60 protein-coding genes (2 of these 60 cut by a window edge) are annotated in these 55,562 nt (G+C 69.8%); 43 read left to right on the forward strand and 17 right to left on the reverse strand.

Features of this window, described 5'->3' with window-relative positions:
* The 3 genes in view from ctaD to HZF19_RS04320 are tightly spaced (at most 11 nt apart) and all read left to right on the forward strand, a layout consistent with a single transcriptional unit that may run on beyond the window.
* Positions 1-429: the end of a cytochrome c oxidase subunit I gene (gene ctaD, locus HZF19_RS04310; RefSeq protein WP_208027520.1), read on the forward strand. The gene continues 1,605 nt to the left of window position 1, outside the view; the window shows 429 of its 2,034 coding nt (coding positions 1,606-2,034); its start codon lies off the left edge, out of view; it ends in the stop codon at positions 427-429.
* Positions 422-1,063, forward strand: coding sequence for a cytochrome c oxidase subunit 3 (locus tag HZF19_RS04315; protein ID WP_235979339.1), 642 nt, complete (start codon positions 422-424; stop codon positions 1,061-1,063). Before ctaD ends, HZF19_RS04315 begins: the two co-directional genes overlap by 8 nt.
* Positions 1,064-1,074: 11 nt before the next feature.
* Positions 1,075-1,470, forward strand: coding sequence for a cytochrome C oxidase subunit IV family protein (locus HZF19_RS04320; protein WP_208027522.1), 396 nt, complete (start codon positions 1,075-1,077; stop codon positions 1,468-1,470).
* Between the two features lie 27 nt (positions 1,471-1,497).
* On the opposite strand, the gene HZF19_RS04325 is transcribed toward HZF19_RS04320, so the two are convergent.
* Together HZF19_RS04325 and HZF19_RS04330 are read right to left on the reverse strand one after the other, a co-directional pair.
* A complete protein-coding gene (locus tag HZF19_RS04325) occupies positions 1,498-2,226 on the reverse strand; it encodes an ABC transporter permease (protein WP_208027523.1) in 729 nt (242 codons plus the stop codon).
* Entirely contained in the window at positions 2,223-3,152 is a 930-nt protein-coding gene (locus HZF19_RS04330; RefSeq protein ID WP_307781136.1) for an ABC transporter ATP-binding protein, read from the reverse strand. The genes HZF19_RS04325 and HZF19_RS04330 overlap by 4 nt, the downstream gene beginning before the upstream one ends.
* A gap of 80 nt (positions 3,153-3,232) precedes the next feature.
* Between HZF19_RS04330 and serS the strand changes: the two genes are divergently transcribed.
* From serS to HZF19_RS04345, 3 genes are all read left to right on the forward strand, one after another.
* Entirely contained in the window at positions 3,233-4,525 is a 1,293-nt protein-coding gene (serS, locus tag HZF19_RS04335) for a serine--tRNA ligase (RefSeq protein ID WP_208027525.1), read from the forward strand.
* 81 nt (positions 4,526-4,606) lie between these two features.
* The gene (locus HZF19_RS04340; protein WP_208027526.1) at positions 4,607-4,894 is read left to right on the forward strand and encodes a hypothetical protein; all 288 of its coding nucleotides are present in this window, start codon (positions 4,607-4,609) and stop codon (positions 4,892-4,894) included.
* On the forward strand, positions 4,891-5,247 hold the full coding sequence (locus HZF19_RS04345; protein ID WP_208027527.1) for a succinate dehydrogenase/fumarate reductase transmembrane subunit: 357 nt from the start codon (positions 4,891-4,893) through the stop codon (positions 5,245-5,247). The genes HZF19_RS04340 and HZF19_RS04345 overlap by 4 nt, the downstream gene beginning before the upstream one ends.
* Before the next feature lie 34 nt (positions 5,248-5,281).
* Here HZF19_RS04345 and HZF19_RS04350 read toward each other — a convergent pair whose 3' ends face one another.
* The 5 genes from HZF19_RS04350 to HZF19_RS04370 form a co-directional block, all read right to left on the reverse strand.
* Complete coding sequence (locus HZF19_RS04350) at positions 5,282-6,223, reverse strand: LLM class F420-dependent oxidoreductase (RefSeq protein ID WP_208027528.1); 942 nt, start codon at positions 6,221-6,223, stop codon at positions 5,282-5,284.
* Positions 6,224-6,259: 36 nt separating this feature from the next.
* Entirely contained in the window at positions 6,260-7,129 is an 870-nt protein-coding gene (locus HZF19_RS04355; RefSeq protein ID WP_208027529.1) for a cytochrome c biogenesis CcdA family protein, read from the reverse strand.
* A complete protein-coding gene (locus tag HZF19_RS04360; RefSeq protein ID WP_208027530.1) occupies positions 7,126-7,758 on the reverse strand; it encodes a TlpA family protein disulfide reductase in 633 nt (210 codons plus the stop codon). The genes HZF19_RS04355 and HZF19_RS04360 overlap by 4 nt, the downstream gene beginning before the upstream one ends.
* 251 nt (positions 7,759-8,009) lie before the next feature.
* Positions 8,010-8,354, reverse strand: coding sequence for a WhiB family transcriptional regulator (locus HZF19_RS04365; RefSeq protein WP_208027531.1), 345 nt, complete (start codon positions 8,352-8,354; stop codon positions 8,010-8,012).
* Positions 8,355-8,515: 161 nt separating this feature from the next.
* Positions 8,516-8,692: a hypothetical protein gene (locus tag HZF19_RS04370; RefSeq protein WP_208027532.1), complete on the reverse strand. Its 177-nt coding sequence runs from the start codon at positions 8,690-8,692 to the stop codon at positions 8,516-8,518.
* A gap of 197 nt (positions 8,693-8,889) precedes the next feature.
* Here HZF19_RS04370 and HZF19_RS04375 point away from each other — a divergent pair, with 197 nt between their 5' ends.
* A complete protein-coding gene (locus HZF19_RS04375) occupies positions 8,890-9,651 on the forward strand; it encodes an acyl-[acyl-carrier-protein] thioesterase (protein WP_208027533.1) in 762 nt (253 codons plus the stop codon).
* Here HZF19_RS04375 and HZF19_RS04380 read toward each other — a convergent pair whose 3' ends face one another.
* Entirely contained in the window at positions 9,652-10,941 is a 1,290-nt protein-coding gene (locus tag HZF19_RS04380) for a serpin family protein (RefSeq protein WP_208027534.1), read from the reverse strand. It lies immediately after the preceding gene.
* A gap of 67 nt (positions 10,942-11,008) precedes the next feature.
* On the opposite strand from HZF19_RS04380, the gene HZF19_RS04385 reads away from it, so the two are divergent.
* Both HZF19_RS04385 and HZF19_RS04390 read left to right on the forward strand, forming a co-directional pair.
* The gene (locus HZF19_RS04385) at positions 11,009-11,452 is read left to right on the forward strand and encodes a DUF779 domain-containing protein (protein WP_208027535.1); all 444 of its coding nucleotides are present in this window, start codon (positions 11,009-11,011) and stop codon (positions 11,450-11,452) included.
* A 72-nt stretch (positions 11,453-11,524) separates the two neighbouring features.
* A complete protein-coding gene (locus HZF19_RS04390; protein ID WP_208027536.1) occupies positions 11,525-12,586 on the forward strand; it encodes an aldo/keto reductase in 1,062 nt (353 codons plus the stop codon).
* Positions 12,587-12,605: 19 nt separating this feature from the next.
* Here the strand turns inward: HZF19_RS04390 and HZF19_RS04395 are convergent, their stop codons facing one another.
* Positions 12,606-13,790 (reverse strand): Mrp/NBP35 family ATP-binding protein, encoded by a 1,185-nt coding sequence (locus HZF19_RS04395; RefSeq protein WP_208027537.1) that lies wholly within the window; start codon positions 13,788-13,790, stop codon positions 12,606-12,608.
* Positions 13,791-13,829: 39 nt separating this feature from the next.
* Between HZF19_RS04395 and HZF19_RS04400 the strand changes: the two genes are divergently transcribed.
* The 8 genes from HZF19_RS04400 to HZF19_RS04435 all read left to right on the forward strand — a co-directional run bounded on the left by HZF19_RS04400 (position 13,830) and on the right by HZF19_RS04435 (position 19,771).
* Positions 13,830-14,522 (forward strand): helix-turn-helix transcriptional regulator, encoded by a 693-nt coding sequence (locus HZF19_RS04400; protein WP_208027538.1) that lies wholly within the window; start codon positions 13,830-13,832, stop codon positions 14,520-14,522.
* An 85-nt stretch (positions 14,523-14,607) separates the two neighbouring features.
* A complete protein-coding gene (gene erpA / locus HZF19_RS04405; protein ID WP_307781137.1) occupies positions 14,608-14,928 on the forward strand; it encodes an iron-sulfur cluster insertion protein ErpA in 321 nt (106 codons plus the stop codon).
* Positions 14,929-15,258: 330 nt separating this feature from the next.
* Entirely contained in the window at positions 15,259-15,543 is a 285-nt protein-coding gene (locus tag HZF19_RS04410) for a hypothetical protein (RefSeq protein ID WP_208027540.1), read from the forward strand.
* Positions 15,528-16,295 carry a hypothetical protein gene (locus tag HZF19_RS04415; protein WP_208027541.1) on the forward strand — a complete coding sequence of 256 codons (768 nt, stop codon included), beginning with the start codon at positions 15,528-15,530 and terminating at the stop codon, positions 16,293-16,295. Before HZF19_RS04410 ends, HZF19_RS04415 begins: the two co-directional genes overlap by 16 nt.
* 27 nt (positions 16,296-16,322) lie before the next feature.
* Positions 16,323-17,435 carry an efflux RND transporter periplasmic adaptor subunit gene (locus tag HZF19_RS04420; protein WP_208027542.1) on the forward strand — a complete coding sequence of 371 codons (1,113 nt, stop codon included), beginning with the start codon at positions 16,323-16,325 and terminating at the stop codon, positions 17,433-17,435.
* 7 nt (positions 17,436-17,442) lie between these two features.
* On the forward strand, positions 17,443-18,075 hold the full coding sequence (locus HZF19_RS04425) for an ABC transporter ATP-binding protein (protein ID WP_208027543.1): 633 nt from the start codon (positions 17,443-17,445) through the stop codon (positions 18,073-18,075).
* On the forward strand, positions 18,053-19,135 hold the full coding sequence (locus HZF19_RS04430) for a hypothetical protein (RefSeq protein ID WP_208027544.1): 1,083 nt from the start codon (positions 18,053-18,055) through the stop codon (positions 19,133-19,135). The genes HZF19_RS04425 and HZF19_RS04430 overlap by 23 nt, the downstream gene beginning before the upstream one ends.
* 24 nt (positions 19,136-19,159) lie before the next feature.
* Positions 19,160-19,771, forward strand: coding sequence for a GNAT family N-acetyltransferase (locus tag HZF19_RS04435; RefSeq protein WP_208027545.1), 612 nt, complete (start codon positions 19,160-19,162; stop codon positions 19,769-19,771).
* 41 nt (positions 19,772-19,812) lie between these two features.
* Here HZF19_RS04435 and HZF19_RS04440 read toward each other — a convergent pair whose 3' ends face one another.
* Positions 19,813-20,784: a hypothetical protein gene (locus HZF19_RS04440; protein WP_208027546.1), complete on the reverse strand. Its 972-nt coding sequence runs from the start codon at positions 20,782-20,784 to the stop codon at positions 19,813-19,815.
* 69 nt (positions 20,785-20,853) lie between these two features.
* On the opposite strand from HZF19_RS04440, the gene HZF19_RS04445 reads away from it, so the two are divergent.
* Genes HZF19_RS04445 through HZF19_RS04455 form a run of 3 tightly spaced genes read left to right on the forward strand, consistent with a single transcriptional unit; the run spans position 20,854 to position 22,957 of the window.
* On the forward strand, positions 20,854-22,398 hold the full coding sequence (locus HZF19_RS04445) for a (2Fe-2S)-binding protein (protein WP_208027547.1): 1,545 nt from the start codon (positions 20,854-20,856) through the stop codon (positions 22,396-22,398).
* Positions 22,399-22,402: 4 nt separating this feature from the next.
* Positions 22,403-22,756 carry a RidA family protein gene (locus HZF19_RS04450; RefSeq protein ID WP_208027548.1) on the forward strand — a complete coding sequence of 118 codons (354 nt, stop codon included), beginning with the start codon at positions 22,403-22,405 and terminating at the stop codon, positions 22,754-22,756.
* A 42-nt stretch (positions 22,757-22,798) separates the two neighbouring features.
* A complete protein-coding gene (locus HZF19_RS04455) occupies positions 22,799-22,957 on the forward strand; it encodes a hypothetical protein (protein WP_208027549.1) in 159 nt (52 codons plus the stop codon).
* Between the two features lie 124 nt (positions 22,958-23,081).
* On the opposite strand, the gene HZF19_RS17060 is transcribed toward HZF19_RS04455, so the two are convergent.
* Together HZF19_RS17060 and HZF19_RS04465 are read right to left on the reverse strand one after the other, a co-directional pair.
* Positions 23,082-23,762, reverse strand: a complete 681-nt coding sequence (locus HZF19_RS17060; RefSeq protein WP_208027550.1) for a winged helix-turn-helix domain-containing protein — start codon at positions 23,760-23,762, stop codon at positions 23,082-23,084.
* Between the two features lie 9 nt (positions 23,763-23,771).
* Positions 23,772-25,106: a glutamine synthetase family protein gene (locus HZF19_RS04465; RefSeq protein WP_208027551.1), complete on the reverse strand. Its 1,335-nt coding sequence runs from the start codon at positions 25,104-25,106 to the stop codon at positions 23,772-23,774.
* Positions 25,107-25,309: 203 nt separating this feature from the next.
* Here HZF19_RS04465 and glnII point away from each other — a divergent pair, with 203 nt between their 5' ends.
* From glnII to HZF19_RS16765, 5 genes are all read left to right on the forward strand, one after another.
* Positions 25,310-26,311 (forward strand): glutamine synthetase GlnII, encoded by a 1,002-nt coding sequence (gene glnII / locus HZF19_RS04470; protein WP_208027552.1) that lies wholly within the window; start codon positions 25,310-25,312, stop codon positions 26,309-26,311.
* Between the two features lie 202 nt (positions 26,312-26,513).
* Complete coding sequence (gene glnA / locus HZF19_RS04475; RefSeq protein WP_208027553.1) at positions 26,514-27,941, forward strand: type I glutamate--ammonia ligase; 1,428 nt, start codon at positions 26,514-26,516, stop codon at positions 27,939-27,941.
* Between the two features lie 456 nt (positions 27,942-28,397).
* Positions 28,398-29,003, forward strand: coding sequence for a hypothetical protein (locus HZF19_RS04480; RefSeq protein WP_208027554.1), 606 nt, complete (start codon positions 28,398-28,400; stop codon positions 29,001-29,003).
* 112 nt (positions 29,004-29,115) lie between these two features.
* Positions 29,116-29,730: a HupE/UreJ family protein gene (locus HZF19_RS04485; RefSeq protein WP_208027555.1), complete on the forward strand. Its 615-nt coding sequence runs from the start codon at positions 29,116-29,118 to the stop codon at positions 29,728-29,730.
* Between the two features lie 17 nt (positions 29,731-29,747).
* Positions 29,748-29,870 (forward strand): hypothetical protein, encoded by a 123-nt coding sequence (locus tag HZF19_RS16765; protein WP_268962761.1) that lies wholly within the window; start codon positions 29,748-29,750, stop codon positions 29,868-29,870.
* A 27-nt stretch (positions 29,871-29,897) separates the two neighbouring features.
* On the opposite strand, the gene HZF19_RS04490 is transcribed toward HZF19_RS16765, so the two are convergent.
* Positions 29,898-32,609 carry a bifunctional [glutamine synthetase] adenylyltransferase/[glutamine synthetase]-adenylyl-L-tyrosine phosphorylase gene (locus HZF19_RS04490; protein ID WP_208027556.1) on the reverse strand — a complete coding sequence of 904 codons (2,712 nt, stop codon included), beginning with the start codon at positions 32,607-32,609 and terminating at the stop codon, positions 29,898-29,900.
* A gap of 45 nt (positions 32,610-32,654) precedes the next feature.
* Between HZF19_RS04490 and HZF19_RS04495 the strand changes: the two genes are divergently transcribed.
* From HZF19_RS04495 to HZF19_RS04510, 4 genes are all read left to right on the forward strand, one after another.
* Positions 32,655-34,340, forward strand: coding sequence for an NAD+ synthase (locus HZF19_RS04495; protein WP_208027557.1), 1,686 nt, complete (start codon positions 32,655-32,657; stop codon positions 34,338-34,340).
* 71 nt (positions 34,341-34,411) lie between these two features.
* On the forward strand, positions 34,412-35,068 hold the full coding sequence (locus HZF19_RS04500; protein WP_208027558.1) for a hypothetical protein: 657 nt from the start codon (positions 34,412-34,414) through the stop codon (positions 35,066-35,068).
* A gap of 149 nt (positions 35,069-35,217) precedes the next feature.
* Positions 35,218-35,442 (forward strand): hypothetical protein, encoded by a 225-nt coding sequence (locus HZF19_RS04505; protein ID WP_208027559.1) that lies wholly within the window; start codon positions 35,218-35,220, stop codon positions 35,440-35,442.
* 302 nt (positions 35,443-35,744) lie between these two features.
* Positions 35,745-36,683 (forward strand): sigma-70 family RNA polymerase sigma factor, encoded by a 939-nt coding sequence (locus HZF19_RS04510; RefSeq protein ID WP_208027560.1) that lies wholly within the window; start codon positions 35,745-35,747, stop codon positions 36,681-36,683.
* Between the two features lie 84 nt (positions 36,684-36,767).
* Here HZF19_RS04510 and HZF19_RS04515 read toward each other — a convergent pair whose 3' ends face one another.
* Positions 36,768-37,697 carry an HAD family hydrolase gene (locus HZF19_RS04515; RefSeq protein WP_235979340.1) on the reverse strand — a complete coding sequence of 310 codons (930 nt, stop codon included), beginning with the start codon at positions 37,695-37,697 and terminating at the stop codon, positions 36,768-36,770.
* Positions 37,698-37,853: 156 nt separating this feature from the next.
* Between HZF19_RS04515 and HZF19_RS04520 the strand changes: the two genes are divergently transcribed.
* The 7 genes from HZF19_RS04520 to HZF19_RS04550 all read left to right on the forward strand — a co-directional run bounded on the left by HZF19_RS04520 (position 37,854) and on the right by HZF19_RS04550 (position 42,213).
* Positions 37,854-38,504, forward strand: a complete 651-nt coding sequence (locus tag HZF19_RS04520; RefSeq protein ID WP_208027561.1) for a CpaE/TadZ family protein — start codon at positions 37,854-37,856, stop codon at positions 38,502-38,504.
* Positions 38,501-39,670, forward strand: coding sequence for a TadA family conjugal transfer-associated ATPase (locus tag HZF19_RS04525; protein ID WP_208027562.1), 1,170 nt, complete (start codon positions 38,501-38,503; stop codon positions 39,668-39,670). The genes HZF19_RS04520 and HZF19_RS04525 overlap by 4 nt, the downstream gene beginning before the upstream one ends.
* On the forward strand, positions 39,667-40,425 hold the full coding sequence (locus HZF19_RS04530; protein WP_208027563.1) for a type II secretion system F family protein: 759 nt from the start codon (positions 39,667-39,669) through the stop codon (positions 40,423-40,425). The genes HZF19_RS04525 and HZF19_RS04530 overlap by 4 nt, the downstream gene beginning before the upstream one ends.
* Positions 40,422-41,225, forward strand: coding sequence for a type II secretion system F family protein (locus HZF19_RS04535; RefSeq protein ID WP_208027564.1), 804 nt, complete (start codon positions 40,422-40,424; stop codon positions 41,223-41,225). The genes HZF19_RS04530 and HZF19_RS04535 overlap by 4 nt, the downstream gene beginning before the upstream one ends.
* A gap of 85 nt (positions 41,226-41,310) precedes the next feature.
* Positions 41,311-41,514: a DUF4244 domain-containing protein gene (locus HZF19_RS04540; RefSeq protein WP_208027565.1), complete on the forward strand. Its 204-nt coding sequence runs from the start codon at positions 41,311-41,313 to the stop codon at positions 41,512-41,514.
* Positions 41,511-41,894, forward strand: a complete 384-nt coding sequence (locus HZF19_RS04545) for a TadE/TadG family type IV pilus assembly protein (RefSeq protein ID WP_208027566.1) — start codon at positions 41,511-41,513, stop codon at positions 41,892-41,894. The genes HZF19_RS04540 and HZF19_RS04545 overlap by 4 nt, the downstream gene beginning before the upstream one ends.
* A gap of 121 nt (positions 41,895-42,015) precedes the next feature.
* Complete coding sequence (locus HZF19_RS04550) at positions 42,016-42,213, forward strand: hypothetical protein (RefSeq protein ID WP_208027567.1); 198 nt, start codon at positions 42,016-42,018, stop codon at positions 42,211-42,213.
* A gap of 38 nt (positions 42,214-42,251) precedes the next feature.
* On the opposite strand, the gene sftH is transcribed toward HZF19_RS04550, so the two are convergent.
* Positions 42,252-44,579, reverse strand: coding sequence for a DEAD/DEAH box helicase (gene sftH, locus HZF19_RS04555; protein WP_208027568.1), 2,328 nt, complete (start codon positions 44,577-44,579; stop codon positions 42,252-42,254).
* Positions 44,580-44,697: 118 nt separating this feature from the next.
* On the opposite strand from sftH, the gene HZF19_RS04560 reads away from it, so the two are divergent.
* Genes HZF19_RS04560 through nhaA form a run of 3 tightly spaced genes read left to right on the forward strand, consistent with a single transcriptional unit; the run spans position 44,698 to position 46,898 of the window.
* Positions 44,698-45,045, forward strand: coding sequence for an STAS domain-containing protein (locus HZF19_RS04560; protein ID WP_208027569.1), 348 nt, complete (start codon positions 44,698-44,700; stop codon positions 45,043-45,045).
* Positions 45,038-45,481 (forward strand): ATP-binding protein, encoded by a 444-nt coding sequence (locus HZF19_RS04565; protein ID WP_208027570.1) that lies wholly within the window; start codon positions 45,038-45,040, stop codon positions 45,479-45,481. Before HZF19_RS04560 ends, HZF19_RS04565 begins: the two co-directional genes overlap by 8 nt.
* A 10-nt stretch (positions 45,482-45,491) precedes the next feature.
* Positions 45,492-46,898 (forward strand): Na+/H+ antiporter NhaA, encoded by a 1,407-nt coding sequence (gene nhaA, locus HZF19_RS04570; RefSeq protein ID WP_208027571.1) that lies wholly within the window; start codon positions 45,492-45,494, stop codon positions 46,896-46,898.
* Between the two features lie 32 nt (positions 46,899-46,930).
* Here the strand turns inward: nhaA and HZF19_RS04575 are convergent, their stop codons facing one another.
* Positions 46,931-48,190, reverse strand: a complete 1,260-nt coding sequence (locus HZF19_RS04575; RefSeq protein WP_208027572.1) for an acyl-CoA dehydrogenase family protein — start codon at positions 48,188-48,190, stop codon at positions 46,931-46,933.
* A 267-nt stretch (positions 48,191-48,457) separates the two neighbouring features.
* Here HZF19_RS04575 and topA point away from each other — a divergent pair, with 267 nt between their 5' ends.
* Genes topA through HZF19_RS04595 form a run of 4 tightly spaced genes read left to right on the forward strand, consistent with a single transcriptional unit; the run spans position 48,458 to position 54,585 of the window.
* The gene (gene topA, locus HZF19_RS04580; RefSeq protein WP_208027573.1) at positions 48,458-51,277 is read left to right on the forward strand and encodes a type I DNA topoisomerase; all 2,820 of its coding nucleotides are present in this window, start codon (positions 48,458-48,460) and stop codon (positions 51,275-51,277) included.
* Between the two features lie 49 nt (positions 51,278-51,326).
* Positions 51,327-52,910: an MFS transporter gene (locus HZF19_RS04585; RefSeq protein ID WP_208027574.1), complete on the forward strand. Its 1,584-nt coding sequence runs from the start codon at positions 51,327-51,329 to the stop codon at positions 52,908-52,910.
* Complete coding sequence (gene tmk / locus HZF19_RS04590) at positions 52,907-53,515, forward strand: dTMP kinase (protein ID WP_208027575.1); 609 nt, start codon at positions 52,907-52,909, stop codon at positions 53,513-53,515. Before HZF19_RS04585 ends, tmk begins: the two co-directional genes overlap by 4 nt.
* The gene (locus HZF19_RS04595; RefSeq protein ID WP_208027576.1) at positions 53,512-54,585 is read left to right on the forward strand and encodes a DNA polymerase III delta subunit-related protein; all 1,074 of its coding nucleotides are present in this window, start codon (positions 53,512-53,514) and stop codon (positions 54,583-54,585) included. The genes tmk and HZF19_RS04595 overlap by 4 nt, the downstream gene beginning before the upstream one ends.
* A gap of 48 nt (positions 54,586-54,633) precedes the next feature.
* Here the strand turns inward: HZF19_RS04595 and HZF19_RS04600 are convergent, their stop codons facing one another.
* A protein-coding gene (locus HZF19_RS04600) for a sensor domain-containing protein (protein WP_208027577.1) crosses the window boundary here: on the reverse strand, positions 54,634-55,562 show its 3' end. Its footprint extends 1,771 nt past the window's final position; the window shows 929 of its 2,700 coding nt (coding positions 1,772-2,700); its start codon lies off the right edge, out of view — the gene reads right to left on this strand; the stop codon is at positions 54,634-54,636.

A 55,562-nucleotide genomic window follows, 5' to 3' on the forward strand; every position in this document is an offset into this window, starting at 1 on the left:
ACACCCGAATGGAACTTCGATCCGATCCCCACGATCGAGCGGGTGGACGACTTCTGGTACCGCAAGTACGGCGAGGACGAGAACGGCAACCTGGTTCGGGTCGCGGAGACCGACGAGGTGGTGCAACACAGCGACGGCAAAGGCGTGCACCTGCCCTCCCCCTCCTACTGGCCGCTCGTCACCGCGCTCGGCCTACCGATCATCGGCTACGGGCTGCTCTACACGTGGTGGCTCTGCCTGATCGGTGGTCTCGTCGTCGTGGCCGGTCTCTACGGCTGGGCGATGGAGCCACCCGACGACCCGGATGCCGCTCACGGCGATGAGCACGGCCCGGACGACGAGACCCTCGAGGGCGCCGAGCTGCCCACCCGGGAGCCCGCTGCGGTCGCGGCGGCGGTCGAAGAGCAGGAGGCCGAGACCGTTGGCTGAGACCGTCACCCACCACCGCGAGCTGCTCGCCGAGCGGGACGCTCACGCGCCGGTCGCCCACCCCGACCACGCCACGAACACCGGCATCTCCAACACCAAGTTGGCGATGTGGCTGTTCCTGGCCTCCGAGTGCCTGCTGTTCGGCGGGCTCATCACCACCTACTTGCTCTACAAGCACCCGCTCCCCGGCTCGGGACCGGGGCCACACGACGTGTTCGACATCCCGTTCACCTCCGCGAGCTCGTTCGTGTTGCTGATGAGCTCGCTCACGATGGTGCTGGCGGTCTCCGCCATCGAGCGGGGTGACCATCACCGGCTGCGGGTCTGGCTGGTGGGCACGGCCTTGCTCGGAGCCACCTTCATCGCCGGTCAGGTCTACGAGTTCACCGTCTTCTACAACGAGGGGCTCGGTTACACGACGAGCCGTTTCAGCTCGGCCTTCTACACCCTGACGGGCTTCCACGGGGTCCACGTGACGGTGGGCATCATCATGCTCGTCTCGCTGGTGCTGCTCTCCCTGCGGGGGCGGTTGCCGGAGCATCGATCGGAGACCGTCGAGATCGTCGGTCTGTACTGGCATTTCGTCGACGTCGTGTGGATCCTCATCTTCGCCGTCGTCTATCTGATCCCGTAGGAGTTCATGCCATGGCCGCGGTGACGCCGGAACCGACCGATCAGCCGATCCCCACCCAGGCCCTCGACGGCGCGGTGGCCGAGTACCCCCGTGACCGGCTCTACGTGATGACCGCCGTGTTCCTCGCCATCGTCACCGCGGTGGAGATCGCGACCTACGTGTGGCCGGAGCTCCCGGTGTGGAGCTGGGGCCACGAGAGCAACGTCGGCATCATCGCCGCCCTGATGGTCCTGATGGCGATCAAGTTCTTCACCGTGGCCTGGGTGTTCATGCACCTCAAGTTCGACAAGCCGTTGCTGAACCGGCTCTTTGCTGCCGGCTTGATCCTCGCGATCTCCGTCTACCTCGCGGTCATGGCGGCGTTCCGGATGTTCTGGGCCGGCGACGAGATGGTCAGGCGAGGCTGAGGACTCCCGGCCGGCTCGAGCATCCGATCATTCCCAACGGAACGACCTGGCCGCGACCAGCGGCATGGCGATCGCCCAAGCGGCGAGCACGGCCCACGCCTTCGTGGAGGCGGTCGCTGCGGCGCTGAACGCCCCGAGCACGGTCTCGCTCAACGCCGCGGCGGGAAGCACCTCCGCGATGGCGCGCACCCCGCTCGGCAGCCGGTCGACCGGCACCACCATGCCTCCCAGCAGGAGCAGCAGCAGGTAGAGACCGTTGGTCGCTGCCAGGTTGACCGTGCCACCGAGCGTCCCGGCGAGGAGGAGGCCGAGTCCCGCGAAGGCGGCTGTTCCCAACACGAACGCCGGTAGGGTGGCGGTGACGCTCCCGCTCGGCCGCCAGCCGAGTGCCAGGGCTGCCGTGACCAGGACCACGACCTGGATCAGCTCCAGCACGAGCACCATGGAGATCTTGGCGGCGACCAGCCGGCCGCGCCCCAGAGGCGTGGCGCCGAGGCGTTTCAACACGCCGTACTGGCGCTCGAAGCCGGTACCGATCCCCAGGCTCACCATGGCGCTGGACATGATGGCCAGTGCCAGGACGCCGGGCGCGAGGAAGTCGACGGCCCTCGCGAAGCCTTCGGGGATGGGCAGCACGCCGGTCAGGGAGAAGAACACCAGGATCAGCAGTGGGATGCCGATGCTGACCAGGAGCTGTTCGCCCTGGCGGAGGCTGAGCATCAGCTCGGTGCGCACCTGCATCCGGTAGGCGTTCACGGCCGACCCTCTCGGGTGAGCCGCAGGAAAACGTCCTCGAGCGTGCCGCGCCCGGCCCGGAGGTCGCTAAGGGGGATGCCGTGCTCCGCCAGCCAGCTCGTGAGCGCAGCGACCGCGTCCGGCGTGGCCTCGGCATCCACCAGGTACTCGCCGGGCTGCTCCTCGACCACCGTCGAGCGGAGGTGAGCGCTGAGCGCGACCGTGTCGATGCCGCTGGGCGCGGCGAAGCGGATCTGCGGGGACTGGCCCGCGGCCATGAGCTCGGCCGGCGTGCCGCTGGCGAGGAGCCGTCCGTGATCGATGATCAGCACCCGGTCGGCGAGGCGCTGCGCGTCGTCGAGGTCGTGGGTGGTGAGCAACACCCCGACGCCCTGGTCACGTAACTCGGCCACCACCCGGCGGATGATCTGGCGTCCCGCGGGATCGATGCCGGCAGTCGGTTCGTCCAGGAAGACCACCCGTGGCCGACCCACCAGCGCGAGCGCCAGCGAGAGGCGCTGGCGCTCACCACCGGACAGGTGCCGCCACGTGGTGCGAGCCCGGTTGGTGAGCCCGACCTGTTCGAGCAACTCGCCGGGATCGTGGGGGTGCTCGTAGTAGCTGGCGTAGAGCCGCAGCATCTCGATCGGGCGGATGCCCGTGTACACCCCACCCTCCTGGAGCATGACCCCGATCTGCGGAACCAGCCGGCGGTGGGCCCTCACCGGGTCGAGGCCCAGGACACGCACGACGCCCCCGTCGGGCCGCCGGAACCCTTCGAGGGCCTCGACCGTCGTGGTCTTGCCCGCACCGTTAGGGCCGAGCAGGGCGGTCACCGCGCCCATCGGGGCGTCGAACGAGAGCCCGTCGACGGCCACCGTGTCACCGAAGCGCACCACCAGCTCGGTGACCTCCACCGCCCGTTCCGATCCTGGCTGCACTGCCACGTTGCGGAAGCTAGCTCCGCTCGGAGTCCCTACGGTGCGCATGGCTGTGCCCCCGCGGGGCGCGGCTAGCTTCTGCGAGCATGCTCGACGTCCGCCGAGTGCGCACCGACTTCGACTCCGTCCTCGCTGCGCTGGAGCGCCGGCACGATCCCTCGCTCCCCGCGCAGCTCGAGCGGGTTCGTGATCTCGACGCTCGCCTGCGGGAGCTGGTGGGTGAGCGTGACGAGCTGCGATCCCGGGTGAAGGAGCTCTCCAAGCAGGTCGGCACGCTGCATCGAGACGGCAGGACCAGCGAAGCCGAAGCGCTGCAGGACGAGAGCCGACGGCTCGGCGAACGTGAGCACCAGCTCGACGCCGAAGCCGATGCGGTCGGGCAGGAACTGCGAGGACTGCTCCTGCGGATCCCGAACGTGCCGGCCGATGACGCGCCCGACGGCCGTAGCGACGAGGACAACGTCGTGGTCCGGGTGGAGGGGTTCGATCCGAACGGGTATGCCGAGCACCAGCGGGTTCCCCACTGGGACGTGGGCGCCCAGCTCGGCATCCTCGACCTGGAACGGGCGGTGAAGATCTCCGGCGCCATGTTCACCATGTTCCGCCGGCAGGGGGCAACCCTGGCTCGGGCCCTGTGCCAGCTCGCGCTCGATCGCAACGCCGATGCCTTCGAAGAGGTGCGCCCACCCAGCCTGGTGTCGTCCTCGACCCTCACCGCCACGGGCCAGCTCCCCAAGTTCGCCGACGATGCGTACCACGTTGAGCGCGACGACCTGTGGTGCATCCCCACCGCGGAAGTGCCGCTGACCTCGATCGCCAAGGATGAGATCCTCGCCGAGGAGGACCTTCCCATGCGGCTCATGGCCTACACCCCCTGCTTCCGGCGGGAGGCGGGTTCCGCGGGGCGTGACACCCGGGGCCTGCTGAGGGTCCACGAGTTCGACAAGGTCGAGATCCTTGCCTACACGACGCCTGAGCAGGCACCAGCCATGCTCGAGGAGTTGCTCGCCCGAGCCGAGGGGACCATCGCCGCGCTCGGGCTCGCCTACCGGGTCCTCGACATCTGCACCGGCGATCTCGGGCAGTCCCACCACCGCTCGTTCGATCTGGAGGTGTACGCCCCCGGCGTCGACCGCTGGCTCGAGGTCTCCTCCGTGTCGTGGTTCAGCGACTACCAGGCTCGCAGGGCCAACATTCGCTACCGCCCGACCGGGGAGAGGCGAATCGAGATGGTCCACACCCTGAACGGCTCGGCGCTCGCCGTGCCCCGGGTGTGGGCAGCGCTCGTGGAGACCTACCGCCAGCCGGACGGATCGGTGGTGCTCCCGGACGTGCTGGCCCCTTACCTGCGAGGGGGCACCGTCATCGAGGCCCGCTGAGCGGTGGCGAAGCCGCCGCCGCCGCCGGGACCGTCGCCGTCGGGATCGGCCACCGTCGCGGCGTTCGTACTCTACGGGTGGGTGCTCGTCTGGTCGGCGGCGATCGCAGCAGCGGGGTTCGACGTCTCGATCTTCAACGGGCTGTGGCGGCTGGCCGGCACCCTCGGTGGGCGGATCCTGCTGTGCCTGGTGGTGGTGTGCGCGCTGTTCCACACCGTCGATGGGCTGCGCCGATTGGTGCTCGATGGCGCTCGGGATGTGGCCCGCTGCGATCTGGCGGCGCGACTGGCAGCGGTCTTCCTCACCGCGGCGCTGGGCGTCCCCGCGAGCCTGGTGATCCTCTGGCCCGCTCTCGGAGGTCAGCGGTGAGCGCACCGGTCGAGCGGCCGGTCGCACCGTGGAGCTGGCACCTGGGTCGCGCTTCGGCCATCGTGCTCGCCGTACTGTTGCCGGTCGAGCTGGTGTCCTGGCTGATCGTTCCCGACGTGGCCCGATGGGATGCGGTGCGGCTGGCCGCGCGCTGGGAGAGCCCGGTGTGGAGGGTCGCCGACTGGTCGTTCCTCGTGCTGGGACTGCTGCACGCCACGCTCGGGGCGCGTGAGCGGCTCGGTCGGGCCCTCCGGCCCGGTGCGGCGCTGGCGCTGGCCGACGCCGCGGTCCTCTGCGCCGGTGTCGCTCTGGGGCTGCTCGGGACCCGCACCGCGTTCACCTTGGGGCTGTGAGCGCTCGTCGCGCCAGGGCGGCTGACCGCGCTGCTCAGGGGAGCAGGCGTAGGACCTGCTCGCCGAGGAGCCTCAGGTGGTCCAGGTCGTCGAAGTCCAGCACCTGTAGGTAGATGCGGTCGGCGCCGGCTTCGGCGTAGTTGGCGATCCGATCGAGCACTTCAGCGGGTCGACCGGCGAGGTGGTTCTCGCGCAGCTCCTCGACGCTTCGGCCGATGTTGCCGGCTCGGCGCGCCACGTCTTCATCGTCCTCGCCGCAGCACACGGTGAGGGCGGCGGAGAAGCGCATCGAGTCGGGATCACGCTCGGCGGCCTCGCACGCAGCGCGCACCCGTTCGCGCTGGGTCACGAACACCTCGATCGGGGCGAAGGGGACGTTGAACTCGGCGGCGTAGCGGGCTGCCAGGCGGGGTGTGCGCACCTCGCCGAACCCACCCATGATGATCGGTGGGCCGTTGATCTGGAGCGGTTTCGGGAGCGCCGGCGACCCGACGACGCCGTAGTGGCGGCCCTCGAACGTGTACTGCGAGTCGGGCGGGCAGTGCCAGAGACCCGTGATGACCTCGAGCTGCTCCTCGAGCAGGTCGAAGCGGTCGGCGAGAGCGGGGAAGGGGATGCCGTAGGCGACGTGCTCGTCGCCGTACCAGCCGGCTCCGAGCCCCAGTTCGACCCGGCCCCCGCTCATCTGGTCGACCTGGGCCACCGCGACCGCGAGCGGCCCCGGGAGGCGGAAGGTCACCGAGCACACCAGTGTGCCGAGCCGGAGACGGGACGTCTCGCGAGCCAGGGCACCGAGGGTGACCCAGCTGTCGGTGGGGCCGGGGTTGAGCGCGGTCTCGCTCAGACCGGGGATCTTCAGCCAGTGATCCGATCGGAAGAAGCCCTCGAAGCCCTCGGCTTCCGCGACCTGAGCCATCGCCAGTTGCTGGTCGTAGGTCGCTCCCTGCTGAGGTTCCACCATGATCCGGAGGTCCATGGGAGGCACCCTAGGGCGTGGACAGGTGATCGGTCGCTACGACCCCTGGTCGACCCGTGACCGCCGGGCGAGGGCGGCGGTCACGGTGGCGGCAATCGCCAGGGCGAGCAGCAGCCCGATCCGCACCGGCCCCACCTGCTGGATCCAGTTGCTGATCCGGGCGTTGAGATCGAACACGAAGCCGGCCACGGCGCCGCCGCCGGTGGCACCGGAACGGATCCGCAGCTCGTACCACCCGTAGTACGCCACATACACCCCTGCAAGGAGGAGCAGCGCGCCGGAGACCCGGTTCACGTACGGGAGGAACGACCGCATGCGGCGCACCATCCCCTGCCGGGCGAGCGCCGTGGCGAGCGTCAGGACCATGAGCACGAGTCCCATGCCGAGCCCGTAGGCGAGGAAGACCGCGATCCCGGAGGCGGCGTTGGCGGTGTCGAACACGCCGGCGACCGCGGCGAGGAAGGTGGGTAGGGTGCACGACAGCGACACGAGGGCGTACGAGATGCCGAACAGGAACACCGACCAGAGCTCCTGGCGATCGGCGCCTCTCGCCATCTTCAGCAGGTTGAGGGAAACGGTCCGGCCGGCCAGCAGGGCGACGCCCAGCCCGGCCAGTACCGCACCGAGCAGGATCGTGAGCCACGGCAACCGCTCCTGCACCGCGTCGAGGACCGGATCGAGCACGATGCCGAGCAGTCCGAACACGACCAGGAAGCCAGCGGTCATCGCCACTCCCACCGCGAGCGCTCGGAGCACGTTCGCCTGCGGAGGATCGTCGGTGGTGGGTCGGGAGCTCTCCAGCCCGAGGAAGTACGACACGTAGGCCGGCAGCATGGCGAAACCGCAGGGGTTGAAAGTGGCGACCATGCCGACCCCGAACGCGTACGCGACCGGCGCGTCGATCACGACAGGAGCTCCTCGTCGATGATCCGCCGGAGTTCGGTGGCGTCGAGTTTCCCGGCATGCACCCGAGCCACCGTGCCGTCGGCTCGCACGAACACCGTGGTGGGCATCGCGACCCCACCGAATGCCCGCAGCAGATCCCCGGTGGGGTCGCGCCCGGTGTCGTAGGTGATGCCCGTGCGGGCGATGAGTGCCCGGGCGCTGGCGGGCTGCTCGGTGACGTTCAGCCCGAGGAACGCCACCCGGTCGCCGAGGCTTGCGTGGACCCGTTCGAACTCGGGCATTTCGTCGACACACGGGGTGCACCAGGATGCGAAGAAGTTCACCACGAGGGGTGCGCCCTCGTAGTCCGTGAACGAACCGGTGCCCCCGTCGAAGCGCTCGAACGACTCGTCCGGCACCCGTTGGCCGGTGACCTCCCGCCCTGCCAGACCGGTGGGCGCCGGTGCGTTCGGATCGAGGCGGGTCACCCCGCCGTCTCCCGGCGCGGTGAATGCCGCGACGGTGGCGATGGCGAGCAGCACCGTGGCGAGGGCGAGCGCCCACCACAGCATGCGGGCCCGGCGAGCACGCCCGGTGTCTGGAGCCGGGGGGTCTGTGGCGTGGCTCCGTTCGGTCGGGGGGGAATCCATGGGGTGCGCCCGACGGTACCGCCACCGCTGCGGAACACGCACGACAGGAGCGGCCCGCCCCGGGGGGAGGGCGGGCCGCTCCGCTGTCGGCGGGGACCATCGACAGGTCCGGGATCGCACGTCGAGCGGAGGGGGAAGCCGCTCGGGCTGTCACCCGGGCTGTGTGGGATGGCCCGATGTCGGCCTCCGGGTGGGGGATCTCGCCCGGCGCCGGGATGATGGCGCCTTCGAGCCGGCCGGATCGGTGCCGATCAGGCGGTCCGGAGGTGCGTCCGGAGGTGTGCCGGTACCGGGATGTCGGGCAGCTGGTCCTCCGGGCGGGGGTGCTTCGGGGGGCGTCCCCGACGCCGTTTGGTGGCCAGGATCTTGCCGTTGAGGAACAGCTGCCCACCCCACACACCCCACGGTTCGCGGCGGGCGATGGCGCCTTCGAGGCATTCGAGGATCACCGGGCACTCCGAGCAGATGGTCTTCGCTCGGGCGATGTCCTGCAGCTCCTCCGAGAAGAAGACCGCCGCGAGCGAGGCTTCGCCGTCACGGCAACGGGCCTCGCCCCACCAGTCCTCGATGATGCTCCCGCTCAGCTGGGCGAGCATGTGGTCCTTCCCCTTCGTCGAACCACCGGCCTCTTCGGCGGTGGCGGTGTGTGTCAGGTGCGTCGGTGCAGTCAGGCGTGGGTGCAACGGTTCTCCGAGATGCAAGAAGGCCGCCGGTTTCCCGGCGGCCTTCGGAGCGATCCTTCTTCGCAGATGTGTGGCTACTGCGAGGTCTCCTCCAGCCGCTGGGGGTCGAGCTTGTGGCCGAAGACGGTCACGTCGATGCTCGCGGTCCCGGTGCCGTACCACGGGGCGGGGCAGGCGAACATGCCGGCGCGAGCGCGCGACGCCACGGCGTTGGCCGTCCGGCCTGCCATGTCGGGTGTCGAGCGCTTCATCGTTGCCGTGTTCTTTCTCGCAGTGGCGGGCTCGGAGCCGAACCCCGATCGGTGACCGTGTCGCAGGAGCTACCTGCGCCGATCAATCGCACCACGGCGCCGAGGGTTCGTCAACTGTTTTTCCGATGTCGGGGCCATGGCGCTTCAGTGGCGTGAGCGGCCCAACAGGTGGCAGACCGGTGGCTACGGTCTGCCCGATGCGCGAGCACGGTGCTGACCGCTTGGTCGACGTTCCCACCACCGGCCGGGTGTACCGGGCCGAGCGGCTGGTGCGGTTCGGTGACGTCAGCCCCGCCGGTCGCGCCCGGTTCGACGCGCTGGCCTGCTTCCTCCAGGACGTCTCCAGCGACGACACTGCCGACGCCGGTCTCGACGACGACCTGGCGTGGGTGGTGCGGCGCACCGTGTTCGAGGTCCGCCAGCCAGCCGTGTTCCGGGAGCTGCTGGAGCTGACCACCTTCTGCTCCGGAATCGGTAGCCGGTGGGCCGAGCGGCGCATAGCCGTGCGGGGTGAGCGGGGCGCGGTGATCGACGCCGCCACGCTGTGGGTCCACGTCGAGTTGTCATCGGGCCGACCGATCCCGCTCGACGGGCAGTTCCTCGACCTCTACGGGCCCACCGCCGCGGGTCGGGAGGTCACCGCCCGGCTCCGCCATCGCGCCCACGTGCCGGACGTCGCGGGCAGGCGACCGTGGGGTCTGCGATTCTGCGACTTCGATCCGCTGGGGCACGTGAACAATGCCGCGAGCTGGGCGACCGTGGAGGAGGTGCTGGCCGGTCGGCCCGAGCTCCGCCCCCCATATCGAGCCGAGCTCGAGTACCGGGCGCCGATCGAGCGGGGCGCCGAGATCTCGCTGGCGACGGTGGCCCTCGATGACGGTGGGTTGGCCATGTGGGCCCTCGACGAGCGCACCGGCGAGGTTCACCTCACCGGGCTGGTCTCGCCCCTCGCAGGTTGATCAACCGCTCGGATCGACGACCCGCCCCATCTGCAGCACCAACCGGGTGTCCCGATCCACGACCAGGAAGAGGAACGCTCGGTCGACCCTGACGGTGCGAGGCGCGACCGCTGGGGGGCTTGCCGGAGACGGCCGCAACACCGTCACGGCATCCCCGTTGGTGCCCTGCTCGTCCGCGCCGACGACGGTCTGGTGGACCGCTCGGGAGATCGAGAGCTGTTCGTCTCCGGTGATGCCGGAGAAGTCCGCGCCCTCGGCGAACGCCGAGCGGAGTCCCAGGGCGACGAGGGCTGGCTCGAGCTCGATGGTGCCGGCCACGTGGAAGCGTGGCATCTCCAGCTCGACGTTGGCCGATCGGAGGCTGTCGATGACGCGCCCGAGCGCCTCGCCGTCCAGCGACTGCTCGACGGCATCGAAGGCTCCCTGGTCGGGGACGACGAGGATCATGGCCAGCTCGTCACCGAGGTAGGGGACCGCCAGCGCCTCCCACCCCGGGCCGCGGCCCATGGCGAACCCGCTCGTGCTGGTGGTGGACATGGTGGGTACCTCGACCGTGCGACCGTCGACGGTCGTGAAGGGCGCCAGCCGGGTGCGTTGCGGATCGAACCGCGTCTTCCATGGCGCCCGCAGCGAAGCCACGCTCGGCACGACGAACCGGGTGAACTCGCTGATGCTGCCCTTCGGGAGGATCTGGGTGACCTGGCCGCCGGTGGCCGAGTCCGCCCAGCGGTCGATGATGCGCCGGGCCCGGTCGGGATTGGATCGGAAGTCGGCCGAGTGCAACCCGGTCTCGTAGTAGCGCGCCAGGTCGTCGAGCAGCGACGAGCGAGGATCGGTGTCGAGCTGCACCCACAGCGACCCAGCGGCCCGGAGCTCGATCGAGCCCCAGCGGACGTCGCTGGCGCGCTCGCCGTTGCGCTGCGCCAGCTCCGATCGAAGCGTGTTGAGGCCGTCGTCGAGCCCCCTGCCCGGTCCGGTGTGCAGCAGGCGGTCCAGCTCGTCCCGAGTGGGTCCGGCCGCGCCGAGTCGAGCCTGGGCGAGGGAGATCGCCACCGCGTACGGCGAGACGGCGACGTTCCCACCACGCAGCGCGAGCTGGCGGTGGAGGTCGGCGGCGAAGGCGTTGAGCGCCTCCACCGTCGGGGCCACCGCTCGCTGATCGAGCATGGCCCGGGCCGCGTCGCTGCGGACCTCCCGCCCGTCGAGATCCGCGCAGCTCACGGTGACCAGCGTGAGGCCGGCCGCGACCAAGCAGCGGAGGGCTCGCCAGCGTCGGCGTGTGTAGGGCACCGGTCGAAACGCTAGGCGAGGGTCGGTGGGCGGACGATCGCGGCTTCGAGAGCCATACGATGAGAACATGCAGGTCACCGCGACGGAACGGGCTGTCCAAATCGTCGAGCGGGCCAAGGCCGCTCGGCCGGGCTCGCTCACGATCACCATCGGCACCGGCTGCTGTGAGTCGACCGCCCCCTTCCTCTACGAGGACTTCTGGCCCGGTCCCGACCAGGAGGTGGTGGGCGAGGTGGCCGGTGTGCCGGTGTACGCCCCGGAGTACCTGCGCACCATGTACCCGGGTGACGACGGGGTGGTGATCGACGTCCACGACGGCCCGGCGGAGTCGATGTCCATCGAGACCGAGTGGGACTGCCGGCTGTTCCTGCGCGGCCACGGCGTCGACACCGGATCCGACACCGTGTGCGCCGTCGCGCCCGACGGCCCCGGGCTGTTGGCCACCTCACCACCGGGCTCGCACGTGCGAGGTGAGCTGCCCGAGCAGTTCCGCAGGCTGAAGCTGCGCTGACCGGCTGAGTCGGGCGGGCGGATCGGTGCTCGCTCCGGCAGCGTGGCTCACTCGCCTCTAGGCTTCGATCGCATGAGGTACGTGGAGGCCGGGGGTGTGCGGCTGTCGGTGATCGGGCTCGGCACCTGGCAGTTCGGCTCGGCGGAATGGGGCTACGGCGAGGACTACGCCCGCACCACCGCGGGCCAGCTGGTGCGCCGGGCTCTCGACCTGGGGATCAACCTGATCGACACCGCCGAGATCTACGGCATGGGTCGCTCCGAGCGGATCGTCGGGGAGGCCATCGCCGGGCGCCGCGACGAGGCGTTCGTGGCCACCAAGGTGTTCCCGGTGCTGCCGATCTCCCCGGTCGTGCAATGGCGGGGGGTGCAGTCCGCCCGGCGCCTCGGCGTTTCCCACCTCGACCTCTACCAGGTGCACTGGCCGAACCCGGTGGTGCCGCTGCCCACGACGATGCGGGGCATGCGGGCCCTGCTCGATGTCGGTCTGGTGCGCCATGTCGGGGTGAGCAACTTCGACGTGGCGTGGTGGCGGCGGGCGGAGCGGGCGCTGGGCTCGCCGGTCCTCACGAACCAGGTCCAGTACAGCCTGGCCTGCCGGAAGCCCGACCGGAACGGAGGGGTCGTGCCCTACGCCCAGCAGCACGATCGCCTGGTGATCGCGTACAGCCCGCTGGCCCAAGGTCTGCTCGGGGCTCGCTACGACGCCTCGCACCCCCCGAGCGGTTCCGCTCGGGCGGGCAACCCCTTGTTCCTGCCGGAGAACCTGGAGATGGCACAGGGGCTCATCGACGCGCTGCGTACCGTCGCCCGCTCGCACGACGCCACCCCGGCCCAGGTGGCGCTGGCGTGGGTGATTCGGCGGCCGAACGTCGTCGCCATCCCCGGGGCGAGCAGCGTCGAGCAGCTCGAGCGCAACGCGGAGGCAGCCGATCTCGAGTTGAGCGACGACGACGATGCCTGGCTGACCGACGAGAGCGACCGCTTCCGACCGGTGCGTGGGGTTGCCGCCCTTCCCGGGCTGCTCGCGGCCCGCCGGGGGGCAGGCCGGCCCAGTGGGCCCGCACCGGTCGACGAGACGGCGCCGGAGGAGGTGGGGGCCGAGGTGGTCGACTTCGCTGACTCCGACGCCTGACCCCGCCGCCTGGCGGGTATCAGGTCCTCGTCGCTTCCGTGGCCGGGGCGTCGAGCGCGGCGAGGGCGGCCTCCAGCATCCGGGCCGAGCAGCCAGCCATGTCGGCCGGCGGCACGTAGTCCTCGACGAGGCGGTCGGCGATCTCCCGGAAGGCCGTCGCCGCCGGACCGGTGCCGAGGGCCACGGGTCGACCCTCGTCGCCGCCCCGGGCGACAGATGGCTCGATCGGCACCCGGCCGAGCAGGGGGATCCCGGCGTCGTGGGCGAGCTGCGCACCGCCGCCCGAGCCGAACAGCTCGTAGCGCGAGCCGTGTTCGCACTCGAAGCTGCTCATGTTCTCGATCACCCCCACCACGCGCAGGTAGCTCTTGCGGGCCATGCTGACCGCTCGCACCGCCACCTTCTGGGCGCTGCGGGCCGGGGTGGTGACCACGATCATCTCGGCCCGGGGCAGCATCCGGGCCAGTCCCATCTGAACGTCGCCGGTGCCGGGCGGCATGTCGATGAGCAGGTAGTCCATCTCACCCCACGACACGTCCTCGAGGAAGTGCTGCACGGCCCGGTTGAGCATCAGGCCCCGCCACATCAGCGCAGTCTCCTCGTCGTCGACCAGGTGACCCATCGAGACCACCTTGAGCGATCCCTCACCGCAGGGCTGCACGTGCGGCAGGATCTTCTTCTCGCCCGGCTTGCCCTGCAGCCGGCCCTCGACCCCGAGCATGCGGGGGATGGAGAACCCCCAGATGTCGGCGTCGAGCACGCCGACCGTGAACCCTCGGGTGGCGAGGGCGACGGCCAGGTTGGCGGTGACGGACGACTTGCCCACACCCCCCTTGCCGGAGGCGACGGCGAGCACCCGGGTCGTGGGAGGGATCTCGGTGTCGGGGGCGCGCTCTCGGACGTTCCAGCGAGCCTTGGCCATGGCCGCGGAGCGCTCCTCCGAGGTCATCTCGGTCCACACCAGCTTCACCGATCGCACCCCGGCAAGGGATTCGAGGCGGGCCTTGACGTCACGCTGGATCTGGGCCCGCAAGGGGCAGCCGGCGGTGGTGAGGGCCAGGGTGACCGTGACGGTGCCGTCCGGGCCGACGTCGGCTCCCTTCGCCATCCCGAGCTCCACGATGTCGCTGCCCAGTTCGGGGTCGATCACGCCCCGGAGCAGGCCCAGGACCTCGTCCGCGGTGGGGAGGGGAGCAGCGGCCACACCGAGATTCTAACGGGTTCGACCGTGTAAACTCACGGTGTGAGCCACGACGGGCCGGAGATCGACCTGACCGATCCGCGCGCCCCGCGGCTCGACATCCTCAAGGCCCTCGGTGACAACACCCGCTACGCCATCTACCTGGAGCTGGCCCGCTCGCCCATCCCACTGGCCACCGCGGACATCGCCGAGATCCTGGGCCTGCACGTGAACACCGTGCGGCCCCACCTGGAGCGCATGCGCGAGGTGGGGCTGCTCCAGGTCGACACCGAGGCCCGGGGTGGGGTGGGTCGGCCCCAGCACCGCTACTCCCTCGCCCCCGGCGCACCGTCGCTGGGGCTGGAGCCCTCGCCCTACCCGATCCTCACCGGGGTGCTCCTGCAGGCCGCGGCCGATGCCGGGCTCGACGGCTCGGAGCTCGCGGATGCCGCCCGGGCCCAGGGGCGGGCTGACGCCCGCCGGTGGGAGCCCGGCACCGACCCCATCGACGCCCTGATGATCGAGCAGGCCCGGCTGGGCTTCGACCCGGCCGTCGTCGACGGTGAGGGGTGCGCCACGGTGGCGTTCGCCCACTGCCCGTTCCGTTCCCTGGCGGAGTCCTATCCCGATCTCGTGTGCTCCGTGCACTGCGGGCTGGTGGAGGGGCTGGTGGACGAACTCGGTGATGCCGAGGTCACCGAGTTCCACCCGCTGGTCGACCGCACGCCCTGCCAGGTGGAGGTGGTCCGCCGATGAGGGCCATGTGCCCTCGGGTGCGGGTCGGCGCCGATCGCGGCGCCGGTATCCTTTTCCCGTCAAGACGATCCCAGGAGGCTCGATCGTGATCACCCTCACCGAGAGTGCGTCAGGCAAGGTGAAGGAGCTCATCGCCCAGGAGGGTGACGAGAACCTGATGCTGCGCGTCGCGGTGCGACCGGGCGGCTGCTCGGGCTTCAGCTACGAGATGTTCTTCGACACCGAGCGAGACAGCGACGACCTGACCGCCGAGTACGGCGGCGTCACGGTGGTGGTCGATCCTTCCAGTGCGCAGCTCCTCACCGGGGCCACGCTCGACTACAAGGACGGCCTGCAGGAGGCGGGGTTCTCGATCAACAACCCGAACGCCCAGCGCACCTGCGGCTGCGGTCAGTCCTTCAGCTGACGGGTCGCCCCGTCGCCCCCTGACTGGACCAGCGAGGTCCTTGACCTCTCTCTCTCTCTCTCTCTGGTATTAGTACCTTGTCGCTATAAATTCATTGGCGACGAGGCGATGAGACCGCATCCGAGGGACTGCTCGGATGCATGGGAGGGAGACTCCGTCATGAAGAGAGGCCGTACTACAGGTTCGCGGCGTGTTGCCCAGGGTGTGGGTGCAGTCGGTGTGGTGATCGGGGCGGTCGGCGTGGTGTCACCGGCACCGGCTCAGGCGACGTCAACGAACTGCATCGCGAACATCGGACTGCCTGCAGGTGGGGGCTTATGCACCACTGCCGTGGGCGGAGGCGTGCACATCGACCGCATGGACTACACGCGGCAAGCAGGGCAGGTCTGCAACTACACCGGCGGCTGGGAGGGCACCCTGCCGGATGGCTCGTTCATCGAGGGCTGGGGATCCGCGTTCTCGGGGTGCCGATTCGGCACGGCAGGTGATTCGGAACGGGTTGACCGCGATTTCAAGAACAAGACGTGGTTCCGCGGGAAGTGGAAGGAGGAGGGTCGGGTCGGTCCCGGGCGGACGAGCCACTGCATCGAGCGGAACTGGTGGGACTTCTGTTGAGGATCCGAGCGGCTGCCAAGCGAGTCGGTCCGGGGTATCCCCCCGCTCTCGTGATGGTGGCGGCGGTCGTGGCGCTCGCGGCGGGCTGTTCGGGCTCTGGAGCCTCGGCTGGCGACTCCGGGGAGGGCGGGCGAGCACGCTCCGCGGAGGCGATCGAGGCGGACCTGCGGGCGCAGGCCGCCGCGGCGGGGATCACCGTACCGGATGATCTTCGCCCGTCGGCAGGCCAGCTCGACGCGATGGCCGACGAGAAGGTGGAGCGCTTCGAGCTGGAGCGCCAAGTGCAGGCGTTCTTCGCTTGCCTGCGCGATGCCGGCTTCGAGGTCAAGGACCATGGCTGGGACGAGCAGCAGAACGGTCCCGACTTCGGCGTGGTCCGGATATCGGACGGGCCGACCCCCTTCGACTCGAATCCCTACTTCGACCCTGCTTATGTCCGCTGCTACGGGGAGCACTACGCGCTCGTGAGCACCGCTTGGGATCGCCAGAACCTTCCCAGCATGGACGAGTTGCGGGAGCGGGTACGAGCCATGCTGGAGTGCGCTGCGGACGCGGGTGTCGAGGCGTCGAGCCTCGATGAGCTAACGCCGACGATGCTCGAAGCGCTGAACGAGGTGAAGATGGGCCAGTCGAGTCTCCTGGACGACACAACCGCGAAGGCACTCGTCGCGTGTCATGAGCGTTATTCGAGCAAGATCAACACGGCGAACAAGGCCGAGGCAGCGCAGCTCAGCTCCGAGCGGCTCCGGTAGACGTTGTCCGGCCTCGTTCGTCACCTGATGTTCGGCTCCCGGTTCGCTCGCGGGGTGGTGCCCTTGCTCGCCCCGCTTGCTGTCCTCGTGGCGCTGATCGTGATCGTCCTGCGCGTCGACACCAACGCGGTCGGAGCGATCACTGGCCCGGGACGCCTGGACACCCTTGTCGTCGAGGAGGCTCTCGTGCCGAAGACCGTTCGCGCGAGCCTCGTCAGTTCCGGGCGTCGATCGGCCACACTTCGCACGGCACCGGGCACGGCGGGCACGGTCACGGCTGTGTCGATCGAGGCAGGCTCCACGATACGCACCGGTGCGCCCTTGTTCGAGGTGAACGGTCGCACGGTGCTGGCTGCGGCGACCGAGCGACCCTTCTACCGTCCGATCGGCCCAGGGGCATCGGGCCCGGACGTGGAGATGCTCGGCCAGCTCCTGTCGCGACTCGGGCTTGTCGACCCCTCGGTCGTCGGTCGCCAGGCCGGCTGGGAGCTGGTCCAGGGGATCGACCGGCTCTGGCGGCAGCTCGGCGACGACCCCGGCCAGAACTACCAGTTCGAGCCGAGCTGGCTGGTGTGGATCCCCGTGGACGAGATGGTCGTGGCGGACTCGGTCCTGGAGGTGGGGATGCCCGTGCCGGAGATCATCGGTGCGGCCGTCGGCGCCCACGCGGCAGCTCGGGTCATGCTCTCGGATGGCAGCGAGCTGCCACGCGATGACTGGAGCAGGTACCGGGTGCAGCAGTTCAACGGTGCCGCGGTGCCGGGAATGGAGCCGCCACTCGAGGACGTCGTCGGCGATCCGGGCCGGTACCTGGAGTCGGCGATGGGAGCTGGTGGCTCGGCGCCGGACGCTGGTGGGCCACGGGCCACCGGGGGTGTGCAGGCCGAGAGCACCCAGGAGGCTTCGTACTCGTTGGTGTTGCAACTGCCTGAGACGGTCGAAGGTGCCGTCGTGCCGTTGACCGCTCTTCTGGGTGTTCCGGGCCGCCAGTGCGTCGTCGTGGTCGAGGAAGGTCGCCGGGAGACCCGAGCGGTGGACGCACTCGGAGAGGCGAACGGCCGCCCCGTCGTCGAGGGCATCTCACCGGGAGATCGCATCCTCGTCTCGCCGGACCCGCGGGTGTTCCGATGCTCGGGCTGAGAGGGCCATGAGCGGCTCGGTCCACCTCGACGGAGTGACCTTCACGTATCGGCGTGCCAACCGCTGCTTCGGCCCTTACGAGGCCGAGCTGCGCTTGGGCGAGCTGGTCGCGATCATGGGGCCATCCGGAGCGGGGAAGTCGACGCTGCTGTGGCTCATCGCCGGACTGCTGAAGCCCGCTGCAGGCACGATCACCCGCCCGGCCCCGCGCTCACCCAACCGCCCCGCCGTCGCATGGGTCACCCAGCAGACGAACCTGCTCTCGTCCCGGTCGGTGCTCGACAACGTGTTGGTGGCGATCCGCGCGTTCGGTGTCCCGACCGTTGCCGACATGGCGCTCGCCCGCCAGCGTCTCGCGGATGTCGGCCTCGGCGCGTACGGTGATCGCCGGAGCGCCGAGCTGTCCGGCGGTGAGCGTCAGCGGCTGTGCGTCGCTCGTGCGGTGGCTGGAGGTGCCCCCGTCCTGCTGGCGGACGAGCCCACCGGCCAGCTCGACGACGCGACCTCCCGTGGGGTCTTCCAGGCCCTCCGAACCGCGACCTCCGACGCAGTCGTGATCGTCGCCACCCATGACACGGCGATCCGCAACGTCGCCGATCGGGTCTTCCAACTGCGCGATGGCTGCCTGGTCGAGTCCTGATCGGCCGCCGCGACCGCAGGTCGGCTACGAGGCGTTCGCGAACGTGGGCGCGAACCGGCTCACCACCCTCCTGCTCGCAGTGGGCCTGTTCGGGATGCTGACCGTGTCGGTAGGCCCGATGCTGTTTGGGGATCGCGCCGCGATCCGCGACACCATCGAGGCGGTCGAGATGGGCACGCTCACCTACGAGCTGCATCCGTCGGATCGCTCGCAGAACCCCACCATCGGGGCCGAGGAGTGCGATGTGGGCTGGTTGAACCCGGTCGGGGTGATCCGCTGGAGCGGTGCCGCATCGGCATCGCGCTCGGTGACGCCTCGAGGTGGCCTCACGCTTCCGGTGCCGGCTTACGACGTCTCCGCAGGGATGCTACGGCGCCTCGGGGTCGCACCCGGGAGCGATGAGGTGCTTGTCGGAGCGGCCTACGCGGAGGAAGCCGGTCTCCGCTCGGGGTCCGTGCTGCTCATCGACGATCGTGAGCGGTACGCACGCGTGGTGCCGCTGCCCGGTGAGCTGCATGCCTACCAGCGCGCCGTGCTGGTACCGAGCACCGAGTTCCGGGCCACCACTTGTGTGGTCGGCCTCGACCCGGCGGTGTGGCGTGCCCCGGACCGGTCGCTCGACGCCACTGTTCCGATGGCGATCAGTGACTGGCTGCGACGCTGTGTCGCGTGTGACCAGGTGCGGATCTCCGATGCGGTTCGCGCCGCGGCACGACGAGCCGACTTCTGGCCGATCGGGGTGGTGGGGGCGGCCCTGCTCGGTGTGCTGTACGTGATCCTGCGGCGGTCGGATCTGGCGGTGTACCGGCTCGTCGGCTTCGGGCGGGCCGGCACCGCGACGGTCGCCGGTTTGGAGGCGTTCGTGATCGGGGCGTGGTCAGCCGCGGTCGCTGCGGTGGCGTTCGCTGGAGTGTTGGATCGGCCACCGCCAGTTCCGCGGGAGCTCGCGATCCGATACGTCCTGATAGGTGCGTGCATCGTCGCGGCGTGGGTGTCCGGTGTCGCACTCGGGGCCATGGCGATCTCCGAGCGCCGCGTCATCGCAGCGCTGCGAGGGTGAGAGCGAGAAGCAAGGAGCCGCCGTATGGCGATCGGGGAGATGGTGGCAACGGAACGGGTGCGGCTTCGTGCTGTCGATCCGGACGACGTCCCGCACCTGTGGGCGCTCGTGCAAGATCCGCTCGTCGCGCAGCGCTGGCGGACGATGGGGGCCAGCGTCTCTCCTGGTGAGTTCCAGGAATCGCTCTGGGCGGGCGTTCTCGTCCAACACCTTGCCGTCGATCAGCAGTCGGGTGAACGTGTGGCGTGGCTGATCTGCTACGACGCGAACCACCGGCATCTTCACGCGTCGTTCGCAGTGGTGGCGTTTCCCGCCTATAGCGGCTCCAGGGCGTTGCGAGATGCCATCCATCTCTTCATCGACTACCTGTTCGCCACGTGGCCTCTCCGCCAACTTCTCGTCGAGGTGCCCGAGTTCAACCTCCCGTCCGTTGCCGCGGCGTTGCGGCGGTTCGCCGAACACGTCGGGTCGATCCCGGAGTACCTCTTCACGATGGACCGTTGGTGGAGCCTCGAGATCTTCACCATCAGGCGGGATGCTCGGCTCGAGGATGCCCGAGCGAGGCTCTCGCAACGCAGGGTGATGGTCGAGGCGGGGCCCTTCCAGTTCGAGCTCACGGATCCCCGTGAGCCGTGAAGGTCGGGACAGCGTGGCCGGCCGCGTGCGAGCGCTGGGGGTCACCCGGTGAGCCGGTCGAGCGCTTGGCGGAGCTCCTGGCGGTCGAAGACGTTGTCGAGCCGCTCGACGATCACCCCCGAGCGGTCGGCGACGAACAGGCACGGCTCGAACACCAGCCCGTAGGCGTCGACAACCGGCGCCAGCGTGGCGGTGGCCAGATCGCCCGTGGCGGCCGCGTCAGCCCAGACCTCGGCGTGGAGGAACTGCACCCCCGAACGTGAGCCGACCTCCTCGAGGAGCAGATTCAGGACCGGCCCGCAGGCTGTGCTGGTGCAGAACCGTGGCGTCGCCACCAGCAGCACCGTGGGCTCGGCGGCGGCCAGCGCCTCGGTGAGCGTCGGCTCGTGGAGCGGGCAGGGGGGCTCGTGGGTGCAGTAGGGCTCGACCCCGCGATGGTCGCTCGGCGTCGGGGTGTCGACCGGCACCATCTGGTGGCCTGCTTGGGGCAGCGGCACCTGGTCGGCGGTGTCCACCTGCACCGCCTGGCGGCGGGTGCCACCGTCGATGTCGGCGGTGATCTGGTAGAGGCCGGGGGTGGCGAAGGTGGTGCGCAGGGGGAAGTATGGGTACGGCACGCCGTCGCGGTGCGCAGCCACCCGCACGGGCTCCCCGACGGGCTGGTCGCTCTCGTCCCGCACGTGGAACGTGAGCTCGTCCGGCACGTCCGTGGCCCGTGCGCCGTCACTCGTGACCAGGGCGAAGGTCAGCCGCTGTTCGGTGCCGGCCACGAGGTAGCCGCCCCGGAACTCGAAGTTCGCCACCAGCTCGCGCTGGCCCTCTCTCAGCGGCTCGAGGCTCACGGTTCCCTCTTGACGGGATTCCCCGGTCTTCCCGCAGGCGGCGAGGACCGCCAGGCCCGCCGAGCCGGCGAGGAACGAGCGCCTGCTGAGCCGCCGGGGCTCGGCCCGGGGCCCGACCCGAGGCTCGGCCACGCCTCCTGCGATGCGGCGGCGCTGCGGTTCGGGAGCCACGAGTGGTGAACCTATCCTCGCTCCGGTGAGCAATGGTCGCGCCACGGGCGGAGCGATGGGGCAGCGGGCATGGGGGTGACGTTCCTGGTCGACGGCCGGGAGGTCACCCTGGACGACGAGGACTGCTCGTTGCTCGAGGCGCTGCGCGACCGGCTCGGGGTTCGAGCTCCCAAGGACGGTTGCAGCCCGCAGGGCCAGTGCGGCTGCTGCACCGTGCTCGTGGACGGCGCCCCGCGGGTGTCGTGCGTGACCCCGCTGCGCCGGGTGGCCGGCCGTTCGGTGACCACGGTCGAGGGGCTGCCCGACGCCGATCGCCTGGCGTGGGGCGAGGCGTTCTGCGCCACGGGGGGCAGCCAGTGTGGCTTCTGCACCCCGGGCATCGTGGTGCGGCTGGAGTCGCTCCGCCGCAAGGGTGTCCCGGCCGGCGACCGCGCGGCGATCGAGCGGGCTCTCGCCGCCCACCTGTGCCGCTGCACCGGCTGGCAGACCATCGTCGAGGCCTACGCCGCGTTCGGCTCGGCCTCCCCTGAGGGCCGGGACCTGGCCGCGGCCGCCCGCCGAGCCGAGCTGGAGGGCGGCACGCCTCAGCGGGTGGCCCCGGAGGTGTCGCTCGGCCAGGGCGGGTTCGCGGACGACACCGCCCCGGCGGGCGCGCTGGTCGCCGTGCGTGATCAGCGTGGCGGGTGGGCGCTGGGCGAGACCCTCGCCGAGGCTCGGCGCGCGGGCGGCAAGGTGCAGGGCCGCCGCACCACCGCAGGGCTGCACCACCCCCTCGAGGTGCCACCGGGCGACTGGGAGGTGACCCTGCGCACCACGTGGGTCGAACCTGCGTATCTGGAGACCGACGCGTCGTGGTGTCTGCCGGGAGGCGAGCCCGCGTCGCCGCTGGCGAACGGAGGCGCGTTCGGCGGCAAGCTCGCCAGCGAGGTGGCCGCGGTGGCCCGGCGCCTCGCCGACGAGCACGGTCGGGCGGTGCGGGTGCTGCTCTCCCGCGAGGACGTGGTGCGCCGCGGCCCCAAGCGGCCACCGATCGCGGCTGGTGTGCGCCGTGACGGCACCGGGGTGGTGCGGGTCGTGGCCACGCCGGGCATCCGGGAACGGATCGGGGCGCTGGCGCCGGGCTTGGAGGTCGAGCAGGTGGCCGTGCCGGGTCCGCCGACCTCGGTCGCGCTGCGGGCCGCGGGCTGGGCCGAGGCGGCGGTCCTGCTCGCCGGGGCCCGCGGGCGGGTGGAGCCGGTGCGGTCACCCTCGGGAGCGGAAGCCGAAGCGCAGCTCGGGCCGGACGGTCGGGTGCGGGTGCGGGTCCGATGTGGGGACCCGCTCGATGAGATCGTGCTGCGCTCCTACTGCATTGGCGCGGCCCACATGGCGCTCGGGTGGGTCACCTCGGAGGGGATCGCCGTCGACGAGGAGGGCGAGCCACACGATCTCACGATCCGCTCCTTCGGGGTGCTGCGAGCCAGCGACACGCCGCCCGTGGAGGTCGAGATCGACGATGATGGCGGTGAGCCGGTCAACGGGTCCGATGCGGTGTTCGCGGCGGTGGCCGCTGCGGCCTGGCTCGCACAGGGATGCCCGCCCGAGTGGCCTACCGGGCGCGGTGTGGGACGATGACCAGATGACCACGCCCATCGGTCCCTACACCTCCATCGTGCGTGCCGGCGACCTGCTGGTGGTCTCGGGTCAGGTGGGCGTCAGAGACGGCGCCATGGTGCCCGGCGGGGTGGCCGCCGAGACCCGCCAGGCGATCGACAACATCGCTGCGCTGCTCGCCACGGAGGGGGCGTCGCTCGCGGACGTGGTCAAGACCACCGTCTTCTTGCGCCACATGCGGGACTTCGCCCTGATGAACGAGGCCTACGCGGAGATCTTCGGGGAGACCCGGCCGGCTCGCTCGACTGTCGCCGTGGTGGAGTTGCCCGCGCTCGCTCTGGTGGAGATCGAGGCCTGGGCCTACCGGCCCCGATCTTGAGCGGTCTTGGAGCGCAGCGGCGGGATCGGCCATGATGGCCCTGTGATCGGCGCCGTTGCGATCGTCGTCATCCTCGTGGTGGTAATCCCCGTGTTGGTGCTGATGAGCTCCGCTGTCCTGGCCGGCGTGCTCGGCTGGCTGTTGAAGGCAGAGGTCGACGAGCACTACGAGGGCACGGAGTACCTCGAGCTAGCCGGCTGACCCGCTGAGCTGCAGCCCCGTCCCTCCCCCTCCCGCCTCCCCCCCTCCCGAGCTGTTCATGGATCCGCGGCCGCTAGCCGCGTGCGGGTGAACAGTTGCGGAGGGGCGGGTCGCCAACGGAGGATCAGACGTTCCAGCGGCTCTGACCGAATCGGTAGCCGACCGAGCGCACAGTCTGGATGAGACCAGCGTGTTCCTCCCCGAGCTTGGCTCGGAGCCGGCGAATGTGGACGTCGACGGTGCGGGCCCCGCCGTAGTACTCGTAGCCCCACACCCTTGACAGCAGTGTTTCACGGGTGAAGACCTTGCCGGGGTGGGAGGCGAGGAACTTGAGCAGCTCGTACTCCATGTAGGTGAGATCGAGCGGGCGGCCATCGATTGCGGCCTGGTAGGTCTCGAGGTTGAGCACCAGCCCGGCGTACTCCACCAGCTCCGGGCGGGTACCGCGCCCGGTACGCCAGAACAGATGCTTGAGTCGGGCTTCCAGCTCTCGTGGATGGAACGGCGTGAGGCAGAAGTCGTCGAAGAGGTCGTCGCGCAGCTCCAGGTCGGTGAGCTGGGTGCCGTTGACGAGCAGCAGCACCGGCTCGAGGGGCACGTCCCGCTTGCGCAACGCCCGGCACACGGCGAACGCGCCCTCCGGGTCCCGGTCAGCGCACACGATCGCTCCCGCCCAACCGTCGTGCGGCTCGTGGCGGGTGATACCACTCTCGTCCCCGACCGACTTCCACGGGTAGCCGCTGAGGTCGAGCGCCTGGGCCAGCTCGGGCGGCGCCGGATCCGGGAAGAGCAGCAGCGGTTCCATCGGTCGCCGTCAGAGGTTGGGCAGGTATCGATCCAGCTCGAACTGGGTCACCTGGGACTTGTACGCGAACCACTCGGCCCGCTTGTTCCGCAGGAACCACTCGAAGATGTGCTCGCCCAGCGCCTCGGCCACCAGCTCGGACTCCTCCATGAGATCGAGCGCGTCGGAGAGGGACTGAGGGAGCGGTTGGATGCCTTCGGCGGCGCGCTCTTCGGGGGTCATCTCGAAGACGTTGGTCGACGACTCTGATGGGAGCTCGTAGCCCCCTTCGATCCCCCGCAGCCCGGCCGCGAGGATCACCGAGAATGCCAGGTACGGGTTGCACGCAGGGTCAGGGGCGCGGTACTCGATGCGGGTGGAGGACTCTTTGCCTCGCTTCGTGACCGGCACACGGACGAGAGCAGAGCGGTTGTTGCGAGCCCAGGTGACATACACCGGCGCCTCGTAGCCCACGATGAGCCGCTTGTAGGAGTTCACGATCTGGTTGGTCACCGCCGTGATCTCGCCGGCGTGATGCAGCAACCCCGCGATGAACCCCCGGGCCACCTTCGACAGGCCGTACTGGTCGCCGGGCTCGTGGAAGGCGTTGCGATCACCCTCGAACAGCGACATGTGGGTGTGCATGCCCGATCCCTGCACTCCGGCGAGGGGCTTGGGCATGAAGGTCGCGTACGCCCCTTGTTCGAGAGCGATCTCGCGGACCACGAGCCGGAATGTCATGACATTGTCAGCCATGCTCAGCGCATCGGTGTAGCGCAGGTCGATCTCGTGCTGGCTGGGCGCGTCCTCGTGGAACGAGTACTCGACCGGGATGCCCATCGCCTCGAGCACCTGCAGGGTGCGCTTGCGCAGGTCGCTGGCCACATCGGCGGTGGTGAGGTCGAAGTAGGAGCCGGAATCGAGTGGTCGCGGGAGGTGGGACGGGTCCCCATCCTCGAAGTAGAAGAACTCCATCTCCGGGGCGACCATGAACGAGAAGCCCTTCTCCCGGGCCCGGTCGAGGTTGCGCTTGAGCACCTGGCGGGGGTCGCCTTCGAACGGCGTGCCGTCGTGGTTCAGGATGTCGCAGAACATGCGGGCCGAGACGTCCTCGCGATCGCCCCACGGGAGCAACTCGAAGGTGTTCGGGTCGGGCTTGGCGAGCACGTCGCTCTCCTGTACCCGGCTGAAGCCGTCGATGGCGGAGCCATCGAAGTGCATGCCCTCGTCGAAGGCGTTCTCGAGCTCTGCCGGGGAGATGGCGACCGACTTGAGCTGGCCGAGCACGTCGGTGAACCACAGGCGGATGAGCCGTACCCCGCGCTCTTCCACCGTTCGGAGCACGTAGTCCTGCTGGCGTTCCATGGCCGCATGTTTACACGGGTCGCGCGGTGCCCGGCCGAGCCCCTTCCGTGTTCACATAGCGTTCACATTCGGGAAAAGGCCGGGAAACAGCGTCTTGCGAACCTGCTCGCACCCCGCACGATCGCGCGGGCGAACCGTCCCGAATCAACGTCGGCTGCGCTGGGACCGTGGAACGCCGACCGGACCTGTGAGTAGGAGACCTCGTGAGCTACAGGGCTGAGTACATCTGGATCGACGGCACCGAGCCCACACCGCTGCTGCGGTCGAAGACCAAGATCATCCCCAGCGGTGAGGAGCCCGGCATCTGGGGCTTCGACGGGTCGAGCACCAACCAGGCTCCGGGCAGTGCCTCGGACTGCGTGTTGCGACCGGTGTTCGTGTGCCCCGATCCGATCCGGGGCGGGGATGACAAGCTGGTGATGTGCGAGGTGCTGCTGACCGACTTCACCCCGCATCCCACCAATACCCGGGCGGCATGCGTGGCGGCGGCCGAGAAGTACGCGGACCAGGAGCCGCTGTTCGGCATCGAGCAGGAGTACACGTTCCTGAAGGACGGGCGCCCGCTGGGCTGGCCGCAGGGCGGGTTCCCGGGTCCACAGGGGCCGTACTACTGCGGTGTGGGCGCGGACGAGATCTGGGGGCGCGACATCGTCGAGGCCCACACCAAGGCGTGCATGGACGCGGGCCTGCACATCTCGGGGACGAACGCCGAGGTGATGATGGGCCAGTGGGAGTTCCAGATCGGGCCGGTCGCCCCACCCCAGGTGGCAGACGAGCTGTACGTGGCCCGGTGGCTGCTGTACCGCATCGCTGAGGACTTCGACGTCGCGGTGACCATCGACCCCAAGCCCATGCCTGGTGACTGGAACGGCGCCGGTGCCCACACCAACTTCTCCACCAACAAGATGCGCGAGAGCTACGACGCGATCATCACCGCCTGCGAGGCGCTGGGGAAGAACGCTACGGAGCACATCGAGAACTACGGCGCGGGTGTCGAGCGGCGGCTGACGGGCTTGCACGAGACGGCGCCGTGGACCGAGTTCAGCTACGGCGTGTCGGACCGGGGTGCTTCCGTACGTATTCCCTGGCAGGTGGAGAAGGAAGGCAAGGGCTACATCGAGGATCGGCGCCCCAACGCCAACTGCGATCCGTACACGGTGACCCGCCTCATCGTCGAGACCTGCTGCGGCGCGCTGGCGAGCTGACGTTTCGCGACGCCCGCCGCTCGATCGATCTGGATCGGCGGATCCTCGGCGGCCCCTCCGATACCCCGGCGGCGCGGGTGGGGAGGGGCCGCTAGTGTCCTTCCGACCCGTGCCGTGCACGGGGCTGGCGCCGGTGCGATGCCGGCGGTGGTCACGCGCTGAGCGATCAACGCGCTGAGCGATCTGAGGAAAGGAAGCTGCCTTGCAGGAACGCACTCCCGATGAGGTCCTCGCGCTGGTCGAGAGCGAGGGATGCGAGTTCGTCGACTTCCGGTTCTCGGACCTGCCCGGGATCATGCAGCACGTCACCATCCCGGCTCGGCTGCTCGGTGAGAGCCACTTCACCGAAGGCCACGGCTTCGACGGGTCGTCGATCCGCGGGTTCCAGGAGATCCAGGAATCCGACATGGTGCTGATCGCGGATCCGAATACCTGCTACATCGATCCGTTCATGCGACGGAAGACGGCGGTCATCCACTGCTTCGTGGCCGACCCCGTCACCGGCGAGAGCTACTCGCGCGATCCCCGCTACGTCGCCCAGAAGGCGGAGGCATACCTGCGTTCGACCGGTATCGCTGACACCGCGTACTTCGGTCCCGAGTCCGAGTTCTTCGTGTTCGATGACGTTCGCTTCGATACCCGGGCCAACGAGTCCTACTACTTCGTCGACTCGGTGGAGGGCATCTGGAACACCGGCGCCGACGAGCTGCCCGGGAACCTCGGCTACAAGCCACGCACCAAGCAGGGCTACTTCCCGGTGCCGCCGACCGATCACTACCAGGACCTGCGCTCGGAGATGGCCGCCACCCTCCACGAGGTGGGCATCGAGACCGAGCTGCACCATCACGAGGTGGCGAGCGGCGGCCAGGGAGAGATCGGCATGCGCTTCTCGACCTTGCTCGACCAGGCCGATCAGCTGATGACCTTCAAGTACGTGCTGAAAGGTGTCGCCTGGCAGGCGGGCAAGTCGCTGACGTTCATGCCGAAGCCGCTGTTCGAGGACAACGGCTCGGGCATGCACACACACCAGTCGCTGTGGAAAGGCGGCGAGCCGCTGTTCTACGACGAAGCGGGTTACGCGGGGCTGTCCGACATCGCCCGCTGGTACATCGGTGGGCTTCTCCACCATGCGCACGCGGTGATCGCGTTCACGAACCCGACCACGAACAGCTTCAAGCGCCTGGTGCCCGGTTACGAGGCCCCGGTCAACCTCGTGTACAGCCAGCGCAACCGCTCAGCTGCCTGCCGTATCCCGCTGGCGTCGCAGAGCCCCAAGGCCAAGCGCATCGAGTTCCGCTGCCCTGACAGCACGGCGAACCCGTACCTGGCGTTCTCGGCGATGCTGCTCGCGGGCCTCGACGGCATCCAGAACCGCATCGAGCCCCCCGCGCCGGTCGACAAGGACCTCTACGACCTGCCGCCCGAGGAGCTGGCGAAGGTGCCGCAGGTGCCGGCATCGCTCGACGAGGCGTTGCGGGCGCTGGAGGACGACCAGGACTTCTTGAAGGTGGGCGGGGTGTTCACCGACGACCTGATCGAGACCTGGATCGAGTACAAGCGCCGCAACGAGATCGACGCCATCCGCTTGCGCCCGCACCCCTACGAGTTCGCCCTCTACTACGACATCTAGGTCGGGGGATCAGTCGCTCCGCAGGTCAGGGGTCGTTTCTGGCGCCTCACCTGCGGAAGCGCCCGTGCGGGGCACCGAGTCCATACCGAACGAGATCTGCCACCACTAGGGCATCGCGCGCCTGGGTCGCCGTGTCGATCTCGTCTCTCGCCGGGCATTTCACGCGCGCCTTCGAGACGCCGTACTGGCCGAAGCCCGTGTGCTCTATGCAGCGTGAGCTCCTGCTGATCGGCGAGATGATCGGGGCCGCCGAGCGATTTGGTCAGGCGTATGCCGCCGTCGCTTGGCCATGTCGTGGTCCTCCTTCGCCCCATCCTGGGGCAACGGACTCGCACAACAGGTGGACCACTACAGGGGGCTCAGCGCAGCAGGGCTCGGTCCCGTCACCTAGCCTGGCGCCAGCGGGCCGAGGTCCCGACTGCTGGAAGTGAGAAGAAACAGGAAGGACTGCTGGAAGTGAGAAGAGACACGAAGCGAGGCCTCAAGGCCTTGATGGTCACGGCGGCTCTGCTCGCTCCAGCGGGCGTGCTCGCCAGCTCCGCTGGCGCTGCCGTCAACACCTACAGCGGTGTGCTCGACGACAGCGATCCGACGATGCCCGTCGTGCCCCTCATCTCGACGCCGAACTGCACCGGCAGCACCACACCCGTCAGCGTGCACTACGAGGTCATCCCGTTCACGAACGCGGTCGGTGGGACGTACACCTTCATGGAGCAGGGATCGACCACGGCGGACATCGCCCTGTACGTCATGGAAGGTGGCTTCGACCCCAACGACCCGCTCCCCACCTGTGCGGCGGCTAGCAACACGAATCCCATCAACCTCAGCTTCGACTTCACCGAGGGCACCGACTACTACGTCGTGATCATCGACGACACCTTCGGCCAGCTCGGGGGCAGCTGGGGGCTGCAGGTGACCCAGCCTGATCCGCCGACCACCACGACATCCACCTCGCCCACCACGACCGCGGCCCCCACCACGACCACCACCGCTCCCGCGTCGACGTCCACCACCGCCCAGCCGGCCGCGGCTCAGGTGACCCAACCTCGCTTCACGGGCTGATGCACCGGCTCGAACTGGGGGGGCGTGGCGGAGCCATGACCTCCCGCCGAGCAGGTCGCCGACGGGCTCCTGATCCCCGGCCCCCGGCCGGAGGACTCGCTAGGGTGCTCCCATGACGTACGGCTCTGAGTCGCGCCCGCTCCTTCGGCACGCCGTGGCAGCGATCGCCGGGGTCGTCGCCGCAGGCGTGCTCGTCGCCTCGCCGGCGGTCGCCCACACCGGTCTGTCCACGCACGGGGTCTTCGACGGACTGACCCATCCCTTGACCGGGGGCGACCACCTGCTGGCCATGGTCGCCGTGGGCGTGCTCGCCGCGCTCACTCCCGATCGGCGGATCGCCTGGCTGACGCCGGCGGGTTTCCTGGCAGGGATGGTCGTGGGTGGCGTGGCAGGGATCGTGGAGGTCGCGGCTCCCTTCAACGAGCTCGCCATCGCGGTGTCGTTGGTGGCACTCGGGGCTTTGATCGTCATCAGGTCCGACGGGCGGGGGCTCTGGCTGCCCGTCGTGGCAGCGGTGATCGGGACGTTGCACGGGTACGCGCACGGCGCCGAGCTACCAAATGGCACCGCAGCTCTCGGCTACGTCGCCGGCTTCGTGACCTCCACGGCGTTGTTGCACCTCGGCGGGGTGGGGATCGGCCTGCAGCTGCGGAAGGCCTCGGCCCTGAGGGTGGCCGCTGGGACGCTGGTCTCCGGCGTCGGGGTGCTGCTGCTGGTGTCACCCTAGGTGAGAGCCGTGGAGCGATGAGCGAGCGCACCGACGTGGTGACCGCCCTGCGGCACCAGCAAGCGGAGCTGGAGTCGCTCGTCGACCACCTGAGCGAGGCGCGGCCACCGGCCCTGATGGCGCTGACGTGCTTCGCCTGATCCGCACCTACGCCTGAGACGGCGCGGTCACCCCTGCTGCCCGTAGAACACCCGCTCCACGACCCGGCGAGCTCGCCGGGTCACCCGCCGGTAGCGCTCACGCAGCTCGGTCGGGGTGGTGTCGAGTGAGCGGGCCAGCCAGCGCAACGGCTCCGGCTGGGTGGGCAGCGAGTTGCTCGGCGCGCTGTTCACCAGGAACCAGCGGTTGCGCACCTCGCCGCAGTAGCGGTACGCCTCGGCCAGCACGTCGGCGTCGGAGCCGTCGAGCACGTCGGCTCGTTCGAGAGCGGCGAGGGCGGGCAGGGTGCCCGTGGCGCGTACGCCGGAGCGAAGCTGGAGCATCTGGGCGGTGAACTCCACGTCCGACAGCGACCCTCGGCCGAGCTTGAGGTGGAACAGCGGGTCTTCACCCGGCGGGATCCGTTCGTTCTCCACCCGAGCCTTCATGCGGCGGATCTCCAGCACCTCGTCGGGTGTGAGGCCGGTGCCCCACACCCGCGGCTCCAGCGCGCCGAGCAGTCGCTCGGCGAGGTCGAGATCGCCGGCGACGGGTCGGGCCCGGACCATCGCCTGCCGTTCCCAGGTCTGCGCGTAGTCACGCCAATAGGACAGGAAGCCGTCGAAGCTGCGAGCGAGGGGCCCTTGCTTGCCCTCGGGTCGGAGGTCGGCGTCGACCTCGAAGATGCGCTCGGCGGGGGTGGAGCCACCGACGAAGCGCACCATCCGGGTGGCGACCCGGCTCGCCTCTTCGGTCGCGGTCGTCGACGTGCCCTCGTAGACGAACAGCACGTCGAGATCGCTCGGGTACGAGAGCTCCGTCCCTCCGAACCGGCCCATACCGATCACCGCGAACGGCACCTGGGGGTCGAGGCTGGCGAGGGCGGCTTCGAGGGTCGCCTCCGCGAGCCGGGTCAGATCCTCACCCACCGTCTCGAGCGACGCGTGCCCGAAGATGTCGCGGGCCGCGATGCCGAGCAGGTGGCGATCCTTCCAGCGCCGGAGCGCTTCCTGCCGATCTGCGAGGTCGCCCCGCCAGGCGATCGCGGCGCGCGCACTCGCCACCAGCTGGTCGCGGGGAAGCGTTAGGAGCCGTTCCTCGTAGGGCAGCCGGGCCACCAGGTCGGGGTTGTGGGCGATGGTGTCGCCGAGCAGCCGGCTCGTGCCCACCAGGGTGCAGAGGCGCTGCGCCACCTCGGCCGAGTCGCGGAATGCTTCGACCAGCAGGCGTGTGCGCTCGGCGGTGCCGAATAGGTTCCGCAGCACGAGCAGCCCGAGGTCGGGGTCGGGCGAGGTCGAGAGCCAGTCGAGCAGCAACGGGAGGAGCTGCTGCATGAGCCGGCTCGAGCGGTTGAGGCCACGGGTCAACTCGCGCACCGCGGCCTGGGTGCGCTTCGCGTCGGTGAAGCCGAACGCCGTGAGCCGCTCCACCGCGGCCTCGGGGCTCATCGCTTCGGTGGCGCCCGCGAACGCCTCGAGCAGGGGTCGGAAGTAGATGCGTTCGTGGATCGAGCGGACGGTGACCTGGCGCCGGCGGAGATCCGAACGGAGCCGCTCGACGGCGGTCCCCTCCACCGAGTCCCGGTACCCCAGGACCCGGGCGAGCTGGTCCACCGCAGCCTCGTTGGTGGGAAGGGTGTGGACCTGCTGATCGTCGACGAGCTGCAGGCGGTGCTCGACCGCCCGGTAGAAGCGGTACGACTGCCCGAGCAGGTTGGCGTCGTCGTCGCCGATGTAGTCCGCCGCGGCCAGCTCGCGGAGCGTGGCGAGGGTGTTGGGTGAGCGAAGCGAGGGGTCCGTATGGCCGTGGACCAGTTGGAGGAGCTGCACGGTGAACTCGATGTCACGGATGCCGCCCGGGCCGCGCTTGATCTCCCGATCGGCCAGCCCTCGCTTGGTGACCTCAGCCTCGGCGCGCCGCTTCATGGTCCGCAGCGAGCGCAGGTCGTCGGCGCTGAAGGGGCGTGACCACAGCCATCGTTGCGCGGTGTCGTGCCAGCGTCGGCCCAGGGCCGCGTCGCCGGCCACCGGCACGGCCTTGAGCAGTGCCTGGAACTCCCACGGCTCGGCCCACCGGTCCCAGTAGGCCTCGTAGGAGTCGATGCTGCGCACGAGCGGGCCGTCACGCCCCTCGGGACGGAGGTTGGCGTCGACCCGGAAGCACTGCTTGGCGATGCCCATGACCTGGCGGGCCAACGGCTCGATGTCCTCGCGGCGGCCCTCGCTCACGAAGACAACGTCGATGTCGCTCGAGTAGTTGAGTTCCTGGCCGCCGAGCTTGCCCATGCCGATGACGGCCAACCCTTCGGCGACGCTCATCAGGCACGCCGACTCGAGCACATCGGCCGCCAGCCGCGTCAGTGCTTGGCCGGTCGCTTCCAGATCGTCGAGTCCGGTGAGGTCGCGAGCGGCGATGCGCAGGTACTCGAGCTGCTTCCAGTGGACGAGGTGCTCGACGGTGGCGTTGTCGACCGGAGGTCGGGCGTCGAGATCGGCGAGGAGCTCCCGTGCGTCAGGGTGCCCTTCGAGGAGCCTGGTCAGTGAGCGACTGGCGGCCACCACCGCCAGCAGTGAGCGGCGCATCCGGTCGTCCTCGCACAGCCGGTCGAGAAGGTCGGGGTCAGCCTCCACCATGCGCTCGAGCGCAGCTCGCACGAACGCGGGCGCGGCCGACCGCTCGATCTCGTCGTCGAACCCCACATGGCCGATCCGTCCCGGCTTCGACGCTGGCGTGCGCGACACCGGGGCCAGGCTAGGCGGCAGAGGCCACCGGTAGCCTGGCTGCTCATGCGACGGGTCCGCATCGCCTGCGCTCAGCTCAACGTCGTGGTCGGTGACCTCGATGGCAACGCCGAGCGGATCGCCGAGTGGATCCAGGCGGCCGAGACCGACGGGTGCGACCTGGTCGCCTTCCCCGAGCTGGCGCTCACGGGCTACCCACCGGAGGACCTCCTGCTGAAGCCGGGCTTCGTGGAGGACAACCTCGAAGCCCTCCACCGCATCGTGCGCCGGGTCGGGCGCTGCGCAGCGGTGATCGGTTTCGTCGACCGTGACCCGGAGGGCCTCTACAACGCGGTCGCCGTTTGTGCAGGCGGCCGGATCCGGGGCGTGTACCGCAAGCGGCGCCTACCCAACTACGCGGTGTTCGACGAGCAGCGCTACTTCGAGGAGGGTCGTGAGCCGCTCCAGCTCTACGAGATCGGCGGGGTGCGGGTGGGGGTGTCGATCTGCGAGGACGCGTGGGCGCCGGGCGGGCCGATCGCGCAGCTCAGCCGTGGCGGCGCGGAGCTGATCGTCAACGTGAACGGTTCGCCCTACCACGCTGGCAAGGTGCGCCAGCGGGAGGAGATGCTCGCGGCTCGGGCTGATGAGGCCGACTGCCCCATCGTCTACGTGAACATGGTCGGTGGCCAGGACGAGCTGGTCTTCGACGGTGCGTCCTTCGTCGTGACCAACGACGGGGATGTCGTCACCCGGGCCGGCCAGTACACGGAGGAGCTGTTCATCACTGATCTCGAGGTACCGAGCCGGCCATGGTCGGAGGCGGCGCTGCCGATCGAGATGGTCACTCGGGAATCCGCCGCCACCGGTCCGGTGCTGGTCGCGGTGCCGGCCGAGCCGCTCGAACGGTGGGCGGAGGTCTACGGGGCGCTGGTGGCCGGCACCCGGGACTACGTCCGCAAGAACGGTTTCCGCGAGGTGGTGCTCGGCCTGTCAGGGGGCATCGACTCGTCGCTTGTCGCCGCGGTGGCGGTGGACGCGCTCGGCGCCGATCGGGTGCACGGTGTGCTCATGCCGTCGCGCTACTCCTCCGCCCACTCGATCAGCGACGCCGAGCAGCTCTGCGCCAACCTCGGCATCGAGCACCGCACCATCGTCATCGAGCCGGCGTTCGAGGCCTTCCTCCAGATGCTCGCCCCATCGTTCGGTGAACGACCGGCGGACACCACCGAGGAGAACATCCAGCCTCGGATCCGTGGCACCCTTCTGATGGCTCTGTCCAACAAGTTCGGGTGGTTGGTCCTCACGACGGGCAACAAGAGCGAGATGGCGGTGGGGTACGCCACGCTGTATGGCGACATGGCCGGTGGGTTCGCGGTCATCAAGGACGTCCCCAAGACCTGGGTGTTCGAGCTCTGCCGCGACCTGAACCGTCGAGCCGGCCGGGAGATCATCCCTCAGACGGTGATCGACAAGCCGCCGTCGGCCGAGTTGCGGCCGGACCAGCTCGACACCGACAGCCTGCCGCCGTACGACCAGCTCGATCCGATCCTCGAGGCCTACATCGAGCACGACCGCACGGCCGGCGAGCTGATCGAGCTCGGGTTCGACCCGCAGCTCGTCCGTCGGGTCGTCCGGCTCGTCGACCTCGCCGAGTACAAGCGTCGCCAGGCGCCACCGGGGGTACGGGTCACCACCAAGGCGTTCGGGAAGGACCGCCGCCTGCCGATCACCAACGGGTACCGCGGCTGATCGGATCAGTACACTCGCTTCGAGCAGCGGTCGTAGCCAGCCGAACGCTCGGACTCACACAAGGGGGACGTGTGGCCGATCCGGACAAACCGAGGGCGGCATTCGCACCATGGGATCGGCGGGAGCTTCCGGGCCTGTTCGGCGTCGAGGAGTCGGCCAAGCGAATCGGCCACTACAAGTGGATCGAGATGCGGCTGTTCGAGGTGTTGGGCGGCTGGGTGGCCACGGTTCCCGAACTCGACGTGAAGCTGCGCCTCGGCACCCACTGCTACCACCATGCGTGGCACGCGGAGCTCTGGCACAAGCGGCTGCCCGAGCTGCGCGAGATGAACCCGGACCGCCTGACCGTGCCGCCCAACGACGAGTTGGTGGCATTCGTGGACGCGATGAGTGAGCCGGAAGCGCCGGGCGAGACCATCGAGAAGCTGGTCGGTGTGTACCGGGTGCTGATCCCCGCCAAGATCGCTGCGTACACCTTCCATCTGAACAACACCTCGACCATCACCGACGCGCCCACCATCCGCTCGCTCAAGTTCGTCCTGCAGGACGAGTTCGAAGACTGGCGTGACGGTGAGATGTTGCTGCAGTCGCTCATCGAGACCCCGACCGAGGTGGAGCGCGCGGCTGCGCACCAGGCGAGACTGCAGACGCTGCTGCTCGGCGCCGGGGGGATCGCCGGCCCGGGGTCGATCGGCTCGGTCGAGCCCACGGAGGAGGTCACGTCGTGAAGAAGCACTTGCCTGCTCAGGAGCTCGCTCGTGAGCGCCGATTCGTGCGCAGCGACATCGTCGAACTGCGGTCGTCGTCTCCCCGGAGCGGTTCACGATGGTGTCGTTCGATGCGGGTGAGATCCGCTCCATCGTGGAGCGCCGGGCCCGTGAGAAACGGCCGTGTCGTCTCGGATGTGAACGCCGCGGGCCACCTCGAGCGGCTTGGTCGTCCGGCGCAACGCCAGCGCTGGCTCTACGCGTTCCGTACTCGGCATGGCTTCAGCGACGAGGTCGATCGGGCCTTCGAGCACCTGTGGCAGTCAGGCGGCCTGGCCTGGGGAGACATCGAGCGCTGCTCCGACGAGGCGCTCCGCCCCGTCGTCGGGGCCTGACCTCCCTCCGGTCGTCGGTCTCTCCGCCCGCAACGCAGCCACCGGAGGGTGCCCGAAACTGGATGGTGATGGTGGTCTCTCCTGGTGAAAAAGCGCCCTTGAAGGCTCAAGACCCTGGAAACCTGACCGAACCTAGGTAGAGACCGGCACGCCGAGTCGGGTTGGGCCTCTTGACCACCTCGGTATCGTAGGGAGAGCCCCGGACCGGGCACGGCGTCAGACATATCGCTTGCCACGGACCGTCCGGCCAGGTCAGTCAGGTCTGCCCGCCCGGCCAGTGGCCGCTGAACGAGAGGTGCACGTTGCCCAAAGAGCGTGTGGAGCGCGACGAAGAAGACCTCGTCCGGCTCTACCTCACTGACATCGGTCAGTACCCGTTGCTCACCAAGGACGACGAGGTTCGCTTGGCACAGGCCATCGAGGCCGGCAACGCCGCCCGGGCCGATCTCGAGGCCGGCGGCAAGGACCTCACCCCGGCCCGCAAGCGCGAGCTGCGCCGCCTCTTGCGCGAGGGCGAGGAGGCCGAGCGCACGTTCGTGCAGTCCAACCTCCGCCTCGTCGTCTCGATCGCCAAGAAGTACCAGGCCTCTGGCTTGCCCCTCCTCGATCTGATCCAGGAGGGCAACCTCGGCCTGATGCACGCGGTCGAGAAGTTCGACTGGCGGAAGGGCTTCAAGTTCTCCACGTACGCCACGTGGTGGATCCGCCAGGCGATCACCCGCGGCATCGCGAACACCGGTCGGACCATCCGGCTGCCCGTGCACGCAGGCGACACCTTGGCTCGTCTCCAGAAGGCACGTGCTCGCCTCGAGCTCAAGCTCGGGCGGCCGGCCACGCTGGCGGAGCTGTCGGCCGAGGTCGAGATGCCCGAGGACAAGGTCACCGAGGCGCTGCGTTTCGCTGCCGAGCCGCTCTCGCTTTCCGAGCCGCTGCGTGAAGACGGCGATGCGGAGCTGGGCGACGTGGTCGAAGACCGATCCGCGGAGTCGCCCTTCGAGGTTGCCGCGACCGCCTTGCTGCCGGAGGAGATCACCCGCCTGCTGAGCCCGCTCGACGAGCGCGAGCGTGAGATCCTCAAGCTCCGGTTCGGGCTCGATCGCGGCGAGCCTCGTACGCTCGAAGAGGTCGGCGAGCACTTCAACCTGACCCGCGAGCGCATCCGCCAGATCGAAGCCCGGGCCATGTCGAAGTTGCGCCACCCCTCGAGCGACACCGGTGCGCGCGACCTGCTCGCGGTCTAAGCGCAGCCGGATGCGAGGCGCGTCTGGCCGCTGCACGGACTCGACGCAGACCCTAAGCTGAGGCCATGAAGAAGCTGCTCGTCCTCATCGTCGTGGTCGCGCTCGCCGCTTTCGCGGTGAAGAAGCTCCAGGAGTCCTGAGCCTCCGGGCGAGCAGCGGCGCGAGCGCACGCTCGGCTCCGGCTCGCACCCGGGCCGCCCCGGTGGGCGGGGGAGGCGCTGGGCGTCGCCGTAGCAGCCACCACACGCCGCTGGCCACTGCGGCCGCGGTGAGGGTCGAGCCCACGACCACCACGGCGATGCGCGGCGGGGGCATGGGCACTCGTTCGCGAAGCGGAACCCCGATCCGGAACTGCCGCACCTCCCAGCCGCGCTGCCGCGCGACGCGGGCTAGCTCCCGGTCCGGGTTCACCGCGACGGGGTGGCCGACGGCTTCGAGCATCGGGAGATCGGTGATGGAGTCCGAGTAGGCGAAGCTGCGCTCGAGGTCGATGCCCTCAAGCTCTGCGATCCGGCGCATGGCTTCGGCCTTGTACGGACCGTAGGAGTAGAACTCGACGTCGCCGGTGTACCGCCCGTGCTCGTCGAGCCGGGCCCGGCTCGCGATCGCCTCGTCCACGCCCAGGTACACCGCGAGCGGTGCCACGATCTCCTCCGGTGAGGCCGACACGATGAAGACCCTCCGACCGGCCGCCCGATGTTCCCCAATGAGCGCGAGCGCTTCGTCGTAGACGATCGGCTCGATGACATCGGCGAGCGTCTCGCGCACCAGGGCGCTGACTCGAGCCTGATCCCAACCCTTGGTGATCCGAAGGGCCGATTCCCGGAACTTGCGCATGCGCTCTTCGTCTGCACCGAGGGTCTGGAACACCAGCTGACTCCAGAGCGCACGGGCCAGGAGCAAACGGGAGATCATGCCCGCTCGGAGCAGCGGCGGGCCGAAGGCCACCATCGACGCCTTCGCGATGACGGTCTTGTCCAGGTCGAAGAACGCCGCCTCCACCGGGGCGAGCATAGGGTCGCAGCCCCCGGCCGTCGCGTTGGGCACCGAGGTTCCGCGATGTCGTTCGTCACCTCTCGGACCCTTGTCCGCCACACCCGCTGTCGATAAGGTGGAGAGCGCTCTTCCCCCCCTGCTGGCGTCTGTGCTCGCGTCTCGGGGAGGGTCGAGATGTTCGTGTCCTGTTGGTCCGCCAAGGGCGGCTCGGGTACGACGGTGGTGGCGGTATCGCTCGCGCTGGTGCTGGCCCGCCACCGGCCCGACGGTGTCCTGTTCGTAGATACTCGCGGTGACGCACCCGCGGTGCTCGGCGTTCCCGAGCCGGATGGTCCCGGGCTGGCCGACTGGCTGGCCGCCGGCTCCGAGGTCCCCGCAGACGGTCTGGCCCGTATCCAGCACGGCATCGCCCCTGGCTTGGCCCTGATCGCCCGTGGCGACGGCCCGCTCGGCCGCCCTGATCGAGCGGAGGTGCTCGCGGCCGTGCTCGCTGCGGATCGCCGTGCCGTCGTGGTCGACTGCGGTCGGCTCGATCTGGAAGTCACCCGCGTGTTGGCCGCGTCATCGGTCCATTCGCTCCTGGTGACCCGACCCTGCTACCTGGCCTTGCGTCGTGCTGTGGCCTCACCCCTCCAGCCGTCCGCGCTGGTGGTGGTCGACGAGCCGGGCAGGGCGCTGTCCGCCGCGGACGTCGAGGAAGTCCTCGGTGTGCCCGTGGTGGCGAGGGTGCCCTACGACCCTGTGGTGGCAAGAGCCGTCGACGCCGGCTTGCTGGCGAGCCGCTTGCCCCGCGGACTCGAGCGGGCATTGAGGCACGCGGCATGAAGGCCGTCGATGACGTCGATGACGTCGTGCACGGCCGTCTGCTCGCGGATCACGGCCGGGATCTCACGAGCGCCCATCGGGGTGAGCTGCGGGCGCTGGCTCGTGCTGCTGCCCCGCTGCTGCCGGGTCGGGTGCTCGAGCAGGCGGTCGAGCGGGTTGAAGCGCGCATCCGGGGGCTCGGACCGCTCGAGCCCCTCCTGGCCGATCCGGGCATCTCCGAGGTGATGGTCAACGGCGGCGGCGCGGTCTGGGTCGAGCGTCACGGTGAACTGCTCGACACCGGGCTGCGACTCGATGAACCGACGGTGCTGCTGTTGATCGAGCGGGTGGTGTCACCGCTGGGCTTGCACGTCGACCGATCGAACCCGGTGGCCGACGCCCGCCTCGCCGACGGTTCCCGGGTGCACGCCATCATCCGACCGCTGGCGGTGGATGGGCCGTGCCTCACCATCAGGCGCTTCGGCGCCCGCAGGATCGAGCTGCACGAGGTCTGCGGCCCGGGTGTGGCGAGCCTGCTCCGGTGGGCCGTCGGTGCTCGGCTGAACATCCTGGTCGCGGGGGGTGCAGGAGCGGGCAAGACCACCCTCCTCAACGCGCTGGCTGCGTACGTGGCACCCGCGGAACGGGTGATCACGGTCGAGGACGCGGCGGAGCTCCGTCTGCCTGGCCCGCACGTGGTTCGTCTCGAGTCCCGTCCAGCGAATGCCGAGGGTGTCGGTGAGGTGCGCATCCGGGACCTGGTTCGCAGCGCGTTGCGCATGCGCCCTGATCGCCTGGTGGTGGGGGAGATTCGCGGCGGGGAGGCGCTCGACATGTTGCAGGCCATGAACACGGGCCACGACGGCTCGCTTTCGACGTGCCATGCCAACAGCCCCGCCGACGCCGTCCGGCGGGTCGAGACCCTGGTGTTGATGAGCGATGTGGCGCTCCCGCTCGCAGCGGTTCGCGAGCAGATCACCTCGGCCCTCGACCTCGTCGTGCAGGTGGCCCGCCGGCCAGGTGGCCGCCGGGCCGTGGTCGCGCTCGACGAGCTCGCCCCGAGACCGGCGACCGACGGCACGATCGGCACCAGGGCCCTCATGCGATCCGGGCGCCTCGAGGCGCTGCCACGCCGGCCGGCGCGTGGCGATGTGCCACCGCCCGATCCGGGCTGGGTGGGAGCGTGAGCGCCGCGGTGGTGGCGGGGGTGCTCGCTGCCGGTTCGGTGGTGCTGCCCGTGGTCACGATCGAGGGGGCCGTTCGGGGCATCGCTCGGGCGCGAGCGTTGGGGCGGCTCGACGAGGCAGGGCTCCGGGGTCGCCCCTCCGGCGGGCTCGTCGCCTGGTGGGGAATGCTCGTTGCGTCACTCGTCTCGCGGGCGGGCCGGCGGCGCCGGCTCACCGCAGCTGACCGGGCGCTCCCCGACTGGATCGAGGCCGCGGCTCGCGCCGTTCGCTCGGGCGCCTCGCTCGGCCAGGGGCTGGGCCTCGCCGCTCGAGCCGTTCGGGACACACCCCTCGGTTCGGACGCGGCCGTCCTCGCCCGTGACCTCTCGGAAGGGCGAACCGTGGCGGAGTCGATCGATCGTCTCCGCGGTGATTCCCCGAGCGAGGCCCGGCAGCTGGCCTGCCGCGCGCTGTCCCTCGTCGCTGAGCTCGGTGGACCGCCGGGCATGCTGCTCGACGGCATCAGCGCGACGCTCCGTGACCGCCTCGCGGCCAGTCGCGAGGCACGAGCGCTCGCCTCCCAGGCGAGGGCGTCGGCGGTGGTGATGGCCGTCGCTCCCGCGGCGTTCGCCGCGGTGGGAGCAGCGACCGACGGGCGTGTCGCCGCCTTCCTCGTCGGATCACCCCTCGGGTTGCTGTGCCTGGTGAGCGGACTGACCCTCGAGGCCGCGGGCGGGTGGTGGATGGCTCGGCTCGTCCGGAGCGCGTCAGCATGAGCGCTGCGGCCGTCGCGTTGCTGGTGGGTTGCATCGTTGCGCTGGTGCTCCGTGGTGTGGTGCCCGCTCGGCGACCGGCACGGGTTCGGGAGCTACGACCCCGGTGGGCTCGGCGAGAGAGGAGGGCGGTGGCGAGCGCAGCCGGGTGGTGGGCGAGCGCAACCACCTCTCTGGGTGCGACGCTGAGGCGACTGGCGGGCCGACGGGACGACGAGGTTGCTGCCCGTCGCCTCGGCGCCGCGGTGCTGGCCGGCGGAGTCGCTGCCTTCGTCCATCCGTTGGCAGGGCTCATCGCCGGATCCGCGGCCTGGGCGGTTCCGCTGTTGCGTGCGCGCTACGAGCAGCGGCGGCGCGAGCGTGAGGTCGTCGACGGGCTCCCCGACGTGGTCGACCTGTTCCGGCTCGCTGCCGGTGCCGGGCTGACGGTGGGCCATGCCGTGAGTGCGGTGAGCGACCGTGTCGACGGCCTGTACCGGACCGCGCTCGCGGAGGTCGTGCGCCTGATGCGACTCGGCGTCCCGCTGGCTGATGCGCTGGATGTGCTCCGGATGCTCGGTGATCCCGTGCTGCCCTTGCACCTCGCGCTGGTGTCGTCCGTGCGGGACGGTTCCCGTCTGGCAGAGCCGCTGAGAGGGGTCGCCGCGGAAGCGCGCGACATCCGTCGCCGGGCTGCCCAGGAGCGCGCCCGCCGCCTGCCCGTCCAGCTCCTCTTCCCCCTGGTGCTGTGCATCCTCCCTGCGTTCGGGCTCCTCACCGTGGTGCCCCTGTTGGCGGGGACCCTGCGCTCGCTGTCGTTCTGACCGCGGCGGGTCGCTCGGCACGCCGACCAGCGTGCCCTCTGGTCGGACCGGGCCCAGGCCCGGATCGGAAGAAGGGAGAGTTCCCATGCTCCAGTTGTTCGTTCGGTTCCAGGTGATGCTCGTCGGTCCGCGACGGAGCGACGAAGGTCAGACCACCGCCGAGTACGCCCTCGTGTTGCTCGGGGCGGCAGCGGTTGCCTTGCTGCTGGTCGGGTGGGCCACCAAGACCAACCGCGTCGGCAAGCTGCTCGACTTCGTGCTCGACCAGATCGTGGGGCGCGTCACGTGAGCCACCCGAGGAGGGGGGAGCTGGGCCAGGCGACGGTCGAGCTGGCGCTGCTCCTCCCCCTCGTCGCGGTGTTGGCGCTCGCGGTGGCACAGGTCGTGGTGGTGGGGTACCGGCAGGTGCTGGTCGTCCACGCGGCTCGTGAGGGGGCCCGCAGCGCCGCGGTCACCGATGTCGACCGGCTGGCGGCCGCCCGCCGGGGTGCCGAGCGGGCCGGTGGGCTCGACCCGAGCCGGCTCGACGTCGACATCCGGGTGGTCGGCGACCGGGTCGACGTCGAGGTGCGGTTCCATGAGCCCACCGATGTGCCGGTGGTCGGCCGGCTGGTCCCTGACCTGCAGCTCGCCGCGACCACGGCGATGCGCATCGAAGGGTCGCCGTGACCGGGTTGTCTCGGGGTTGGCTACTCAGCGGCCACCCGCTCGCCGCCAGCCCGCGGCCTAGCATGTCGGGGGCGATGCGACGGGTTGGCGGCCCGCTAAGAGGAGTGCGGAGGCAGGTTCCATGGCGACGATCACGGAGCAGTTGCAGTTGGCCAAGAGCACGAGCGGCTCGGCCACGATCGTCTTGCGTTCGGGTAAGACCATCAGTGGACCGGTCGAGGAGATCAGCCTCGCCGATGGTGTGGTCGTGGTCGATGGCTGGACGGTGCGCATGGACGAGATCGCCGGCACGCGCGCCGGGAACAGCGTCTCCGCCTGATCGCGTGGTGCCCGGGACCGGACGGGCTCACTGGCCGCTCAACCCAGCACGGCTCGCAATAGCGCGACCGCCCCCGCCTTGTCGAGTGGCTCGTTGCCGTTGCCACACTTCGGCGACTGCACGCACGAGGGGCAGCCGTCGGTGCAGCGGCAGGACTCGATGATCTCGAGCGTCGCCGCGAGGTGCCGGTCGGCCGCCCGGAACCCCAGCTCGGCGATGCCGGCGCCGCCGGGGTGACCGTCGTAGATAACGATGGTCGGCGCACCGGTCTCGGGGAGCAGCGGGGTGGAGACGCCTCCGACGTCCCAGCGGTCGCAGATGGCGAACAACGGCATGACGCCGATCGCCGCGTGCTCCACGGCGTGCAACGTCCCTGGCATCCGGGCAGGCGGGATCGCCGCATCATCGAGCACGTCGAGGCCGACCACGTACCAGAAGGCCCTGGTGATCAGCTGCGTCGGTGGAAGGTCGAGATCCTCTTGACCTAAAAGCTCCCCCGTGAACGCGTCGAAGCGCTTGTAGCCCACGACCCTCGAGCGGACGCGCACCATCCCCAATCCCAAACCGCTGCGACCGATCCGTCGGCCGTCGTCGGCGGCCAGCACAGCCAGCTCGGTCTCGGTGCGCGGCTGGGTGTACTCGCCGCACTCTGCGGGCTCCACGATCGCGACCCGATCCTCGAGGTCGAGGCTGTGGACCTGGTAGGCCGCCCCCTGGTGGAGGTAGATGGCGCCGGGGTGTACGAGGTGCACGGCGCGTGCCGTCTCGACCGTTCCCACGACCGTGCCATCGGGGCGCGCGATGCACAGCTCGCCGGTTCCACCGTTGCGTAGCCCCACCCCGTGGGCGGGCCACCCGGTGCCGGCCCAGTACGCCGCCGGCTCCGCCGGTCCCGGGCCTCGTCGAGGACGGAGCTTCAACCGGTCGTCGAGGACCAGCTGCCGAACACCGTCGTCGAGCTGATCGGGCCACCACCGTTCGTCCGTCGGGCGGAGCGGGAGCTCGTAGGCCGAGCAGGCGAGATGGGGGAGGAAGACGTAGGGGTTCGAGCGGTTGATGACCGCGGGCTCCGGCGGTCGGGTGAAGACGTCTTCCGGGTGCGACATGATCCATCGGTCGAGCTGATCCTCCCCTGCCACCAGCACGGTGACGGCCGTCGACGCACCCCGACCGGCGCGGCCGGCCTGCTGCCACATCGAGGCGATGGTGCCGGGGAACCCGTCGAGCACGCAGGCATCGAGGCCACCGATGTCGATGCCCAGTTCCAGCGCGCTGGTTGCCACCACGCCGCGCAGCTCGCCCTGGGACAGGAGGGCCTCGATCTCTCGGCGCTCTGCGGCCAGGTAGCCACCCCGGTACGGCCGCACGGTGTGGGCGAGATCTGCTGGCAGGTGGCGACGGATGTCGGCGGCCACGATCTCGGTGGCTTTGCGACTCCGGCAGAAGGCGATGGTGCGCACCCCCGACGACACGAGCTGCGCGGTGAGCCGGGCGGTCTCCCGGTTGGCGGATGGCGGGGGACCGTGTCGGTCCCCCGGTCCCGGTCTCGCGATCCCGCCGGCAGGGTCCCACAGTACGAAGATCCGCTCGCCGCGGGGCGAGCCGTCGTCGGTCACCGCGGTGACGTGTTTGCCGCACAGCTCGGTCGCCAGTCGCTCGGGTGTGCCGATCGTCGCCGACGTGAACACGAAGGTCGGATCGGAGCCGTAGTGGGCGCACAGCCGGCGGAGTCGGCGGAGCAGGTGGGCGACGTGCGTCCCGAAGATGCCCCGCATGGTGTGCAACTCGTCGACCACGACGTAGCGGAGCCGCATCAGGAACGTCGCCCACCGGGCATGGTGCGGGAGGACACCGACGTGGAGCATCTCGGGGTTCGTCAGCACCACGTTGGCGTGGGCGCGGACCCAGGAGCGGGCCTGCGGAGAGGTGTCGCCGTCGTAGGCTCCCGCCACCATCGGTGGGACAGCGAGCCGGGTGAGGGCCCGGAGTTGGTCCTGCGCCAGCGCCTTGGTGGGGTACAGCAGCAGGGCGGTTCCCGGTCTGCTGCGATCGCTGACCGCCTCGGCGATGGGCGCCTGGAAGCACAAGGACTTGCCGGAGGCGGTTCCCGTGGCGATGGCCACCGACCTGCCGGCGCGGATCAGCGCGATCGCCTGTGCCTGATGGCTCCAGAGGGCATCCACGCCGAGCCGCTCCCAGATCTCCCGAGGCAGCGGATCGGGGAGCGAGCCCAGGCGAGCCGGGCGGGCCGGCTGCCGTTCGACGTGCACCAGGCGCGGGTCGGAACCGATGACCGCGAGGAACGCTTCCAGGGCCTGTGAGGAGGCAACGTGCGGCCCGCTGTCGGCCGCCAGGGCGAAGGCCACCCCACGGATGATACGAGTCGCATCGACGTAATTACAGAGGTGCAGGATCAGGCACCCACCGTGCTCGTATACCCTCGGAGCGGTTCTCGTCCGAGGGCATGGGCTGGAAGGACACGTCGTGCTGTTCGATGTCGGGGTCTCCCACAGGGAGGGTTGGGTCGTGATCGCGGTCACGGGCGAGCTCGATGTCGCCACCGCGCCTCGGCTTCGCCAGGAGGCCATCCGCGTCGTGGCCGAGGGGAACCACCGGTTGGTGATCGATCTGGGTGGCGTCGACTTCCTGGACTCCACGGGCCTAGGGGTGATCATCGGGATCCTCAAGCGGGTCCGAAGCCACGACGGCGAGCTGGCAGTGGTCGGCCTGACGCCGAAGGTTCGCAAGGTCTTCGAGGTCACCCGGGTCCTCGAGATCCTGCCGACCTTCGACACGGTCGAGGAAGCGTTGGCGGGGGCCGATCGTGGCTGAGGTCGAGCTGGTGATCCCGGCCCGCGCCGCGTACCTGGCCCTCGCTCGGCAAGTGGTGGCGGCCGCAGCGTCCGTCGAGCCCACCTTCCGTGACGAGCGCATCGATGACCTGCGACTGGCCGTGTCCGAAGCGACCACGAACGCGATCGAAGCCCATGCCGATCTCTCCCGGGACGAGCAGATCCGCATCCGCTGCAACCTCGCCGACGATCGCATCGAGGTGGAGGTGCTCGACCGTGGCCCCGGCTTCGACCCCGAAGCCGTGGAGCAGGCCCCCGATCCCGAGCACCCGGAGCGGCTCGAATGGGAGCGCGGCCTCGGCCTTCCGCTCATGAGCGAGCTGGCCGACGAGACCGAGATACGTTCATCGGAGGGCGGCACTGCGGTACGGCTCGTCGTCTACAAGCCGCGCTGGGGCCACCAACCCGGCGCCTGAGCACGCACCTATGGATCAATCGACGACTGAACATCATCGCTGGAGTCTGACCTGGCTCGGGAGTGACCGCCTGCTGGCCAGGCGGGTCGCGCAACCCGTGGCCCGGTTCCTACGCATCGAAGCGGCGAGCGGCGTCCTGCTGCTGCTCGGCACCATCGTCGCGCTCATCTGGTTCAACGTGACCTCTCACGGCTACGAGTCCTTCTGGTCGACGGAGGCCGGCGTGTCGCTCGGCGGGTTCCACCTCGAGCTCACCTTGCATGAGTGGGTCAACGACGGCCTGATGGCGCTGTTCTTCTTCGTCGTCGGCCTGGAGATCAAGCGGGAGATGGTGACCGGCGAGCTGCGCGAACCGAAGGCCGCCGCGCTGCCGATCATCGCCGCCCTCGGCGGGATGCTGGCTCCGGCCATCATCTACAGCGCGGTGAACGTGGGTGGTGTGGGATCGAAGGGCTGGGCGATCCCCATGGCCACCGACATCGCCTTCGCGGTCGGGGTGGTCAGCCTCCTCGGATCGAAGGTGCCGGTCCAGCTCAAGCTGTTCCTCCTGACCCTGGCCGTGGCCGACGACCTGGGAGGGATCGCGGTCATCGCCACCTTCTACGCCTCCGGGATCTCGTTCGCGTGGCTCGCCGCGGCCCTCGGTTCACTGGCGGCCATGTACCTCATCCGGCGGGCGCGGGTCTGGTTCTACCCCGTCTACGTGGTGCTCGGAGTGTTGGCCTGGTACTTCATGTTCCGCTCAGGGGTACACGCCACGATCGCCGGGGTGATCGCAGGGTTCCTCACCCCCACGTCGCCGTTGCATCCCGAGATCGACCCGGAGGCGGTGGCCGACCGGCTCGAAGGCCGGGAGGAGTTGTCGGCCGCGAACGTGCGCGACGCGGCCTTCCTCATCAAGGAAGCGGTGCCGGTCGATCTGCGGCTGACCAACCTGTTGTTGCCGTGGACCAGCTACGTGGTCATCCCCATCTTCGCTCTGGCGAACGCGGCCATCCCGCTCAACGGAACCGCGCTGAGCGACGCCGTCTCCTCACGGATCACTCTCGGCGTGTTCCTCGGTTTGCTGGTCGGCAAGACGGTCGGCGTCAGTGGTGCTGCGCTGGCAGCGATCAAGCTGAAGGTGGCCACCCGCCCTCGCGGGGTGACGAACCTGCACCTGCTCGGCGCGGCGGTCGCGGCAGGCATCGGGTTCACGGTGGCCATCTTCGTGTCGGGCCTCGCGTTCGACGATCTCGTGTTGCAGGAGGATGCCAAGGTCGGCATCTTCGCGGCGTCGCTCTCCGCTGCCGCGATCAGCCTGCTCGTGCTGTCCGCCGCGGCCCGGCGGGCGACACCCGCGGAGCGGGCGCTGGAGGAGGCCGCCGAAGCCGAGTTGTTCCGAACGGAGCCCTCGCTCGACGCCTCCCTACCGTGAGGCGCGTCGACGACCCGCGATCGGCGGGGTGGTTACCGAGCCACGCCGAGGTCCCCGGAGGTCGTGGCTGACGCCGGCGCCGTGCCCGCTTCGTACTTGCGTAGCTCGCGGCGGGCGATGACCATGCGGTGGACCTCGTCGGGGCCGTCCGCGAGGCGCAGCGTGCGTAGGCCTGCGTACATGGCGGCCAGCGGCACGTCGTTCGAGACCCCCGCTCCACCGTGCGCCTGGATCGCCCGATCGACCACTCGCAGCGCCACGTTCGGAGCGACGACCTTGATGGCCGAGATCTCGGTACGTGCTCCCCGGTTGCCGACCGTGTCCATCAACCATGCGGCGTAGAGGGTCAACAGCCGGGCTTGGTCGATCTCGATACGGCTGTCCGCGATCCACTGTTGGATCACGCCTTGCTCGGCGAGTGTCTTCCCGAACGCCACCCGATCGCGCACCCGACGACACATCAGCTCCAACGCCCGCTCGGCCGCACCGAGGGCCCGCATGCAGTGGTGGATGCGGCCGGGTCCCAAGCGGGCCTGGGCGATCGCGAACCCCCCGCCTTCTTCGCCGAGCAGGTTCGAGACGGGAACCCGCACGTCCTCGAAGAGGATCTCACAATGCCCTTCGCGGTCCTCGTAGCCGAAGACGGGCAGGTTGCGCATAATCGTGACCCCGGGCGTATCGAGTGGTACGAGCACCATGCTCTGCTGAAGGTGGATCGGGGCTTCGGGGTCGGTCTTGCCCATGAGGATGGCGACCTTGCAGCGGTGGCTGGCGGCGCCGGAGATCCACCACTTGTGCCCGTTGATGACGTACTCGTCGCCTTCGCGACGGATCTCGCACCGGATGTTGGTGGCATCGCTGGAGGCGACTTCGGGCTCGGTCATGGCGAAGCAGGAGCGGATCTCACCTTCGAGGAGGGGTTGGAGCCAGCGCTCCTTTTGCTCCGGCGTGCCGAACATGGTGAGGATCTCCATGTTGCCCGTGTCCGGCGCGGAGCAGTTGAGTGCTTCGGGTGCGAGGGGGCTGCGGCCCGTGATCTCGGCGAGCGGTGCGTAGTCGGTGTTGGACAGGCCGTCGGTCCACTCGGTCTTGTGGGGTAGGAACAAGTTCCACAGCCCCCGGGAGCGAGCCTCGGCTTTCAGCTCCTCGATGATCGCCGGGTGGTGGTGGGGATCGCCGGCTGCGGCCATCTGCTCGCGGTAGACAGCTTCCGCCGGGTAGACCCGCTCTTCCATGAAGGCGAGCAGCCGCTCGCGCAGGTCCTGGGCGGTGGGGCTCAGCTCGAAGTCCATCTCGTTTCCCTCGCATCAGAAGGACCACGTGGTCCGGCAGACCGGGCCATCCTTCCCGAACCGGCTCCCGGCCCGCACCTCGGGAACCGGCCTTAGGATGAAAATTGTTCACCCCGACCAACTCGGGAGGAGTGTGGAGTCGTGCCTGCCCTGCCGGAGACCCCAGCCGTGGGGCGTTTTTCTCCCCCCGCGTAGCGGGGGGAGGGGGCCCGCTCGATCGGGGGGTGGATTGACAAGGCGTCGATCCGCACTTCAACCTTCCCGGCGATGACACGTCTGGTCATAGTGGAATCGCCGGCCAAGGCGAAGACGATCGAGCGCTTCCTCGGCGACGGGTTCGTGGTGGACTCCTCGGTCGGGCACATCCGCGACCTCGCGGTGGCCAAGACCCTGCCCGAAGAGTTCAAGGGTGAGCCGTGGGCGAGCCTCGGTGTCGATGTCGACAACGACTTCAAGCCGGTGTACGTGGTCTCGCCGGGCAAGAAGGACGTGGTCAAGCGGCTGAGGAAGCTCCTCAGGGAGGCCGACGAGCTGTACCTCGCCACCGACGAGGACCGTGAGGGTGAAGCCATCGCCTGGCACCTGCTCGAGGTGCTGAACCCACCGCCGTCGGTGCCGGTGAAGCGGATGGTGTTCCACGAGATCACCCCCCAGGCGATCGAAGAGGCGATCGAGCACCCCCGCGAGCTCGATCGGCGCTTGGTTGATGCGCAGGAGACCCGGCGCATCCTCGACCGGCTCTACGGGTTCGAGCTCTCCCGGGTGATGTGGCAGAAGGTGAGCAACGCCCGCTCGGCGGGGCGGGTGCAGAGCGTGGCGGTCCGGCTGGTGGTCGAGCGCGAGCGGGAGCGGATGGCGTTCGTCCCGGCGTGCTACTGGGACCTCGAGGTCGAGCTCGGTACCCGCAGCGCGCCACCCGAGGCCTTCACCGCCACCCTCGTGGGGCTCGACGGCCGACGCCTGGCCACCGGAAAGGACTTCGACAGCCGGGGGCAGCTCACGAAGACTGATCTGGTCGTGCTCGACGAGCCCGCCGCCCGCGGTCTGGCCGCCGAACTGGAGGGGAGGGCGTTCGAGGTGCGCTCGGTGGAGCGCAAGCCGTACCACCGGCGCCCGGCACCGCCGTTCATCACCTCGACGTTCCAGCAGGAGGCGGCGCGCAAGCTGCGATTGTCGGCCCAGCAGGCGATGCGGGCCGCGCAGTCGCTCTACGAGAACGGCTACATCACCTACATGCGCACCGATAGCACGACCCTGTCGGAGACCGCGCTGGCCGCGGCTCGCCAGGAGATCCGCCGCCGCTTCGGTGACCAGTTCCTGCCCGGCGAGCCTCGCACGTACACCAGGAAGGTGAAGAACGCGCAGGAGGCTCACGAGGCGATCAGACCCGCAGGCGACTCGTTCCGCTCCCCGGAAGACGTGGCCCGGGAGGTGAACGTCACCGAGGCTCGGGTGTACGAGCTCATCTGGAAGCGCACCATCGCGTCCCAGATGACCGACGCCAGGGGCGAGACGGTCAGCGTGCGGCTGGGTGCCGTCACCCCGAGCGGTCACGACGTGGAGTTGGCGGCGAGCGGCACGGTCATCACCCACCAGGGCTTCCTGCTCGCGTACGTGGAAACCCTCGATGAGGGCGAGGCCCCAGAGGGTGGGGAGGAGCGCCACCTGCCCGCGCTGGCCGAAGGCGACCAGCTCGATGCCCGCCAGGTCGAGCCGAAGGGTCACGAGACCCAGCCACCGCCGCGCTACACGGAGGCCTCCCTGGTCAAGAAACTCGAGGAGCTCGGCGTCGGCCGGCCCTCCACCTACGCATCCATCCTCAACACCATCCAGGATCGCGGCTACGTGTGGAAGCGAGGCGCTGCCCTCATCCCATCGTTCACCGCGTTCGCCGTGGTGAGCCTGCTGGAGCGCCACTTCCCCGACCTGGTCGACTATGCGTTCACGGCCCGCATGGAGGACGATCTCGACGCCATCGCCAAGGGTGAGAGCGAGATGGTCCCGTGGCTCGCCGACTTCTACTTCGGCCGGCCCACCAACGGCGAGCGGCACGGAGGGCTGAAGGAAGCGGTCTCGGACCGCCTCGGCGAGATCGACCCGAGGGTCGTCAACGCCATCCCGCTCGGCGTAGACGAGAACGGCCAGCTCGTCGAGGTGCGGGTCGGGCGATACGGGGTGTTCCTCAGCCGGGGGGACGACCGGGCGAACATCCCCGAGGATCTCCCACCCGACGAGCTCACCCTCGACAAGGCGATCGAGCTGCTCGAGGCACCGAGCGGTGATCGAGTGCTGGGCGAGGATCCCGAGACGGGTCTTCCGGTCATCGCCCGGGCCGGTCGGTACGGCCCCTACGTGCAGCTCGGCGAGGTCGTCGAGGGGTCGAAGCAGAAGCCCAAGACCGCCTCGCTGTTCAAGACCATGTCGCTCGAGACGATCACCCTGGACGACGCGCTACGGCTGCTGAGCCTTCCTCGGGTGGTCGGTGTGGACCCGAGCGACGGCACCGAGATCACCGCGCAGAACGGCCGTTACGGCCCGTACCTCAAGAAGGGCGGCGACAGCCGCAGCCTCGAATCCGAGGAGCAGCTCTTCACGATCACCCTCGAGGAGGCTCTGCGGATCTACGCGGAGCCCAAGCGGCGGCGCGGCCAGGTCAGCCGACCTCCGCTGCGCGAGCTCGGTCCCGATCCGGTGAGCGGTAGGCCGATGGTGGTGAAGGAAGGCCGCTTCGGACCGTACGTGACCGACGGGGAGACCAACGCGTCGCTGCGGCGCGGCGACGACCCCGAGACGATCACCGACGAGCGGGCCGCCGAGTTGCTTCAGGACCGGCGCGATCGCGGACCAGCGAAGAAGGCGGCTCGGAAGAAGGCCGCTACCGGGAAGCCGGCGGCGCAGAAGGCAGCCGCCAAGAAGGCAGCGGCGAAGACAACCGCGAAGAAGGCCGCGAAGAAGGCCGCGAAGGGCGAGAAGATCACGGCGTTTCCCGCTCGCACGAAGAAGGCAGCGGCGACGAGGCGGGCGACCTCCGAGGACCGGGCAACCGCGGGATCGGCACCTGGGGGCGAGACGACCGCTACCGCCTGACCGGTCGGTCCCGGGGTCGTTCCGGCCGTGCGTTCTAACGTGGTGGGCCGTGGCGGTCCTGCGACCTGACCCCTCTCACGCCGACGCCGTGTCCACCGATCTCGGTGCGACTGCGGCGCCCTCACCCGATCGCGCCCGGACCACGATCGGGGCGGCGGGTGAAGCGTCGGTGATCGCCGACGCGCTGCTCGCCGCCGAAGGCAGGGGAGATCCGACCGACACGATGTACCCCGGCTCGGCGAGCGACCGCCCCGGGTGGCACGTCCGGCTCTTCGGCACGCACGAGTTCTTCCGGCTCTGGCTGGTGCAGGTCGTCTCGTCGATGGGGGACTGGCTCGGGTTCTCGGCCATCATCCTGCTGGCCGCTCGCATCGGTGACGGAGGCGGTGCGGGAGCCATCTCACTGGTGATGGCGGCGCGCATCATCCCCGGGTTCTTCTTCGGGCCGCTCGCCGGAGTCCTGGTCGATCGCTGGGACCGGAAGCGGGTCATGGTCGTGTGCGACGTCGGGCGGGCCTGCGTGATCGCCACGTTGCCGTTCGTGAACAGCCTCGCTGGTCTGGTCGTGGCGTCTCTCGTGCTCGAGGTCTTCACCCTGCTGTGGTCCCCGGCAAAGGACGCGACCGTTCCGAACCTGGTACCGCAGGAGCAGCTCACCACCGCGAACTCCTTGTCTCTCGGAGCGGCCTACGGCACCTTCCCGTTCGCCGCGCTGCTCTTCGCGCTGCTGGCCGGGGTGTCCGAGCGGCTGTCGTCTATCGACGCCCTGAGCGTGCTGCGCCTCGACCAGATGTCACTCGCGTTGTACGTCGACGTGGCGACGTTCCTGTTCTCGGCGCTGATGATCCGCTCGCTGGCGTTGCCAGTTCGCGCAGGACGGCGCTCCTCGGGCGGGCCCGGTCGTGTCGACTTCGCCAAGACGTTCCACGAGCTGAAGGAGGGCTGGCACTACATCTTCCTGAACCACACGGTACGGGCGGTGAACGTCGGCTTGGCGACCGGTCTCATCGGTGGGGGCATGCTCATACCGCTCGGCGCGGTGTTCTCCACCGAGGTGCTGGGAGCTGGCGCCGCCGGTTACGGGTTGTTCACGACCGCTCTGGGATTCGGGGTCGCGGCGGGCGCCATCATCGTGTCGGCACTCCAGAAGCGGCTCCCGAAGGCGAAGGTCTTCACCACGGCGCTCTTCTTCACCGGCGCGGCTCTGTTCGCCGGCACATCGACGTCGAGCCTCACGGTGGCCGTGGTGTCGGTGTTCCTCATGGGGGTGTTCGTCGGTCCGGTCTACGTGATCGGCTTCGTCATGTTGCAGGAAGAGGTCACCGACGAGCTGCGTGGTCGGGTTTTCAGCTCGCTCAACACGCTCGTCCGCCTGTGCGTGCTCGTCGCCATGATCGCGGGGCCAATGCTGGCCGCGGCGTTCGGGCGGCTCTCGGACCTGCTGGTCGGAGGCGCGGTGGAGATCGGGTCGGTCACCGTCGTGCTGCCGGGAGTGCGCCTGGCGTTGTGGCTGGCCGCTGGCATCATCACCGCCGCGGGATTCCTGGCGCTGCACTCGCTGCGTTCCGGGCAGCGGCTGCGCGCCGCGCGCGAGGCCAGCCATCCGTCACGCCACGACGTGTCGGCGCCGTGACCGCCCGGTTCATCGCGTTCGAAGGCGGTGAGGGGTCGGGCAAGTCGACCCAGGCGGAGCTGCTGGCGAAGGCGTTGGGCGCGGTGCTCACCCGGGAGCCCGGTGGAACCGAGATCGGCATGCGGATCCGTGGCGTCTTGCTCGATCCGGCCACCCGAGCGCTCGATGCCCGGGCGGAAGCGCTGCTCATGGCCGCCGATCGGGCTCAGCACGTGGCCGGAGTGGTGAGGCCTTCGCTCGCCGCCGGCCGGCACGTGGTCACCGACCGTTTCGCGGCGTCCTCGATCGCCTACCAGGGTTACGGCCGGGGGCTACCGATCGAGGAGGTGCGATCCCTCAGCGAATGGGCGACAGGTGGACTGTGGCCTGATCTCACCATCCTCCTCGACGTCCCCCACGACATGGCCGTGGCCAGGCTGGTTCGGGGGCTCGACCGCTTCGAGCGCGAGGACGGGGCGTTCCATGCCCGGGTTCTCGGAGGGTTCCGGGCCATGGCCGCAGCCGATCCCGATCACTGGGTGGTGCTCGACGGCACCTGCTCGGTGGACGCGATCGCGGCCAGGGTGCGCGGCGCGGTCCGTGAGCGGCTACAACTCCCGGTGTGAGCTCCACGGTCTCGTCCGGCACGATCGTCGACGTCTGGGGCGACGTCGTCGGTCAGCCCCGGGCCGTGGCCCAGCTGCAGGCCGCGGTCGCGTCTCCCGTGCACGCGTACCTGCTGGTGGGGCCGCGCGGCAGCGGCAAGCGGGCGCTGGCCAGGGCGTTCGCAGCGGAACTGCTCGCCGATGGCCGCCCGGATCCCGAGCGGCACCGGCGACTGGCGCTGGCCGAGGAGCATCCTGACCTGGTGGTGGTCGAACGAGTCGGGGCGTCGATCAGTGCGGAGCAGGCGGACCGCATCATCGACCGCGCCAGCCGGACGCCGGTCGAGGGTGATCGCAAGGTGCTCGTCCTCGATGAGTTCCACCTGGTGACCCCCGCGGTCGGTCCCAAGTTGCTGAAGACCATCGAGGAGCCACCCGAGGGGACCTTCTTCGTGGTGCTCGCCGAGGAGATCACGGCGGACCTGGTCACCATCGCGTCGCGATGCGTGCGGGTCGACCTCGGCCCCGTGCCCACCGGGGAGATCGTGGCCCGGCTGGTCGGTGAGGGCGTCGACGAGGCCCGTGCCGAGGAGGCGGCCGCGTTGTCCGGCGGGGATCTTCGCCGGGCGCGTGTGCTGGCCGCCGATGATCGGCTCGCGCTGCGCCGGCAGGCCTGGCACGAGGTGCCCGATCGCCTGGACGGCACGGGCGCGACCGCTACCCGGCTGGTCGACGACCTGCTCGCCATGATCGACGACTCCCTCGTGCCGCTGCGGGCCCGGCATGCCACCGAGGTGGAGGAGCTGGAGGAGCGGGTGTCGCGCTCGGGCGAGCGCGGCTCGGGCCGCCGGGAGCTCGCCGAGCGCCACAAGCGTGAGGAACGCCGCCACCGGGTGGACGAGCTGCGCTTCGGATTGCTCACCCTGGCCCGCCGCTACCGCGACCAGCTCCTGGCCTCGGCTCGCCCGCAGCCTGCCGTGGCCGCGCTCGACGCCGTGCAGCAGGTGGCGCAGGCGCTCGTACGCAACCCGAACGAGCGCCTGCAGCTCCAAGCGCTGTTCGTGAAGCTCGGCGACCGCAGCTCGACATGACGCCGGCGGCGTGCCCGTCCCGTCGCGCCCCGGCTGAACCGGGGTGGATCACCAGCGCGGGTCGTTCTCGAGCAGGCGGGTCAGTCCGGAAGCCAGCACCGGCTCGCTGAAGTAGAAGCCCTGGGCTGCCCCGCAGCCGAGGGCGCGTAGCCCGGCGAGCTGCTCGTCGGACTCCACACCCTCGGCGACGGTCTGCAGATCCAGCGCCCTGGCCATGTGCATGACCGCGGCGGCCACCGCTGAGCCTTCACCGTTCGCGTCGAGAGGTCCGACGAACTCCCGGTCGACCTTCACCACGTCGAAGGGGAAGCGATGCAGGTACCCGAGTGAGGAGTAGCCGGTGCCGAAGTCGTCGATGGCCAGTTGCACCCCGAGCACCTCGAGCTGCTGGAGAACGCCTAGAGCGGCATCGGCGTCGTCGATGAGGAGGCTCTCGGTGAGCTCCAGGACGAGCTGGCCGGGGGGCCAGCGGTGGCGGGCCAGCGTCCGAGCGACCATGCTCACCAATCCCGGAGCCATGAGCTGGCGAGGGGAGAGGTTCACCGAGATCCGGAACGACTCGGTGCCGGCCCGCTCGCGCCACGTGCTGGCCGCCCGGACGGCCTCGTCGAGGACCCAGGCGCCGATGCGGACGATCAGCCCGGTCTCTTCTGCCAGGCCGATGAACTCCGAAGGCGTGACCAAGCCCCGTTCGGGATGATCCCATCGGAGGAGTGCTTCGGCGCCGATGATCCGTCCGGTCGCCAGGTCGATCTTGGGCTGGTAGTGGACCCGGAGTTGTGCCCGCTCCACCGCGAGGCGCAGCTCACGGTCCATCCGCAGGTGCTCGGCGGCACGCCGCCGCATGCCGTCATCGAACACCTCGAGCCGGTCCCGGCCGCGGTCCTTGGCCCGGAACATCGCGGTGTCGGCCTGTTGCAGGAGCTGATGGCCGCTCATCGACCGGTCATGCCCCAGGGCGACCCCGATGCTGGTGG

It is taken from the genome of Rhabdothermincola sediminis (assembly GCF_014805525.1).
GTDB lineage: Bacteria > Actinomycetota > Acidimicrobiia > Acidimicrobiales > Acidimicrobilacustridaceae > Rhabdothermincola > Rhabdothermincola sediminis.

Excerpts from the sequence above, each read along its gene's own strand:
- HZF19_RS04320 (WP_208027522.1), top strand. The coding sequence starts at position 1,075 with ATGGCCGCGGTGACGCCGGAACCGACCGATCAGCCGATCCCCACCCAG.
- serS (WP_208027525.1), top strand. The coding sequence starts at position 3,233 with ATGCTCGACGTCCGCCGAGTGCGCACCGACTTCGACTCCGTCCTCGCT.
- HZF19_RS04350 (WP_208027528.1), bottom strand. The coding sequence starts at position 6,223 with ATGGACCTCCGGATCATGGTGGAACCTCAGCAGGGAGCGACCTACGAC.
- HZF19_RS04360 (WP_208027530.1), bottom strand. The coding sequence starts at position 7,758 with ATGGATTCCCCCCCGACCGAACGGAGCCACGCCACAGACCCCCCGGCT.
- HZF19_RS04365 (WP_208027531.1), bottom strand. The coding sequence starts at position 8,354 with ATGCTCGCCCAGCTGAGCGGGAGCATCATCGAGGACTGGTGGGGCGAG.
- HZF19_RS04370 (WP_208027532.1), bottom strand. The coding sequence starts at position 8,692 with ATGAAGCGCTCGACACCCGACATGGCAGGCCGGACGGCCAACGCCGTG.
- HZF19_RS04375 (WP_208027533.1), top strand. The coding sequence starts at position 8,890 with ATGCGCGAGCACGGTGCTGACCGCTTGGTCGACGTTCCCACCACCGGC.
- HZF19_RS04385 (WP_208027535.1), top strand. The coding sequence starts at position 11,009 with ATGCAGGTCACCGCGACGGAACGGGCTGTCCAAATCGTCGAGCGGGCC.
- HZF19_RS04390 (WP_208027536.1), top strand. The coding sequence starts at position 11,525 with ATGAGGTACGTGGAGGCCGGGGGTGTGCGGCTGTCGGTGATCGGGCTC.
- HZF19_RS04420 (WP_208027542.1), top strand. The coding sequence starts at position 16,323 with ATGTTCGGCTCCCGGTTCGCTCGCGGGGTGGTGCCCTTGCTCGCCCCG.
- HZF19_RS04425 (WP_208027543.1), top strand. The coding sequence starts at position 17,443 with ATGAGCGGCTCGGTCCACCTCGACGGAGTGACCTTCACGTATCGGCGT.
- HZF19_RS04430 (WP_208027544.1), top strand. The coding sequence starts at position 18,053 with ATGGCTGCCTGGTCGAGTCCTGATCGGCCGCCGCGACCGCAGGTCGGC.
- HZF19_RS04435 (WP_208027545.1), top strand. The coding sequence starts at position 19,160 with ATGGCGATCGGGGAGATGGTGGCAACGGAACGGGTGCGGCTTCGTGCT.
- HZF19_RS04445 (WP_208027547.1), top strand. The coding sequence starts at position 20,854 with ATGGGGGTGACGTTCCTGGTCGACGGCCGGGAGGTCACCCTGGACGAC.
- HZF19_RS04450 (WP_208027548.1), top strand. The coding sequence starts at position 22,403 with ATGACCACGCCCATCGGTCCCTACACCTCCATCGTGCGTGCCGGCGAC.
- HZF19_RS17060 (WP_208027550.1), bottom strand. The coding sequence starts at position 23,762 with ATGGAACCGCTGCTGCTCTTCCCGGATCCGGCGCCGCCCGAGCTGGCC.
- HZF19_RS04465 (WP_208027551.1), bottom strand. The coding sequence starts at position 25,106 with ATGGAACGCCAGCAGGACTACGTGCTCCGAACGGTGGAAGAGCGCGGG.
- HZF19_RS04485 (WP_208027555.1), top strand. The coding sequence starts at position 29,116 with ATGACGTACGGCTCTGAGTCGCGCCCGCTCCTTCGGCACGCCGTGGCA.
- HZF19_RS16765 (WP_268962761.1), top strand. The coding sequence starts at position 29,748 with ATGAGCGAGCGCACCGACGTGGTGACCGCCCTGCGGCACCAGCAAGCG.
- HZF19_RS04495 (WP_208027557.1), top strand. The coding sequence starts at position 32,655 with ATGCGACGGGTCCGCATCGCCTGCGCTCAGCTCAACGTCGTGGTCGGT.
- HZF19_RS04515 (WP_235979340.1), bottom strand. The coding sequence starts at position 37,697 with ATGCTCGCCCCGGTGGAGGCGGCGTTCTTCGACCTGGACAAGACCGTC.
- HZF19_RS04520 (WP_208027561.1), top strand. The coding sequence starts at position 37,854 with ATGTTCGTGTCCTGTTGGTCCGCCAAGGGCGGCTCGGGTACGACGGTG.
- HZF19_RS04525 (WP_208027562.1), top strand. The coding sequence starts at position 38,501 with ATGAAGGCCGTCGATGACGTCGATGACGTCGTGCACGGCCGTCTGCTC.
- HZF19_RS04535 (WP_208027564.1), top strand. The coding sequence starts at position 40,422 with ATGAGCGCTGCGGCCGTCGCGTTGCTGGTGGGTTGCATCGTTGCGCTG.
- HZF19_RS04540 (WP_208027565.1), top strand. The coding sequence starts at position 41,311 with ATGCTCCAGTTGTTCGTTCGGTTCCAGGTGATGCTCGTCGGTCCGCGA.
- HZF19_RS04550 (WP_208027567.1), top strand. The coding sequence starts at position 42,016 with ATGGCGACGATCACGGAGCAGTTGCAGTTGGCCAAGAGCACGAGCGGC.
- nhaA (WP_208027571.1), top strand. The coding sequence starts at position 45,492 with ATGGATCAATCGACGACTGAACATCATCGCTGGAGTCTGACCTGGCTC.
- HZF19_RS04575 (WP_208027572.1), bottom strand. The coding sequence starts at position 48,190 with ATGGACTTCGAGCTGAGCCCCACCGCCCAGGACCTGCGCGAGCGGCTG.
- topA (WP_208027573.1), top strand. The coding sequence starts at position 48,458 with ATGACACGTCTGGTCATAGTGGAATCGCCGGCCAAGGCGAAGACGATC.